The organism is Microbacterium sp. NPDC064942 (assembly GCF_049545525.1).
GTDB classification, from domain to species: domain Bacteria; phylum Actinomycetota; class Actinomycetes; order Actinomycetales; family Microbacteriaceae; genus Microbacterium; species Microbacterium gawkjiense.
Window position 1 is genome coordinate 1 of the sequence record NZ_JBMWDR010000003.1, and the last position, 57671, is coordinate 57671.

Genomic DNA, 57671 nt, shown 5'->3' on the forward strand with positions numbered 1-57671 from the left:
GCTCGACCACTACAACCTAGACAGGCACCATCTCGGCATCGGAGGCCACCCACCCATCGACCGAATCAACAACGGTCGAGGTCAGTACAGCTAGCCGCGGCCCTTCGCGGGTGCGCCGGCGAGGGCGCGTCGTCCGTCGCGGATGCCGCGTGCGAGGGCGCGCCATGGACGGATGGAGCGCAGCTGCGCGCGTCCGCCCTGCATCAGGATCAACCACGACACCCGGAGGGTCGCCCGCGACCACCGTCGGACCGTCTCCGCGTCGCCGTGCTTGGCGGCGTAGAGGAGTCGGTTCCGGATGTTGAAGTAGTAGTACGTCTCGGACTTCGCGCGCCCCCGCACGGCGTCGAGATGGGTCTGGCCCTCGTCGTGGACCGCGGTGACCGGGATGGTGCGCAGCGAACCGCCGAGGTCCAGCACACGCCGCGAGAGGTCGACGTCCTCCCAGTACAGGAAGTACTCCTCGTCGAATCCGCCGACCCGCGACCAGAGCTCCGCGGACATCGCGAAGCAGGCGCCGGTCGCCCACTCGTGGCGGGGCCTTCCGGCCCGTTCGGCGCGGCGCCGGGCGCCGGCGATCGACCCGTCGTCGAGGTAGAGGTCGCTGCCGCCGAACCACACGCCGCCCGCTCCGTCGAGGATCGTCGGCGAGACGAGCGCGAGCGGGTCGTCGGCGGCCGCCTGCACGAGTTGCGCCAGGCTGTCGCGGTCGATCGTGGCGTCGGGGTTGAGCGCGACGACGACCTCGGCGCCGCGTTCGAGCGCGAGAGCCGCTCCGGCGTTCGTCCCGCCGCCGAACCCGGCGTTGCGTTCGAGCAGCACCGGCACCCAGCCGTGGCGACGGCAGACCGCGTCGATGCGCGCGCGTTCGTCCGTCGAGCTGAAGCAGTCGACCACGACGACGAATCCGTCCCCGGGCGGCTGCACCGTCGCGGCGTTCGGCTCGAGGATCGCGCTGGCGCCGTAGTTCACGATCACCACCGCCGCGCGGGGCGTCACGGCGCCGGGACCCCTGCGGCCGGAACGGCGGGCTCGTCGGGGGTCGCGACGTCGAGCGCGCGGATCTCGCGGTGCCACTTCACGGCGGCCGCGGCGAGGAAGACCGCGTTCGCGACGAGCAGCAGCGTGTAGGCGGCCAGGAAGAGCGGCGGGGCGCCCCACAGCACGAACACGAGGCACAGCAGGCCGAAGTCGGTCGGCACGAGGACGAGCGAGCGCAGCGCCGTGCCGCCGCCGCGGGCGTGCGTCGACGGGACGCCCTTCTTGCCCTTGAGCAGGTCGTTGAGCAGCATCCCGAAGAAGGTCACGACCGCCACGACGCAGTAGGCCAGTGGCACCACGAGCCACAGGGTGTCGCGTGCGTCGGTGTGCCACCACAGCGCGACGAGGACGCACAGGTGGAGGGATGCCGTCTTGAAGGCGTCCACGAAGTGGTCGAGCCACTCCCCGGCGAGGCTGCCCCCGCCGCGCAGGCGGGCGAGCTGACCGTCGGCCGAATCCCACGCGTAGCCGAGGACCAGGAGGGCCGCGACGAGGCATCCGGTCCACCACTGCGCGGGCGCGACCACCAGCAGGACGAGCGCGGCGAAGGTGTGCAGCGCGCTGATGCCGGTCGCACCGTCGGGGGTGATCCCCCACTGGTGCGCGGCGGCGGCCAGGGCCCTGCCGATGCGCCGGTTGATGTACACCGAGTACGCCGGCGCGCCCCGTGCGTGGCCCTTCTGCGCCGCGGCCAGCCGACCGTACGAGTCCCCGAATGCGCTCATCGCTGTATGCTCCGTCCCCCGACTAGATGCATCGTCCCCGGTCTGAGCATAGGGGATGCGTCAACCTGCCAGACTGTCGGCTATGTCGACCGGTGACCGCCCGCGCGTGATGCAGTCCTTCGGCGCCCCCCGGCCCACATCCAACCCGTACGTCCACATGCTGGACGCCGCCCTGGCCGCCGATGCCGGTCTGGAGCACCTGCGCTTCGACCGGCGGACGGCCCTGTTCGGCCGTTACGACGCCCTGCACTTCCACTGGCCCGAGACGCTCTTCGGCGGCGCGACCCCGCTCAAGCGATTCGTCCGGCGGCTCTTCGGAACCGTGCTGATCGCACGCCTGCGCCTCACGCGGGTGGCGATCGTCCGCACGCTCCACAACGTGGAGTTGCCCGACGTCGACTCGCGATGGGAGCGTCTGTTGCTGCGCTGGGTCGACCGCCGCGCGGACTTCCACATCCGTCTCAATGAGTCCACGCCGGTGCGCGCGGGCGTCCCGTCCGCCGTCATCCCCCACGGGCACTACCGCGACTGGTTCGCCGACGTCGATCCCGTTCCGGCGGAGCCGCGCACGCTCGGGTTCGTAGGGCTGGTCCGCCGGTACAAGGGCGTCGAATCCCTCATCGCCGCCTTCCGCGCGACCGCGGCGGGGCTCGCCGACTGGAGGCTCCGGATCTCCGGCAACCCGTCGAACCGCGAGCTCGCCGACGAGATCCGCACGCTGGCATCCGCCGATGACCGGATCTCGCTCGACCTCCGCTACCTGTCCGAGGAGGACTTCGCGCGCGCGGTCATGTCGAGCGTCGGCATCGTCCTGCCGTACCGGTTCATGCACAACTCGGGAACGGCGCTCGCGGCGCTCTCGCTCGGCCGCCCCGTGCTCGTCCCGCGCAACGAGGTCAACACGGCGCTCGCCGACGAGGTCGGGCCGGGCTGGGTCTCGATGTTCGACGGCGACCTCACCGCCGGCGACCTCGAGGAGTTCGCGCAGACCGCGGCGACACCGCCCGCAACCGGCCCGGACCTCGACGATCGCGGCTGGTCACTCGTCGGCATCCGTCATCGCGAGGCCTACCTCCGCGCAATCCGCTCCCGGCGGAGCGGAGCGTGAGCGGGACGGCGTCGTTCGTCCTGATCGCGGTGCCGTCCTACCGGCGGCCCGAGCGCCTCGGCAGGCTGCTCGCGGCGCTCGGCGGTCACCGCGACGACGTGGCGCCCCTGCGCGTCGAGGTCCTCGTCATCGACAACGACCCCGAGGGCAGCGCGGCCGGTGTCGCGGATGCCGCGAAGGCGGCGTACGTGCCCGAGCCGCGTCCCGGACTCGCCGCCGTCCGCAACCGTGCGATCGACGAGGCCCTCTCCCGCGGCGCGGACGCCCTCGTCTTCATCGACGACGACGAGGTCCCCGAGCCGGGCTGGCTGCGGACCCTCGTCGCACCGTGGGCGGCGGGCGAGGCGGACCTGGTGTCGGGCCGCGTGGAATCGACCTTCGACTCCCCGCCGTCCGCGTGGATCACGGCGGGCGGGTTCTTCCGGCGCGTGCGGTTCGCCGATGGTGAGCGGATGCCGGTGGCTCCGACCAACAATCTCCTGATCAGCTGCGCGATCCTTCGGGCCACCGGCATCCGCTTCGATGAGGGCTTCGGTCGTACGGGCGGTGAGGACATCCACTTCACGTCCGCGCTGCACCGTCGCGGCGCGCGGATCCTCGCGGCACCGGACGCCCTCGTCATCGATCACGTCCCCGACGAGCGTGCGACGGCGTCGTGGGTCCTGCGGCGAGCCTTCCGCGTGGGCACGACGACCGCTCGCGCCGACATCGTCCTGACGGGCGGCGCCGCTCGCCGCCTGAGCCGCCGCGTCCGGTGGGCCCTCGTCGGCACCGCCCGAGCGATGGCGGGCGCCGGCCGATGGCTCGTCGGCGCCGTCTCCCGATCGGTCTCGCACCGCGCCCGCGGTGCACGGCTCATCGCCCGCGGGGCGGGGATGGTCGCGGGCGGCGCGGGATTCCGTTACCTCGAGTACCGGCCGCGGAACGAGTCGTGACGCCCCAGCCCGCCGTGGTGTAGTCTCCCCCCATCGGGCTTTGGGGGCCCGGTTCGAGTTGGGGCTCGATCTGTCTGCTTGCTGGGGAGCTTGCCATGACTGTGCGTATCGGATACGCCGCGGGGGCGTTCGACCTGTTCCACGTGGGACACCTGAACATCCTTCGGCATGCCAGGGACAACTGCGATCTGCTCATCGCCGGGGTGGTCAGCGACGAGATGCTGCACCAGGTGAAGGGTGTCGATCCGTTCATCCCGACGTCCGAACGCGCCGACATCGTGCGCGGCATCCGCTTCGTCGACCACGTCCACATCGAGACGGTGCCGAACAAACTCGACGTGTGGCGGGAGGTCGGGTTCACTCACTTCTTCAAGGGCGACGACTGGCGCGGCACCGAGAAGGGCGACCGCCTCGAGCGCGAGTTCGCGAAGGTCGGCGTCGAGGTCGTCTACTTCCCGTACACCGTCCACACCTCGAGCACGCAGCTGCGTCGTGCGCTCGAGGTCGCCTCTTCCGATCGCGAGCTCGTCCGTTCCGAGTCGGCGTGAGCGTGGCAGCGTCTGACGACGCTGCATCCTCGACGGGTCCCGACGACATCATCGAGCTCTTCGTCGGACAGGTGATCGCTCTGTTCCCGCTCCGGATGAAGAGCGGGCAGATCCCGGGTCGGCCGCAGCCGACCGTGCGGCGGATCTTCCCACGCTCCCCCGAGCCCGGCACCCCCGTGGACGGCGGTCCGCCGATGCGGGCCCGCACGTACTCGCTGTTCGTCGATGCGCCCGGTCACGGCATCCTGACCGTCGGCGACCATCGTGTCGAGGTCGTCATCCTGCCGCTCGACGTGTCGACGCCGCGCCAGGCGACGGTGTTCCGCATCTCCGCCATCGCCGGTCGGACGATCGACGTCACCGGCGTCGTGATCCAGCCGCCGACGGATGCCGGGGGCTGAGGGACGGCCGACCCGAACGGACGACGAGAGCCGCACCCCGGTGGACGGGATACGGCTCTCGGACGTTTCAGGTCAGCGACCGCCGCGGCGGCCGGCGCCGTTCTGGCGGACGACCGAGCCGACGGTGAGCGACCCGCCGCCGGTGGCGCGACGGCCGGTGCGACGCGCGCCGCCGGTCGGAGCGGCCTTCGGGGCGCCGTGCGAAGCGGCCTGGCCGTGACCGGCCGCGCGAGCGGGCTGAGCATCGCGACGCGGCGCGTCGGAGCTGCGACGCGACGCCTCCGCGCTGCGACCCTGACCGCGCCCGCGGCCCCCGCCCTGGCCCTGGCGACCGCGGTCGCCCTGGCCCTCGCGGGCGGCACGCTTGCGCTGCGCGTTGGCGCCCTGGCTCTGTCCACCACCACGGACCTGCGGCTGCTCGGGGGCCGGCGTGACGTGGGGGGCGACCTCGCCGACGAGCTCGACGACCGAGGCGGATGCCGCGGTCACGGTCTCGGGCGTGACCGAGATCGACGCCTTGCGCAGCAGCTGGTCGACGTCGCGACGCTGCTCGGGGAGGACGATCGTGACGACGGCGCCCTCGGCACCGGCGCGAGCGGTGCGACCCGAGCGGTGCAGGTACGCCTTGTGCTCCATGGGCGGGTCGACGTGGACGACGAGCTCGACGTTGTCGACGTGCACACCGCGGGCGGCGACGTCGGTCGCGACGAGCACGCGGGCGGTGCCGGCCGAGAAGGCGGCGAGGTTGCGGTCGCGCTGCGGCTGCGAGAGGTTGCCGTGCAGGTCGACCGAGGGGATCCCCTGCGACGTCAGCTGCTTGGCGAGCTTCTTCGCGGCGTGCTTGGTGCGCAGGAACAGGATGCGGCGGCCCGTGCCCGAGGCGAGGAAGCGCACGAGTTCCTTCTTCTCGTCGGAGCCGGGCACGTGGAAGACGTGGTGGGTCATCGCGGCGACGGGCGAGTGCGCCTCGTCGACGGAGTGCAGCACCTCGTTCTGCAGGAAGCGGCTCACGAGCTTGTCGACGCCGTTGTCCAGCGTGGCGCTGAACAGCATGCGCTGCGCACCCTGCGGAGTCGCGTTCAGGATGCGGGTGACACCCGGCAGGAAGCCGAGGTCGGCCATGTGGTCGGCCTCGTCGATGACGGTGATCTCGACGGCGTCCAGGCTCACGAGCTTCTGCTGCATGAGGTCCTCGAGGCGGCCCGGGCAGGCCACGACGATGTCGGCGCCGGCGCGGATGGCCTCGACCTGACGGTTCTGGTTCACACCGCCGAAGACCGTGGCGGTCTTCATGCCGTAGGTCGCGGCGAGCGGCGCGAGGGTGCGGTCGATCTGGGTCGCGAGCTCGCGCGTCGGAGCGAGGACGAGACCGAGGATGCGGCCGCGGCGACGGGTGCCACCGGCGAGACCCTGGCCGAGGCGCGCGACCATCGGGATCGAGAACGCGAGCGTCTTGCCCGAGCCGGTGCGGCCGCGGCCGAGGACGTCGCGCCCGGCGAGCGTGTCGGGCAGGGTGTCGACCTGGATGGGGAAGGGGCTGGTCTTGCCCTCCGCGGCGAGCGCGGCGATGAGGGGAGCGGGCACGCCGAGCGTGCCGAACGTGGGTTCAGTCATGAGAGAGCTAACTCGGGCGTGATCGCCCGGATCGGTGTCCCGGGTGCGAGTGCGCAGACGGGTTCGCCGTGAGAAGGAGTCGCCGGCGACGATCGATGGATCGGCAGCGGATGATGCGTTCTACGACGCGAGGGGCACCAGGGAAGGATGCCGCAACCCGCCCAGTCTAGCAGTCGGGGCCTCCGGCGGCCCTCAGAGCTCCCCCGCCGGGACCGCGAACGTGTCGCACGCGGTGCGGCCGCCCTCGTACCCGGCCATGAACCACCGCTGTCGCTGCTCGCTCGATCCGTGCGTCCAGCTCTCGGGATTCACCTGCCCGGACTGCTGCTGGATGTGGTCGTCGCCGACGGCGGCGGCCGCGTTGAGCGCATCGTCGATCTGCGCCTGCGTGGGTTCGAGGAGGAACGGCCGACCCTCGGCATCCCTCTGATCGGGAGCGGCGGCGGTCCAGGCGCCCGCGAAGCAGTCGGCCTGCAGCTCGGTGCGCACGGCGTTGCTGTCCTCGCCGGTACCGTCGCGCGGGTACTCCTCGAAGACGCCGAGGAGGTTCTGCACGTGGTGCCCGTACTCGTGGGCGAGCACGTACAGCTGGGCGAGGTCGCCGCCCTCGGCGCCGAGCTGGCCGCGCAGGATGCTCCAGAACGTCGGATCGATGTAGACGGTGCGATCGGTCGGGCAGTAGAACGGACCGGTCTGATTGGATGCCGTGCCGCACGGCGTCTGCGCCTGCTGCTCCACGAGCACGAGCTGCGGCTTCTCGTAGCCGTCGAGCTCGCTCTGCCAGTACGTGTTGATGACCTCTTCGCCGGCGTCGAGGCGGCAGTCGTCGTTCGCGTTGGCGTCCGCCCCGCTGTCGCAGTTCTCCACGACGCCCTGGTCGGGGGACGTGCCACCCCCGCCGCCTCCGCCGAGGAAGCCGCTGAAGTCCTGCCCCGTGAACATGAACAGCAGCAGCACGACGACGGCTCCCGCGCCGCCGGCACCGCCGGCGATCACGGCGCCGCGGCCACCGCGGCGGGTCGCGCGCGAGCCCCGTACGTCCGCATCCGGGTTGAAGGTCATGTCGGAACGGTACGCCCGCCGATCCCGCGCGGGGAACGGGTTGCGGCGACGGCCTCGACCGTGCTCGGATTCGCGGCACCGCCGTCATCGGACACAATGGGAGCGAGCGAGGAGATCACCGTGGACGCACACGCCGACCAGCCGACACCCGGCGACTACGCCGAGTCGCGCACCATCGCGATCCCCGACGACCCGATGACGGATGCCCCGGGGTTTGCCGCAGTCGATCCGAGCCCCGAGTGGTGGCTCGCCCTGCCCGCCGGATCCCGGCTCGTCGGTCTCGTCGTCTCGCGCCCCGACATGCCGAGCATCGTCGCGCAGCGCGAGGCGCTCGCGAAGTTCGGGGTGCCGATCGCCGGGTTCCGGCATCCCGCCCCCGAGACCGGCGAGACGTGGGAGGACCGGCTCACGCGACTGTTCGGCCGCCTCGGCGCCGGGGACGTCCTCGTCGTCACGGACGTGAAGGCGCTCGGGCGCGACGCGCACGAGGAGACCCGGACGATCGCGGAGCTGCGCCGCCGGTCGGTCATCGTGAAGGTTCTCGACCGGGGCTGATCCGCCCCCTCAGGACGAGGCGCAGAGGCGCGTCGCGTCGCTCGTCGCGCCGTTCTCGCGCCGCACGCTGACATCGATGCAGACCTGCGTGTCGCCGTCGAGCGGGACGACGACACTCGTCTTCGCGACGTTCTCGGCGGCCGCCTCGCCGCCGTCGAGCCGCACCCGCTGCCAGACGTAGGTGTCGCCCTCCTGCGGATCGGGGTTGACCCAGCGGAAGATCACCTTGCCGCCTCGGATCGTGCTGGCACTCTTCTCCGGCGCGGCGATGAAGTCCGCCACCGGGTCCTGCGGCTCGGGGGCGGTCGTCGCCGTCTCCTGCGGGCCCGCCACCTCGGCGGGCGGCGCCAGTGCCGAGGCGACGAGGACCGCACCGACCACGACGACCGCGACGACGGCCGCCGCGATGAGGCCGATCCACACCCCCTTGCGCGAGCGCGCCGGCGGCGCGGTCGTGGCAGTCGCGGGCGCGGGTCCCGTCGCCGCGGGGGTCGCCGCGGGGGTGGCCGCTGTGCGCTGGGGGGCACGCAACATCGTGCCCTCGTCGGCCTCGCTCGTCACCGGCGCGGCCGGCGGGATGGCGGTCGGCGGGCGCAGCACGGTGGCGTCCGCTCCCGTGTCGGCGGGCGCGCCACCGGGCGCCCAACCCGAGGTGTCGCGCTGGACCGTCGCGTCGGGGCCCGTCCCGAAACCGGCGGCGAGAGCCGAACGCTCCCACGTGGGCCCTGCGGCGGGTGCGGTGTGCGGATCGATGCTGACGATGCCCCGCACGCGCGTGAGCTCGCCGTCCTCCTCCTGCTCCTCGACGGGCGGCGCATCGTCGAGGATGTCGATCGGGGTGACCGAGTGCGCGAGCTCGATCTGCACCTTCTGCAGCGCGCGGGCGAAGGCGACGGCCGACTCGAACCGGTCCACCGGGCGCTTGGCCATCGCCCGCTCGAGCACCTGGAAGAGGGATGCGGGCGCGTCGGGTCGCTCCAGACGCGCGAGCGGCTCGGATTCGATGCGGCGGATCAGGTCGGCGCCGCCGTTGCGACCGCCGGGCACCTCGAAGGGCGAGCGGCCGGCGAGCAGGTTGTAGACCGTGGCGCCCAGCGCCCACACGTCGGACTGCACAGTGAACTCGGGGGTGTCGGCGAAGGATTCCGGAGGCGACCACGGGATCGACATCCCCGCGGAAGGATCGCTGCCATCGGCGGTCGTCGCGATGCCGAAGTCGGTCAGCGCGGGACGGTTGTACTCGGTGACCAGGATGTTCGCGGGCTTGATGTCGCGGTGCAGGATGCCGGCGCGGTGGGCCGTCTCGACCGCGGCGGCGACCTGGATGCCGACACGCAGCGCCTCGGCGACCGAGATGGGCGCCGAGCGGGCGCGCACCTGCAGGTTCGGCTTGGAGCAGTACTCCATGACGAGGTACGACCGGCCGTCCTCGGCCACCCCGGCCTGGTAGATCGTGACGATGGCCGGATGCGTCGAGAGCATCGCCATGACGTTCGCCTCGGCTTGGAACTGCTCGACGGCGCCGCTGGTCATCTTCTCGGCGAGGAGCACCTTCACCGCCACGCGGCGGCGCGGCAGGGCCTGCTCGTACAGGTACACGTCGGCGAAGCCGCCGGAGCCGAGGACCTGGACGTACGAGAAACCGGGGAGCTGCGGCGGCGCGGCGGGAGCGCGCTTCGCACTCACGGCAGGTCCTCGAAGGTCAGCGTGACACCGTCGCCCAGGTCGAGCACGTCGGCGTCGATGACCATGGTCGGCTCGTTGGGGTGCAGCCGCACGGGGTCGTGTCCGCCGCGCAGCAGGACGGTGCCGTTGGTGCTCGCCAGGTCGACGGCGAGCACGTGCTCACCCTCGGCGCGGATCTCGACGTGGTTGCGCGAGATGTCGTGCTGCGGTCCGTCGACCGCGACGAGCGTGGGCAGCTCGTTCTCGGCGGGGCGGGTCGAGCGCGGACGTCGACCGACGATGACCGTGCGCTCGAGCTCGATGACCCGCCCGTCGGCGAGGCGGATGCGTCCGCGCGACGGACTGCGCGGCGGGACGTCCTCGATCGAGTCGAAGGCGGATGCCGCGCGCATCGCGCGGGCTTCGGCGACCGACACCGTCGCGCCGTCGTGATCGCCGAGCTCGGCGGTGCCGGGCAGCGGCGGGGCGGGCAGGTGGGGCGGCACGAACGGCGGCAGCGCGGGCACCGGCGCGGCGGTGCGCGGGCTCGCGATGGTCGCCCCGAGCACGGAGTCCTCGTCGATCCCGGCGATGGTCTCGCCCCCGTCGGGCGCGCGGGTCGCCTCGGGGATGCCGGGGGTCGACACCGGCGACCCGCCGAGCGTGTGCACGGGAGGCACCCCGGTCACCAGCCCGGGGACTGCCGGCGGCGCGGGCGGGGAGTCCTTCGCGAGCGTGCGCGAGGAGGCGATCGTCTCGCCGATGTCCTCCGCCGCGGCGTCGTGGTCCGGCTCCGCGGGGCCCGGCTTCGCGGGCTCCGGCGCTGCGGCGTGCGGTTCGGGCGCGGCCGATTCTGTGGGCTCCGATTCGGCGGCGGTCGGGTCGGGCTCCGGCTCCTGCTCGGCCGCATCCGACTCCGGCGCTTCCGGCTCCGCGGCATCCGACTCCGCGACGTCGCTCTCGGGCACATCCGCCGCCGACGAGGCCACCTCCGCAGGCTCGGCCACCGGCGACGCGGGGGCCTCGACGGGCGCGGCCGCCGGTGCGGCCTCGCGCGCGACGAGGTCGAAGACGATCTGGGCCGCGGGCACGACCCCCGACTCGATGGGCAGCAGGTCGGCATCCGATCCCGCACCGATGTCGACGCTTACCCGGACGGCGCGCGGCAGGAACCGCTCGGTCCAGGTCGCGACACCCGCTCCCGACACCTCTTCGACGCCGTCCGCCGTCTCGACGACGAGCGAGACGGGGCCGCGCACCGCCACGCGGACGCCGTCACCCTCGGCGACCGCGAGGCCGAACGGCGGGATCGCGGCGAGCGAGGTGCCGAAGGCGCCGGTGAGCGAGTCGAGCACGGCGCCGATGCCGCCGCCCTCGAGACGGCGCCACACGCCCTCGACGGCGTGCGGCGTGACCGCGGGGGGCAGCACGGCGAGCGCCGACCCGGTCACCGCCGCACGCCACGCCTCGGCATTGCCGTCGGGCCGATACCGCACTGCGCGCATCAGGCGTCTCCTCCTGCCGCTGCACGCGGCCGTGTGTCCTCATCGGCGTCCGACGACCCGAGGCCGGGCGTCGTGTCCCCCTCATCCTGCCCCGCGACACGCACGGCATCGACCACGACGGCCGTGATGTTGTCGCGTCCGCCGTGCAGCATCGCCTCGTGGACGAGGCGGGTCGCGGCATCCTGCGGATCGACGACGTCGCGCAGGATGCCGGTGATGCGCTCCTCGGGCACCTCGCCCGAGAGCCCGTCCGAGCACACCAGGATGCGGTCCCCCGCCTCGGCCGCGAGCAGCCAGAAGTCCGCCTCGCCGCCGCTGCCGCCGCCGATCGCGCGCGTGATCTCGTTGCGGCGGGAATCACGACCGGCGGCGTCGCCGGTCAGTTCGCCCGCGTCGATGAGCTCCTGCACGACGGAGTGGTCCACGCTGATCTGCTCGAGCTCGCCGTCCGCGAAGCGGTACGTGCGCGAATCGCCCACGTTGACCGCGAGCCAGTAGCCGTGCCCGCCGACCTCGGTGACCGCGACGCCGCTGAGGGTCGTGCCCGCCGCGCGCCCCGCATACCCGATGCGCTCGACGGCGACGCGGGCACGCGACAGGGTGGCCCGCATCCCCTCGATGCCGACGGAGTCCCGCCCGACGAGGGCGCGGAACGCGGCGACGACCGCCCCGCTCGCGGCGGCGCCGGCGTCGTGGCCGCCCATGCCGTCGGCGACGAGGAACAGGGGGTACTCCGCGAGGTGCGAGTCCTCGTTGACGCGGCGACGCAGCCCCGGGTGGGTCGCCGCTCCGACGCGGACGTCGATCGCCGTCACCGGGCGCTCTCCACCGTGAGCCGCCGGTCGCCGAGTTCGAGGACGTCGCCCGACCACACGCGCGCCCGTCGCCCGGGCATGAGGCGCTGCGGCTGGCCGGCCCGCACGATGACGACCCCATTGAGGGAATGCCGGTCGACGACCCACGTGCCCTCGTCGTCGGCGCCGATCTCGAAGTGCGTCTTCGACAGCGAGAGCGTCTCGTCGCGCACCGCGGTGCTGCGCCGTCCCGGCTGCTGACCGGGGCCGCGGCCGAACAGGGTGGGCTCGTAGACGGTGTGCCGGGTGCTGTCATCCCACCCGAGGATCGCGATCACCGGGGGCGCGACCCGCTCGGCCGTCGCCGGCCGGCCGTCTCCGTGCGGCACGCCGGGAACCGTGGAGATCACGTCGACGGGGAGGGTGCGCGGGATGCGACGGTTCGCGGGGACGGGTGCCGGGGCCCACGAGGGCGACGGCAGAGGGCCCGATGCCGGCGCGGCGACGGGCCGGACGGCGCCCGAGGGGGCGGGCGGCACCGCGGCCGCGAGCATCGCCGGAGCGGGAGCGGGAGCCGGGAGCGGCGCGGGCCGCACGTCCGCGGGGGACTGCTCGACGGGGGCCGACGGGCGCGGGGCGGGTGCCACGTCGACGACGACCGCGCCCGAGGCGAGGTCGTGCCACCCGCGCCGCCAGCGCGAGGAGTCGAACAGCGGCGAGAAGAACCCGACGACGACGCTCGCCGTGAGGCCCCAGAGGAGGTTGCGACCGAGCGCGCGCCCGAATCCGAGTTCAGCGTCGTCGGAGGCGTGTGCCAACCGGACCCCCATGAAGCGCATTCCGAGGGAGCCGCGACCGCCCTGCATCCCGGTGTGCACGAGGAACCAGGCCGTGCTGACGACGGCGAGCACGGGCAGCAGCCAGAGGATCGGGACCGCGGTCACCATCGACAGGGCGAACACGATGCCGACGGCGACCCCGTTCCCGGCGGCCGCGATCGCGGAGTCGATGACGACGGCGAGGATGCGGTGACGCATCGTCGCGGGCACGCGGGCGGTCATGGCCGTCGCGCCGTTCGCCGGATCCCACCCCGTCGCAGCGAGCGCAGACTCAGGCGGGCGCGCAGCCGCTGCCAGAACGTGGCACCGCCCGCCATGCCCGCGACGATCTCGTCGACCTCGCGCCAGAACGCGTCGACGTCCCCCGGCGTGGGGTCGCCGGGCCCGTACACCTCGGCGTCGGCGCGCTGAGCGAGGGTCGCGACGCGGGGACCGTCGAAGGTCTCCCCCACGGCGCGGGCGCTCTCGGCGCGCGTGGACCCCGGCGGCACCGCGACGCGGTAGTCCACGGCGCGGTCGACGAGCTCGTCCCACCCGCCCGACACCCGGTCGGCGGTGCGCTCGGCGCGCAGGCGGCGGGTGCGGCGGGCGGCCTTCAGCCCGCCGATCACGAGGAACGGCGACAGCAGCAAGAGGAGGGTGCCGAGACCGATCCCGGTCCACAGAAGCACCGGTCCGAGCCAGTCGAGCCCCGGAGGCTCCTCCTCGTCCTGGTCGCGCTCCTCGGCGAGCGCCGGCGGCAACTCCGCCGGCTCCTGCGCGGGCGGGGGCGGCTGCAGGACCTGCGGCTTCGGGTTGGCGCGCGGCTTCGTGTTCTGCTGGCTCGGCTCGTTGTCCTCGTCGGGGGTCGGATCGAAGGTCACCCATCCGGCATCCTCGAACGCGATCTCGACCCAGGCGTGCATGTTGTCGCCGGTGGCGGTGAAGACCCCGCTCCCGTCCTGCTCGCCCTCGTCGGGGTACCAGCCCATGACCACCCGCGCGGGCATCCCGAGCTGCAGGGCCATGAGCGCCATCGTGACCGCGTACTGCTCGTCGTCGCCGACCATCTGCTCGTTCGAGACGAGCATCGTGATCCGTGCGGCACCGTGACCGGAGGGCGAGTAGACGTCGTCGGCCAGACCGTGGCTGAAGTAGCCCTCGCTCTGCAGGTAGCTCTCGAGCGCGCGCGCCCGCTCGATCGGGGTCTCGGCTTCTTCCGTGGCGTCCGAGGCGAGTTCGCTGAGGGACTGGGGGATGCCGGTCTGCCGCGGCATCTTCAGCGGGGCGAACTGCTGGTCGGCGAGTTGCTCGTCCGTCGGCTCCACAGGCACGGTCGTGTCGATCGTGTACTGGTCGCCGGAGTGGACCCCGGAGGTGACGACGGCGGTGCCGGTGCCGTCGTTGAAGTGCGCGCCGCGGCGCAGGTCGTTCGCCCGATCACCGGCGAAGGTGATCTCGTGGGCGGAACCGACCGACGGCAGCCACACGCCGTCGAGGTTCTCGATGTCGACGCGCACGGTCGATTCGTCGCCCTTCGCCTGCGGCGACATGTTGGACCGGACGGGGGTGAAGGCGCTCGACGAGCCCGCGCCGTCCTCGGCGACGTTGTAGACGATGCCGTCGTAGGCGTCCATCGTCGCAAGCCGAACCCGAGCGTCCTCAGGCAGGCCGCTCACGGTGAACAGGGGTTCGCTCTCGAAGTCGCGGACGTAGCCGCGCCAGGACTGCAGGGGGCTCGCGTAGTCGTGGATGTCGAAGGGCGGCACGACGAAGTCGCGCAGGATGTAGCGCTGCGTGGGCGGGGCGGCGGTCGCCGCGACGGCCGCCCCCGCTCCGGTCGCGAGGGCGACGACGACCCCGCCCGAGACGAGGCGGCGCAGGCGTGCGGCACGCGAGGCATCCGCCCCGGGGGTCGCGGCCTCGACCGCGGTGCGCTCCGGGCTCCACAGGGTGCGCAGCGCCAACCAGACGACGGCGACGATGACGAACAGGGCACCCTGAACGATCGGGGCGACGGTCTGCGCCGTGCCGAGCAGGATCTCGCCGGCGATGAAGGCGGATGCCGGGATCAGCGCCCACGCGGGCCGACGCAGCCGCAGCGCGAGCGATGCGGTCAGCAACGACGCCACGAGCGTCATGAGGAACGGGACGATCAGGTGGCCGTCGTCGGGCGCGACGGGGGGCACCGTGGTCAGCAGGTCCTTCCACGCCGTCACGATGCCGAAGGCGAGCTGACGCCACGTCTCGAGGGTCGGGATGACGCCGAGGAACGTCGTGGCGGGCAGGGCCAGCGCGCCCCCGAGCAGGAAGTACACGGCGACGGTCGCACCCGCAAGGGTCAGCACCCCCCAGCGCCACCTCGCGCCGACCCACGCGAGGGCGATGCCGACGACGAGGGCGCCGACGGCGGCGACGAGGTAGGTCGCACCCTCGAACGTCGCCGCGAAGCCGACGATGCCGACGGTGAGGAGGAGGACGACCGCGCCGACGTCGGCGACGAGGCGACGCCACGTCGACCCGGGGAGCAGGAGGAAGCGCAGCCGGTTCACGACAGGACCTTGCGGATCGCGTTCGGGAGCTGGTCCAGCTCACCCAGGGCCATGACGTCCGCGTCGCCCACGCGGCGCAGTGCCGGGGCGTCGAGGCGGCTGTCGGCGATGATCGCGAGCGTGCGCACGCCGAACGGCACGCGCGAGCAGGCGAGCCGGAGCTGCCCCGCGTCGACCGTGGACCCGCAGATGAGGACGGCCACGGCGGCATCCGGGGAATGCGCGGCCAGGATGCCGGCGAGCGCGACGATCCCGCCCTCGCGGGGCTTGCTGGGCTCGATGGCCGCGAGGGAGTCGAGGTAGCGGCGTCCGGTCTCGGCGCGGATCTTGCCGGCCGAGGTGCGGACGTCGAGGGTGCGGGAGTCGCGCAGCGCGCGCAGTCCGATCGAGCCGGCGACCGAGATCGCGGTCTCGAACTCCTCCGCGTCGCGGTACTCGCCGGGGTGGGTGGAGAGGGCGACGACGAAGTGGGAGCGCCGGGTCTGCTCGTACTCGCGGACCATCAGGGTGCCGGTGCGCGCCGTCGACTTCCAGTGCACGTGGCGCAGGTCGTCTCCGGGCTGGTAGTCGCGCAGCGCATGGAACGACACGTCGTCGCGCGCGAGGTGCTGGTCGGGCAGGCCCTCGAGGTCGCGCATCTGGCCGAGCGAGAGACCCTCGAGCGGCAGCGTGCGGGGGTGCACGAACAGGTCGACGGCCTGCCGGCGATCGTGCGTGCGTTCGAACAGGCCCAACGGGTCGCCGCGGAGCACGCTGACGGGGCCGACCGCGAGCACGCCGCGGGCGGTCGTGGGGATGGCGAAGAGCTCCTCGTGCTCGGCTCCCGCGGCCAGGCGCGGGACCTGGAACAGACCGCGGCCGGCGCCGACGGGCAGGACGACCTCCGACGGGAGCAGCGACCGCGAGGTGCGGTTCGCGAGGGTCAGCGCGCCGACGGCGCGCTCCCCCACGACGACGCGGGTGCGGGTGAGGTCGAGGTCGACGTCGTAGGCGGTGCGGCCGAAGAGGAAGACGGCGCAGAGCAGCGCGAGGATCGTGGCCACCACCGCGGCGACGAACGCCTCCTGCCATCCGAGGGCGAACGCGGTGATCCACAGGACGACCGCGGCCGCGATGACCACCCAGCCGGTGACCTGGATCACATCCGCGATGACCGCGATGCGTGTCCCGGCGCGGCGCGCCCACACCCCGGCATCCTCCCGGACCTTCTCCCACCGCGTCGCCTGACGCGGGGCGAGCTGGGGCGCGTCGGTGGTCTCGTCCGGGGCGTCTGCGGGCACGCCGGAGGGGCCGGGCACGTCGGGCGCCGCGGCCACCGTCTCCGGCGTCATCGTCATCAGGCCGACGCCCTCGCGAGGGGTGCCTCGACCTGGCCCAGCGCGCGCTCGATGACCGACTCCGAGGTCGTTCCGGCGAACTCGGCCTCGGGGTCGAGGACGAGACGGTGGGTCCAGACGGGTGCGGCGAGCGCCTTCACGTCGTCGGGGATGACGTAGTGACGTCCCTGGGACGCCGCGACGACGCGCGCGATCCGCATCATCGAGATCGCGCCGCGCACCGAGACGCCGAGCTTCGTGGCATCCGACTCGCGCGTCGCCTCGACGAGCTGGGCGGCGTACCGCGCGACGGCCGGGTCGACGTGGACGGATGCGGCCAGGTCGGCCATGTCGGCGACGGCCTTGGTCGTGATGACGGGGCTCAGCTTGCCGGACGGGTTGCGGTCGACCTCGCCGGCGAGGATCCGCTCGGCGACGGCGAGCGACGGGTAGCCGATCGAGGTCTTGATCATGAAGCGGTCGAGCTGCGCCTCGGGCAGCTTGTAGGTGCCCGCCTGCTCGATCGGGTTCTGCGTCGCGATGACGAGGAACGGGCGGCCGACCTCGTGCGGCACACCGTCGACGGTGACCCGCGACTCCTCCATCACCTCGAGGAGCGCCGACTGGGTCTTCGGCGAGGCGCGGTTGATCTCGTCCGCGAGCACGATCGACGCGAAGACGGGTCCCTTGTGGAACTCGAACTTGTGGTTCTGCTGGTCGTAGATCGTGACACCCGTCACGTCGGAGGGCAGCAGGTCGGGCGTGAACTGGATGCGGGTGGACGTGCCCTGCACGCTGGCGGCGAGCGCCTTCGCGAGGCTGGTCTTGCCGGTACCGGGCGCGTCCTCGAGGAGCACGTGTCCCTCGGCGAGCATCGCCGCGAGGACGAGGCCGACGACCTCGCGCTTACCCATCAGTGCCTGGTCGACGTTGTCGACGAGACGCGTGAACGTGTCGCGGAACCAGGCCGCCTGTTCGGGGGTCATGCTCATTCGTAGTCCTTGCTCTCGAAATTCTTCAACGACTCATCCACGCGGCCACCACTGCTTTTCCGTGTCAACGGCACCACCCCAGCCCTGGATGTCCACCCAGACGTCGTAGCCGTCGGCGCCGAGCCAGCACTCGATCTGCTTCGAGCCGTTGGCGGGGAGGTCGTAGGCGAAGGCATTAGGGCTGACGTTGCCGCTGCCGCCGCTGTACTTGCACGCGACGTTGTATCGGCCCGCCGGGAAGTCCCGGGTGTTGACGACAAACTTGTAGCAACCGTTGTTGCAGCTCTGTGGAGCGCGGTCTCCTCGCGTGACCCATACGCGAGGCTGAGGTGGCGGCGGGGCATCCACGCTGCGCGCACTCGCCTGGGCCGTCGTGGTCTTGCTTCCGTCCGCACTGGTACGGACCTCGATGGTGCGCGTGGTGCTGTAGTCCACGCGGTAGTCCTCGGAGCCGGAAGCGGCGACCTTGCGCCACCCGTTGCCGTCGCCGGTGCGGATCTCCGTCGTGACGGGCCGACCGTTCGCGGCAGGCGAGGACCAGCTCATCCTGATGGTCCTGCCGTCATCGATGGTCGACGCGCTCGCGGTCGGTTTGCCGATCTGGCCGTACGGCCGCACCTGGTTGGATGCCGCCGAGGCAGGCCCCTCGTACGTCGTGCCGTCGGCGGTGGCCACCGCACGGATCCGGATCGTGTAGGCACCGTTGTTGTTGACCGCCCCGTTGCCGATCGTCCCCGACGTCCCCGAGCCGCCGCCGGCGACCCAGTCAGCCCGCCAGCCGTTGCCGTTCACGCTGTACTGGTACTGGATCTCGTTCGCGTTTGCGCCGTTGGACGCGCCGGGCTCCCACTGCACGACGACCTGGTTGTCGCCCTCGCGCGCGACGACGTTCGACGGCGCGCCGGGCGGCGTGAAGGCGCGGCGCGGCGCCGACTGCGGGCTTCGATCGCCCCATCCCGCCTTGTTCTGCGCACGGACGTCGTAGGTGTAGTCGGACTGCGACGTGTCGACGACGACCGCCTGGCTGGTCTGTCCGGCGGGTACGGCGATCGTGTCGACGACGTTGCCGCCGCGGATCACGCGGAGCTCGTAACCGCCGATCGCGTCGCCGTTCTCAGCGGGCCGATTCCAGGACACGCGCATCTGCGCGCGGTTCCCCACCGGCTCGAGGCGCGCCACTGTGGGAGCGCCCGAGGCCGACGGAGGGGCGGCCGGGATCTCACCGGCGGACCACTGCGAGAAGTCCGACGGCTCGGGCGCGCGATTGTGGGCGCGGACGCGCACCTGGTACTCGGTGCCGTTCTGCAGGCCCTCCCAGCGGTGCGTGTTGCCCGTGAGGCCGGTCTTCTGCGCGACGCCCGATGGCGGCGCAGGGGAGATCTCGAGGGTGTAGCTCTCCACCGGAGAACCCTCGGTGCGCGGCGTCTTCCACGCGACGTCGAGGCTACGGTCGCCGAAGGTCAGTGTCGGCGGGGCCGGCTGGTCGGGCCGCACGTCCGGGCGAGCAGTCTCCGACGGGACCGACGGATCGGACTCACCGACACTGTTCGTCGCGGTCACGACGAAGTTGTACTCGACGTTGTTCGTCAGGCCGTCCAGCGTGCAGGTCGTGGACGGGCACTCGCGGGTGTAACCGCCCGCCGTCGACGTGACGGTGTAGCCCTCGATGCGGCGACCGTTGTCGACCGGCGGCGTCCAGCTGAGGACGACCGTACGGCTCTCCACGGCGGTCACCGTCGGCCTGCCGGGCGCATCGGGACGGCCCTGTACCGTGATGCGGATCCGGCCGTCGACCCGGCGGTCGGCATCCTGCGTCGCGTCCTGCACCGTGTAGCGGACGACGACGTTGCCGACGAATTCACTGCCCGTCGTCACTCGGACCGTGCCACCCGAGACATCGACGCTGGTCACCTCACCCGTCTCGATCTGCGTGTTCACGATCTCGAGCGGTGCGTCAGGGAAGGGATTGACATCGTTCTCGAGGACGTTGAGGGACACGGTCTCGCCCTGGTCGGCCTGCGGGACGACATCGTCGTTCACCGAGGGCAGCTCGCGCGTCGACGCGGTCACCGTCACCTGGATGTTGGCCTCCACAGGCTCGGTCTCGTTGTCGGTCACGCGGACGGTGAGCGAGAAGCGCGTGCCCTTCGCGACGTCGGGCTGGGCGGACACCTGCAACGACTGACCGTCGACCGAGGCGCTCACACCAGCCGGCGGGTCGGAGGCGAGCGCGAACGTGAGGTTGTCCATGTCGCCCGGATCGGGGTCAGTGACGAGCTCCCGCAGACCGAGCGTGGCCGGGTCCTCGCCCGGCGCAACCGAGACGGACGCACCGATCATGGTCGGGGGCTCATTGTCGGGTGGGGTCACCGTGATCGGGATGGTGAGCGTGGCCTTGCGGCCGTCCGCGTCATCGGGTCCATTGCCGTCGGTGACTTCGAAGGTCAACGCGTCCGCTCCGAAGTAGCGGTCGGCCGAGGTGTAGACGAGCGTCGACTCATCTTTGACGAGTCCCGCACCGTTGCTGTGTGCGGCAGTCACCTTCTCGGTCTCCGTGATGACCACGTCGCGCCCCCCGGACGCACGGACGAAGTCCGACAGCGGAAGCTCGATCGTCTCGCCGCTCTTGACGGTGACGCCCTCCGCCGAGATCAGCGTCGGCGGAAGATCGGCGAGTGCCGGGACGTGGATGAAGGCTGCGGCGACCTGGTCGTCCTCGTCCGTCACGAGGTAGGTGATGAGCTGACGCTCGTCACCTACAGAGAGACTCACCCGACCGCCTGAGAGGACACGCGCGTTCTCTCCGCCCTCGCCGAGCGCGACCTCCAGCGCCGAACGGGTGCCGTCGGGGTCGTCGTCGTTCTCGAGCACGTCGACGACGACGGTACCGTCCTCGGCCACGTCCTCCGCCCGGACCCGATCGTCGCGAGCGATCGGCCGGGCCAACGGCACGTCCGGGTCGACAGTGATCTGCACCGAGGTCGTCGCGCGAAGTCCGCGTTCGTCGGCGATCGTGTACAGCACGCTGGTCTGCATCGGCTCGTCGGGCGCCGTGATGAGGAGCTGTTGTCCTGACACCTCCGCGCTCAGTCCCGGGACGTCCGCGACCTTCACCGCATTCTCCGCGAATCCGAACTTGTCACCGTCAGGGTCGGAGTCGTTCTGGAGCGCGTCGACGGCGACGGTGCGGCCGGGCCGCATCGTGATGGTGTCGCGCACGGCGTACGGCGCCTGATTGGTCGACTCGGCCGGCGCGATGCCGACCTCGATGATCGCCGTCGCCTCCTTACCGAGGTTGTCACGGACGCGGTACTGGAAGCGGTCGACACCGACCGACTCCTCGAATGCGGTGTACGCGAACGAGTCGGCGTCGATGGCCGACACACGGCCCTTCTTCGGAGAGGATGCGAGACCGACGAGCTCCACCGAGTCGCCATCGGCGTCGATCCCGTCGAGATCGATCGCCACTTGCACACCCGAGCCGCTGAGGGTGCGGACCGTCACGTCGCGGGGGCGCGGCGCGGCGTTCGCGTCGTCGTCACGCGGGAGGATGCGGATGGTGACGTAACCGGCATCCCGCTGGCCCGTCGAATCCTCGACCTCGTAGGTCGCGTTGACCGTCTTGGGCTCGGGACCCGCGCGGAAGCGGAGAGTGTCCTCGGAGACGAACAGGTCGCCGTCGGCCTCATCGATGAGCGGCGGCACGAGCTCGGGCGAGATGTGGATCTCGTCGCCGTTCGGGTGGAAGTCGTTCTCCATCACGGGGATGGTCACGACATCGCCGACGCGGACGACGACCTCGTCGTCGACGGCGATCGGCGGGCGTAGTTTCTCGGGGGCGGGCACCGGGATCACGATGACCTCGCCCGTGGCGGACTGCGATCCGTTGGAGATGGTGTAGGTCAGCCGCACCTGCTTGTCCAGGGACGCCTGGTCGCTGATGCGGATCGTCTCGTGTCCCAGCACCGCCGCGGCGATTCCGCTGTCCTCGTCGACGGTGACCGACGGGACCACGAGGATGCCGCCGGCCGGGTCCGTGTCGTTGCCCAACACGTTGACGAGCACGTCGCCGCCTGCGGGGAGGAGTGCGACATCACGCACCGCAATCGGCGCGACGTCGGCATCCTCGTCCGGAAGGACGTCGATGCGCACGATGCCGGGGGCGGAGTTCGCGCCCGCAGAGGCGAGGTACGTGGCGTAGTAGGTGCCGGTGTTCGGAGCCTCGAACGTGAACGACTTGTCGGGATAATCACGGGTCACCGTGCCGCCGTCGACGTCGTCCACTCGCGTCAGCCGGAGCTGCTCGCTTCCGGTACTGGTGTCGTTGGTCAGCGGTCGCACTGTGACGGGACGGTCGGGTCGTGTCACGACGTGGTCCGCGTTGGTCACGGGGATCGTCGTTCCGAGGGGCCGGATGTCGATCCTCGCCACCCCCGTGGTGGAGTCACTGCCGTCGGACACGACCACGGGCACGTCCTTGCGCCCTTGCATGCCCCCGATCGCCCGGTAGGTGATCTGCCCGTCGGAGGTGAACTCGGCCTCATCCCCGCCGTCCGGGGTGACATCGCGCAGGAAGATGTCGTCGCCATCGGGGTCGATCCAGTCGCTGAGGACGTTGAAGGACACGACACCGCTCTGCTCGACGGTGATCGCGGTCCTGCGCTTCTGCGTGGGCGCCGAGTGCTCGCTCAGCGGCCGGACCTCGAGGTCGACACGCGCCGTGTCCTTGCCGCCGCGACCGTCCGACACCTCGTACCGGAACGAGGTCGTCCCCGCGGCATCCTCGGGCAGCGCGATCTGAAGAGCCGTGCCGTTGTAGATGGGCGTGATCTCACCCATCGACGGGTCGCCTGTGACCTTCGCGACGAGCACATCGCCGTCCGCGTCGAGGTCGTTCTCGAGCAGGGGGAGCACCGTGGTGCGGCCCGGACGCACCCCGTAGCGGTCGTTCTCCGCGACCGGCGGAGTGTTCTTCTCGGTGCGTTCGGGGAGCGTCGACTGGACTGTCTCCTCGGTCGTTTCCTCCTCTTCCTCACCCTCGCCCTCGGGCGGTGTGAGGTCCTCCCAGTTGTCGACCTGCTGGAGGGCGTCGCTGGCCATCCAGGCGGACCCGCCGAAGATGTCGTTGAGGACCACGACGTCGCGGTTCACGCGGAAGCGGAGCTGGCTCGAGCGGTCGATCCCCTCGACCGTCTTGGTGAGGTCGTCCTCGTCGCCGACGCAGTCGCGGACGAAGGTGCCGGAGCCCGACCAGGCCCCGTACGCGCACCCCGCGACGTAGACCGGCTGCGCGGGAGCGCCGCCGTCACCGGCATCCGTCGTGACCGGGTCGCCGCCCGTGAGCGGGACGCGCACCAGCTGGGACGAGGTGGCGAGCGTGACGGTGTCGGTCACGTTCGAGGGCTGCTGCAGGATCGCCTCGTCGGGAACCTGGGTCACGAGCCCGTCGCTCGTGTAGAGCGTCGAGGAGGTGCGGTCGAGGACGACGCTCACGCCGCCGACGGAGGTGATCGCCAGCTCGTCGTTCTTCTCGATGCCCTCGAGCTCGCGCTCGGCGGACTGGACGAACGCCCCCTGCGCATCCGGCGCATACGCGTAGAGCACACCCTTCTCGGCCGAGACGGCGTAGACGAGGCCGGCCGTGCTGACCGTGACCGCGGCACCCCGGCCGAGCTCGGCGATCGGATCGCCGGCTTCCTTGCCGACGGCGGCGAGAGAGGTGAAGGGCGCGGCACGCAGCGCTCCGCCCTCGTCCATCGTCGCGACGGTCGGGCCGCCCAGCACGACCTGGGCGTTCGAGGGGAGGTCGGCCTTGTCGGAGAGCACGACACGAGCCGGGTCGATCGCCGTGGCGGTGTTCTCGGTCTGGTCCGTGACCAGGACGCGGTTGCCCGCCTGCTGGATGTCGTACTCCTGCGACAGCGTGCGGAGGCCGCCGTCGAGGAGGCGCGACTCGTTGTTGAAGTGCCCGACCAGCAGGCTCGTCTGCTTCGTCAGCCAGACGCCGCCGTCGTTCAATTCAACCTCGGTCGTCGGCTCGCCGTCGTAGGTGAGCGCGAGTACACCGATGGCGACCACGGCGGCGGTCACGGCGCCGATCGATGCCATCGTGCGGGGCCGCGAACGGAGCCAGGCGAAGGACTTCATGAGCGTTCTGACTCCCCCCGGACAGACGAGTTCGCAGGACCGACGGCCTCCGATCGATCGACCGGAAGGCACGGCGTGTGGACGGTATAAAGCCTAAGCGAGGGACCAATTTCGGACGAGCGCGTGACGTGGGGAGTTCTCCCCACTTATGCTCTTCGGTTCGGTCGGCTCAGACCGCGCCGACGTAGCGGGCCAGGTGCTCGCCCGTCAGCGTGCTGCGGTCGGCGACCAGCGCCGCCGGTGTCCCCTCGAACACGATGCGACCGCCGTCGCGACCGGCGCCGGGACCCAGGTCGATGATGTGGTCGGCGTGCGTCATGACGGCCTGGTGGTGCTCGATGACGATGACGGAGTTGCCGGCATCCACCAATCGGTCGAGCAGGGCGAGCAGGTTGTCGACGTCCGCGAGGTGAAGCCCCGTCGTCGGCTCGTCGAGGACGTAGACCGCCCCCTTCTTCGCCATGGCGATCGCGAGCTTCAACCGCTGCCGCTCACCGCCCGAGAGCGTGTTGAGCGCTTGACCGAGGGTGATGTAGCCGAGACCGACGTCGATCATGCGACCGAGCGTCGTCTTGGCCGGTCCGGTCGTGAACTCGTGCGCCTCCTCGGCGGACATCGCGAGCACCTCGGCGATGTTCCTGCCGTCGAGCGTGTACTCGAGCACCGCTTCGCTGAAGCCGGACCCTTCGCAGACCTCGCATCGCGTCTCGACGCTCTGCGTGTAGCCGAGGTTCGTGATGATGACCCCGAGCCCCTTGCAGGCCGGGCACGCGCCCTCGGAGTTCGCGCTGAACAGCGAGGCCTTCACCCCGTTCGCCTTCGCGAACGCCGTGCGGATCGCATCGAGCACGCCCGTGTACGTCGCCGGGCTGGAGCGGCGCGACCCCTTGATCGGCGACTGGTCGACGACGACGACGTCGTCGAACGACGGGACGTTGCCGTGGATGAGGGAGGACTTGCCCGACCCGGCCACGCCGGTCACGACCGTCAAGACACCGAGCGGGATGTCGACGTCCACCCCCGTGAGGTTGTGCTGGGTGGCGCCGCGGATCTGCAGCGCACCGGTCGCCGGGCGGGTCGAGGTCTTCAGCGCTGCCCGGTGATCGAGGTGCCGTCCCGTGAGGGTGTCGGATGCCCGGAGCCCGGCGACGTCCCCCTCATACATGATCCGCCCGCCGCGCGATCCCGCATGCGGGCCGAGGTCGACGACGTGGTCGGCGATCGCGATGACCTCGGGCTTGTGCTCGACGACGAGGACGGTGTTGCCCTTGTCGCGCAGCAGCAGGAGCAGGTCGTTCATGCGCTGGATGTCGTGGGGATGGAGTCCTGCGGTGGGCTCGTCGAACACGTAGGTGACATCGGTCAGCGCGGAGCCGAGGTGACGGATCATCTTCGTCCGCTGCGCCTCGCCGCCGGACAGGGTCCCCGACGAGCGGTCGAGCGACAGGTACCCGAGGCCGATGTCGACGAACGACGCGATGACCTTGCGCAGCCCCGACAGGAGCGGCCCGACGGTCGTCGCATCGATCGTGTCGAGCCACGCGGCGAGGTCGGTGATCTGCATCGCGGCGGCGTCGGCGATGTTCACGCCGTCGATGCGGCAGGCACGGGCGCCTTCGTTCAGTCGGCTGCCGCCGCACTCGGGGCAGGGGTGGAACTTGACGGCGCGATCCACGAACGCACGGATGTGGGGTTGCAGCGCCTCCCGATCCTTCTGCAGGAACGACTTCGTGATCTTCGGGACCAGACCCTCGTAGGTCATGTTCATGTTCTGGAGCTTGACCTTGGTCGGCTCCTTGTACAGGAAGTCGGCGCGCTCCTGCTCGGTGTACTGCGCGATGGGCTTGGCCGCGTCGAGGAACCCCGACTCGGTGAAGATCCGCACCATCCAGCCGTCCACGTTGTAGCCGGGGACGGTGATCGCGCCCTCGGCGAGCGCCTTCGAGCTGTCGAAGAGCTCGTCGAGGTCGACGTCGCTCACCTCGCCGAGCCCCTCGCACCGGGGGCACATGCCGCCGGTGACGACGTCGGACCCGGGCACGGTCGGGATGTTAAACGAGAACGCCTGCGGCGACCCCACCCGCGGCTCGCCGAGGCGGCTGAAGAGCAGCCGGAGCATCGCGTACGCGTCGGTCGCGGTGCCGACGGTCGAGCGCGCGTTGGCCCCCATCCGCTCCTGGTCGACGATGATCGCGGGGCTGATGTTCTCGAGGCCGTCGACCTCGGGACGGGACAGCTGCGCCATGAACTGCTGGACGAACGTCGGGTACGTCTCGTTGATGAGGCGCTGCGACTCGGTCGCGATGGTGCCGAACACGAGCGAGGACTTGCCCGATCCGCTCACCCCCGTGAAGACGGTGAGGCGGCGCTTGGGGATCTCGACGTCGACGCCCTTGAGGTTGTTCTCCCGCGCCCCGATGACGCGGATGACGTCGTGAGCGTCGGCGATGGGAGGATCGGATGCCGGCCCGTCGACGTCGGTGATCTCGTGCTCCGCCATGTCCGCCTCTCCGCCCGCCGTCCCCACATGATCCTCGCGCACACCCCCGGGGGCAAGCGGTCAGCCGCCGGCCCGGTGACACCCGCTCACGTGGTCGTCGACCATGCCCGTCGACTGCATGAGGGCGTACATCGTCGTCGACCCCACGAAGCGGAACCCCCGCTTCCGCAGCGCCTTCGACATCGCGTCGGACTCCGCCGTCGTGGCGGGGACCTCGGCGAAGGTCTCCGGTCGCCGATGGGATGCCGGGGCGAACGACCACATGAACGCGTCGAGTTCGCCCGGGGCCATCTCTGTGACGAGCCGCGCGTTGCCGATCGTTGCGAGGATCTTCGCGCGATTGCGGATGATGCCCGCGTCGGCCATGAGCCGGTCGACGTCGGCCTCGTCGAACGCGGCGACGGTCACCGGGTCGAACTCCGCGAACACCTCGCGGAACCTCGGGCGCTTGCGGAGGATCGTGATCCACGAGAGCCCCGCCTGGAACCCCTCGAGGCTCATCTTCTCGAAGAGGGCCCGGTCGCCATGGAGTGGCCGCCCCCACTCCTCGTCGTGGTAGCGGCGGTACTCGGCGTCGTCGCCGACCCAGCCGCAACGAAGGAGGCCGTCGGGCCCGACACGCAGTTCCACGCGTGCCAGGCTACCGACGGCCTCCGACGCTCACTTCTTCTTGAGCGACTTCTCCGGCACGGGTGCCTCACCGCGAGCCGCGAGGTCGGCGTAGTGCGCCCGCGCCTCGTCCTGCCGCTGCCGCTCGATGCCGGAGGCGATCGGTGCGCGCACGTGCTCGGGCGCGAACCCGAACGCGTCGACGAGGTCCTGCGCGTGCGGACGCAGCCGCGCGCAGAGGCGGTCGATGTACTTCGACACCGCGGCGGCGCGCTGGGTCGACAGACGCCCGTTGATGAGGTGCCAGGCCAGGTGCTTCTCGATGAGGTGCAGACCGAAGAGGTCGCGCAGCCAGGTGAGGACCTGCCGCGTGCCGTCGTCCTCGGTGGCCTTCACCGCATCCGAGAACGCCTCCCACTGCAGCAGTTCGCCGTGCGCCCGCGCGGCCTCGATGAGCTCGGCCTGGTGCGTGTTGAACAGCGCCGCAGCCTCGGCCGCGGGGAGCTTGGATGCCGGGCGCAGCGCGCCGGCGATGTCGGCGACCATCTGCTCGACGCGTCCCGCGAGCAGTTCGTGCTGCTGCTCGGCCCGGAGCCCCAGCTCGACCGAGCGTGCGGTCGAGCCGAAGTCGGCGACCGTCTGCCCGAGGCTGCGGAGCCCTGCGCCGTGGAAGACCTTGCCCGCCGTCTGGCCGACGGCGAACTTCGCGAGGGTCGCGGCATCCGCCCCCTTGAACTGCTTCGCGAAGTCGGCGAGCAGGCGCTTGCCGACCAGCTGGAGCAGCACGTTGTTGTCACCCTCGAAGGTCACGTAGACGTCGAGGTCGGAGCGCAGCCCCACGAGACGGTTCTCGGCCATGAAGCCCGACCCGCCGCAGGCCTCGCGCGCCTCCTGGATGGTCTGCAGCGCGTTCCAGGTGCTGAGTGGCTTGAGCGCGGCCGCCAGGGTCTCGAGGTTCTCGCGCTCGGCGGGGGTGTCGGACGTGCCGCCGAAGACGCCGTCGAAGGTGCGCAGCAGTTCGTCGTGCGCGAAGTACTGGGCGACGTTCTGCGCGAGGAGCGGGAGGAGGCGGCGCTGGTGCTTGCCGTAGTCGAGGAGGACGACCTCGTCGGTGCCGGCGCCGGAGTCGAACTGCCGGCGCTGGTTGCCGTAGGTGACGGCGATGTAGAGCGCGAGCGACGAGGCGATCGTGGCGGCACCGTCGAGGGAGACGCGGCCCTGGACGAGCGCGCCGAGCATCGTGAAGAAGCGGCGGCCCGTGCTCTCGATGGGGCTCGAGTAGGTGCCGTCGGGAGCGACGTCGCCGTAGCGGTTGAGGAGGTTCGTCCGCGGCACGCGGACGTGGTCGAACGCGAGCCGGCCGTTGTCGATGCCGTTGAGCCCGCCCTTGACCCCGTCGTCCTCGCTCTGGACGCCCGGGAGCAGTTCGCCGTCGGGCGTGCGGATCGGCACGAAGAAGCAGTGCACGCCGTGGTTCACGCCCTTCGTGATGAGCTGTGCGAAGACGGTCGCCGCCTGTCCGTGCTTCGCGGCGTTGCCCAGGTAGTCCTTCCACGCCGCGCGGAACGGCGTGTGGATGACGAACTCCTCGGTCTCGGGGTCGTAGGTCGCCGTCGTTCCGATCGCGGCGACATCCGATCCGTGGCCGATCTCGGTCATGGCGAAGGCGCCGGGGAGCTCCGCGTCGCGGATCGCCGGAATCCAGGTGTCGTGGTGCTCCTTCGTGCCGAGCTGCAGCACGGCCGAACCGAACAGCCCCCACTGCACGCCGGACTTGATCTGCATGCTCGGGTCCGCGAGCACCAGTTCCTCGAACCCGGCCAGGTTGGCACCGTTGTCCTCCTCGCCGCCGTACTCCTTGGGCAGGGCGCGCGTCGAGCCGCCGTTCTTCGCCAGCAGTCGCACCTGATCCATGACCCGCTCGCGGTGCTCGGCGACGCTCTGGCCGTCGATGCGCCAGTAGGCCGGGTCCTTGATGAGCTCGCGCACCGTGAGGCGGGTCTGACCCCACGTGCCGCGGAGCATCGCGCCCACGGCGTCGATGTCGATGCGGGGCTCGTGCGCTTCGTCGGCAGTGTGGGGCGCGGTGGGAGCGCCGCCAGCGGGGGTGCGCTTGTCGGCGGCGGGGGTGGAGGAGCGGACGACGGTGTCGGTCATCACTGGCCTTTCTGAGGACGCCGGATCGGCGACGGGACAGGGAAGTTCGACGACAACGGTAGGAGTCCTCTAACAGCGAACCAAAGGCGTTGTCCGGTTGAGACAAGATGCAGGAGGGACGTCGTCGGCCTGACTTGTGCTCCGCCTACACCGGTCGATGTCGGGGCGCCGTGGCAGACTCGCCCCGGAGGCTTCGATGATCGCACTCGCCCGATGGGATGCCGCCGACCGCGGCCTGCTGACGCTCTTGAACACACCCGCCATGACGTCATATCTGGGCGGCCCCGAGACCGAGGAGCAGCTTGACGACCGGCACGACCGGTACGTGCGCACGTGGTCCGATCGACCGGGAGCGATGTACCGCATCGACGTCGACGGCGAGCCCGCCGGTGCGATCGGATTCTGGCCCGTCGACGAGGAGGGCACGCCCGCCTTCGAGACCGGGTGGAGCGTCCTCCCCGGCTTCCAGGGGCGCGGCGTTGCCACCGCGGCGCTGCGCCTGATGATCGCCGAGGTGCGTCGGGACGGCAGCAGGACCCTCCTCATGGCCTACCCGGGCATCGACAATGTGCCGTCGAACGCGCTCTGCGCCCGCGCAGGTTTCGAGGAGCGCGGCACCGGGTCGGAGCCGTGGCGCGGCGGCATCCTCACCTTCCGGCGGTGGGCACTGGACATGTCGCCGCTGGATCTGACCGGGCGCACCCCCGACGTCGACGAGCGCTTCACAGGTGACGCTCTCGACGCGGAGCGGTGGTGGCCGCATTACCTGCCGCATTGGTCGTCGCGCTCGCGGACGGCGGCCCGGTACCGGGTCGACGGCGGCCTCGAGCTGCGCATCGACGCGGACACCGAACCGTGGGCGCCGGAGTGGGACGGTGACGTCCGCGTCTCGCACCTGCAGACCGGGCAGGCCACCGCCGAGGTCGAATCGGATGCCGGTCAGCACCGCTTCCGCGACGGGCTCGTCGTCCGCGAGTCCCAGGTGGAGCGGCGCCTGTGGCTACCCCGCTTCGGGGTGATCGCGGCACGCCTCGCCGCGGTGCGGCATCCGGACGCGATGGTCGCGTTCTGGCCGATCGGGTTCGAGGACTCGCCCGAGGAATCCGGGGAGATCTGCATCGCCGAGATCTTCGGATCGGAGGTGGACGACACCGGCGGATGGGTCGGGGTCGGCGTCAAGGCCCACCATGACCCGCGGCTGCGCGACGACGTCGAGAGGATCCGCATCGACGGCGACCTCACCACGCTGCATGAGTACGCCGTCGACTGGTCTCCCGATCGGCTGCGGTTCTTCATCGACGGTCGGTGGGTGAAGACGGTCGCCCAGCGGATCGACTACCCGGTGCAGCTCATGCTCGACCTCTACGAGCTGCCGCGACGGGACGGACCGCGCGATGGCGGAGCTCTTCCGCACGTGATGCGCATCGAACGTGTGTGCACGTTCCCAGACTCCTGACACACTGGGAGCATGCGCGTCCTTTCCGCTGACGAGACCGTCGTCCACCTCCGCTCCGGCGGCACCAGCGTCGTCGTCGACCTGCAGCCCGGAGCGGTCCCCGCGATCGTCCACTGGGGCGATGATCTCGGCGATGCACCCCACGCGACACTCGTCTCACTCGCGACGGCGTCGCGGCTGCAGCGCGTCTCGGGCGGGCTCGACCACACGGTGCGGCTCGGTGTCGTCGCGACCGCGGCGTCGGGGTGGGCGGGCACGCCGACGCTCGAGGGGCATCGCGACGGCGAGGGCGTGAGCACGGTCTTCACCGTGGTCGGGACCCGCGCCTCGGACGATGCACTCGAGCTGGATCTCGCCGACGCCGAGGCGGGCCTGTCGGCGCGGTACGAGCTGCGGGTGACCGCATCCGGTCTGGTACGGGCGCGGACGACGGTGCGCAACGACGGTGCGGATGTCTACACGGTGCAGGCGCTGCACGTGACGCTCCCGCTGCCGTGGGAGGCGACGGAGCTCCTCGACACGACGGGCCGTCACTTGCGGGAGCGGTCGGCGCAGCGGCACGAGCTGACCTTCGGCACGCATCTGCGGGAGTCGCGGCGCGGCCGCCCCGGTGCCGACGCCACCCTGCTGCTCGCGGCCGGCGTCCCGGGGTTCGGGTTCGAGCGGGGGCGTGTGCACGGGGTGCACCTGGCGTGGAGCGGCAACTCGCGGATCTTCGCGGAGCGGGTCCCGACGGGCGAGTCGTTCCTCGGTGCCGGTGAGCTGTATCTGCCGGGTGAGATCCGTCTCGCGCCGGGTGAGGAGATCTCCTCGCCCGAGCTGCTCGGGTCGTGGGGCGACGGCCTCGACGAGCTCGCGGCGCGCTTCCATGACGAGTGGCGTTCGCGGCCGCAGCATCCGACCCGTCCTCGGCCGATCACGCTCAACACGTGGGAGGCGGTGTACTTCGACCACCGGCTGCCGAAGCTGATCGCCCTCGCCGACGCGGCGGCGGAGCTGGGTGTGGAGCGGTACGTGCTCGACGACGGCTGGTTCCGGCACCGCCGCGACGACACCGCCGGGCTCGGCGACTGGTACGTGGACGAGACGGTGTGGCCGAACGGTCTGCACCCGATCGCCGATCACGTCGTCGCGAAGGGGATGGAGTTCGGCCTGTGGTTCGAACCCGAGATGGTCAATCCCGACAGCGACCTCGCCCGCTCCCACCCCGGCTGGATCCTCCGCGGCCGCACCGACCTGCCCCCGTCGGCCCGTCAGCAGCAGGTCCTGAACCTCGCCCACCCCGACGCGTACGCGTACATGTTCCGGGTGATCAGCGACATCCTCACCGCGTACCCGATCGCGTACGTGAAGTGGGATCACAACCGCGACCTCGTCGACGCGGCCGCCGGGCCCGGCGGAGCCGCGAAGGTGCATGCGCAGACCCTCGCCGTGTACCGCCTCATCGACGAACTCAAAGCCGCCCACCCGGGCCTGGAGATCGAGAGCTGCGCCTCCGGCGGCGCCCGCGTCGACCTCGGCATCCTGGACCGCACCGACCGGATCTGGACCAGCGACTGCCTCGACCCGATCGAACGCCTCGAGAACCAGCGGTACACGGCCCTCGTCGTCCCGCCCGAGATGATGGGAATGCACCTGACCACCCCGCACGTGCACTCCACCGGCCGCACCGTCTCCCTCACCCTCAGCGGAGCCGTCGCCCTGTTCGGCCACTTCGGCATCGAATGGGACGTCACGACCCTCACCGAAACGGATGCCGCGGCCGTCGGCGCGTGGGTGACGCTCGCCAAACGGGTCCGCCCCCTCGTCGCGACCGGCCGCCTCGTCAACGCGGACGTCGCCGACCCCGGACTCGACGTCCGCGGTGTCGTCGCCGACGACCAGGCATCCGCCTTCTTCACCATCACCCAGACCCAGACGCTCATCTCCTCGCCGGCGGGGCGCGTGCGGTTCCCGGGACTCGACCCCGACCGCACCTACCGGATCGAGATCGTCACCCCCGACGGCATCATCGACACCCCCGCACAGTCCCCGCTCGAGTGGGCGCACCACGACACCGTGCTGACCGGGCGTCAGCTCGCCGTCGTCGGTCTGCGACCGCCGGTGCAGAACCCGCAGCAGGCCGTCGTCGTCGAGGTCACCGCGGTCTGAGGTCTGTCAGATCCGTTCGAGCTGGTCGAGGAACTCGGCCGCCCTCGTCGCCGTCATGATCGTCGTCTGCATCGGCACGTTCGACTGGCAGAGCGTGCGCCCGGCGACGCTGCGACGGGGGTGCCCAGTCGTAGTCGTCGCGCGCCGTCAGGCTGATCTTGGTGCCGATCTCCTCGGACGCGACGACGAAGGGGCCGCTGCCGATGATCTCGGTCGCGTTGCCCGGGCCGAACTCCTCGCTCGTGCGGTCGAGCGTCTCGTCGGAGAGCAGGCCGGCGTTGATCGCCGAGGTCGCCTGCGCGAAACCGGGTGCGGGGGCGCTGAAGTGGAAGCGCACCGTGTGCTCGTCGAGGACCTCGCTGCTCTCGTAGTTGGTCACCTGCTCCGAGACGGTGAACTTCCGGTCGGGGTCGCCCAGGCCGAGCAGGTCGAAGTTCTTCGCGACGTTCTCGGCATCGAGCGGCGTGCCGTCGGAGTAGGTGACGTCATCGCGGAGCGTGAACGTGTACTCGGTGGCATCCGCGTTCACCTCGGGCAGCTCGGCGGCGATCCACGGCTCCAGCTCGAGGGTCTCGGGGTCCTGGTAGAGCAGGCGGTCGGTGATGTTATTGATGACACCGCCGTTCGGGTAGAAACCGCCCGACCCCGGGTACAGGGTGTTCCAGGTCTGCGGTTCGAGGTAGGTCAGGGTGCCACCGGTCTACGGTTCGCCCGCTCCGGCGTTCGAGGTGGGTGCGGTGGCGGCGCCGGCGCAGCCGGCGAGCGCCGCGACGAGCGCGGCGCCGACTGCGGCGGCGAGGGCGGCGCGGAGGGGACGGGTCATGAGGACTCCAGGACGGATGAGGACGGGTGCAGGCCTCATCCGAGCACGCGCGCTCCGCGGCCGCACGCCGCGTGGTCACGGGAGGTAAGAGTGTTACGTCACATGGGGATCATGCCTTGTCGTGGAGGGTGATCCGGTAGCCGTCCGGGTCGGCGAAGGTGAACGTGCGGCCGAACGGGCCCTCGATCGGCGCGGCGACGATCGTCTGGCCGTCGGCGACGAGGGTGTCGTGGATCGCCTGCACGTCGGTGGCTCGCATCCAGATGGCAGCTCCGACTCCGGGATGGTCGGCCGCTGCAAGGTCGGTGCCGGGCACGGGGTCGCGGAGGGCGAAGGCGATCGGGGCGGTGTCGAACACCACTGCGTGCGGGGGTCCGGCGGGTGAGCGCACGAGTCCGAGGTACTGCTCGTAGAACCGCTGGGAGGCGTCGAGGTCGGTGACTTGCAGGGAGACGAAATCGGGTCCGATGGTGGGCATGAGGCATCCCTTCTTTGTGTCAGTTTTCTGACACCGATCACTGTATGTCAGACTTCTGACATGGTCCATACGGAAGAGATCGACCTCCCCACATCGCTCGGCTATCTGCTCAAGGAGGCCTCGAGCGCGCTGCGGATCGCGATGGAGGACGTGCTTCGGCCGCTCGGGATGACCGTCACGTCGTACTCCTGCCTGGAGCTGCTGGCGCAGCGACCCGGCCTCTCGAACTCCGAGCTCGCACGGGGAGCCTTCGTCACGCGGCAGAGCATGAACGTGCTGCTGCAGTCCCTCGAGCGCGAAGGCTGGGTGACCCGCGCGACGACCGCGTCCGAGGGGCGGGCGCTGCCGGTGACGTTGACGGATGCCGGGCGGCGGCAGCGCGCGCACGCGAGCGCCGCGGTCAAGACGGTCGAGGACCGGATGCTCGCCGAGCTGTCCGCGCCGGAGCGCCGCCAGGCGTTCGAGCTGCTGACCCGGATGACGCGCGCCCTCCGCGACGGCTGATCAGGCGTTCGCGGCTCAGGCGTTCGCGGCGATGACGGCGACGACGGCCTCGCCGTAGGCCTCGCGCTTCTTGGCGCCGATGCCGGTGATGCCGTCGAGGTCGCCGACCGAGCGCGGGCGCTGCTCGGCGAGGGCGCGGAGCGTCGCGTCGCCGAACACGATGTACGCGGGGACGCCCTGCTCGCGGGCCTGCTCGGCGCGCCAGGCCCGGAGCGCCTCGAACAGGTCGCGGTCGCCCTCGGGCAACGAGTCGGCCGTCGACGACTTCTTCGCGCGGGTCGCTCCTCCACCGGTGCGGCCGAGGACGTCGCGCCGCAACGGCACCGGCTCCTCACCGCGCAGCACGGCGGCCCCGGTCTCGCCGACCGTCAGCACCCCGTACTCACCCTGCGCGACGAGGATGCCGCGGGCCAGCAGCTGGCGGACGACGGAGCGCCAGTCCTGCTCGGACAGATCGTTCCCGATCCCGTACGTCGAGAGCTTGTCGTGGCCCTGCTGGCGGATGCGCTCGGTCGCGGCGCCGCGGAGGATGTCGATGAGGTGCCCGGCGCCGAACGCCTGGTTGCGCTCCCGCTGCAGGCGGACGATCGTCGACAGGAGCTTCTGCGCCGCGATGAGGCCGTCCCACGTATCGGGCTGGGTGAGGCAGGTGTCACAGTTTCCACAGGCATCCGAGGACTGGCCGAAGTAGTTCAGCAGGTTCTGGCGCCGGCACGAGACCGTCTCGCACAGGGCGAGCATCGCGTCGAGGTGCTGACCCATGCGCATCTTGTAGGTGCGGTCGCCGGGCGACTGGTCGATGAGGCGCCGCTGCTGCACGACGTCCCCGAGACCGTACGCCATCCACGCGACCGCGGGTTCGCCGTCGCGGCCGGCGCGACCGGTCTCCTGGTAGTAGCCCTCCACGGACTTGGGCAGGTCGATGTGGGCGACGAAACGGACGTCGGGCTTGTCGATGCCCATGCCGAACGCGATCGTGGCGACCATGACGACGCCGTCTTCGCGCAGGAACCGCGACTGGTGCCGGGCGCGGATCGAGGCATCCAATCCCGCGTGGTACGCAAGGGCGTCGACGCCCTGCGTGCGCAGGTACTCGGCCGTCTGCTCGACCGATTTGCGGCTGAGCGCGTAGACAATGCCGGCGGCGCCCTCGGGCTGCGAGCGCACGAACTGCACGAGCTGGCGACGCATGTCGACCTTGGGCTCGATGCGGTACTGGATGTTCGGGCGGTCGAAGCTCGCGACGAAATGCCGTGCGCCCTGCAGGTGCAGGCGCTCGGTGAGCTCGGTGTGCGTCGCGCGGGTCGCCGTCGCGGTGAGCGCCATGCGCGGAACGCCGGGGAACCGCTCGGCCAGGTCGCCGAGCGCGAGGTAGTCGGGGCGGAAGTCGTGGCCCCACTGCGACACGCAGTGGGCCTCGTCGATCGCGATGACGCTGAGCTGCGCGCGCTGCAGGAGCGCGGTCGTCGCGGGGACCGACAGCCGCTCGGGTGCGACGTAGATGAGGTCGAGTTCGCCGTCGAGGAGCGCCTGCTCGACACCCGCGCGCTCGGCCGGGGTCTGCGTCGAGTTCAGGAATGCGGCACGCACACCGTTGGCGATGAGCGCGTCGACCTGGTCGTGCATGAGCGCGATCAGCGGGCTGACGACGAGTCCCGTGCCGGGGCGGACGAGCGCGGGCACCTGGTACGTGATCGACTTGCCGCCGCCGGTCGGCATGAGGACGACCGCGTCGCCGCCGGCGACGACGTGCGAGACGATGTCGCCCTGGTCGCCGCGGAACGCCGTGTAGCCGAAGACTTCGGTGAGGACCTTGACCGGGTCATCGCCGACGTGGTCGCGTCGCTCGAGACGCAGGACGGATGCCGGGGGTGCGGCGGGGCGTGCGGGCTGGGTTCGCGCGGGCTGGGGGCGTGCCGGTTCGGCGCGCGTCGCGCGGGCGACGGACGCGGCGTAGTCGTCGAACCGCGGGTCAGGCGGAGGCGGCGAGTCGAAGTCGTCCGGTGGCGGAACGTCGTCGGGATCCCACACGAGATCGGCGTAGGGGTCGTTCTGCCATCCGCCGTCACTCACCCGGTCAACCCTAGCCGCGGCATCCGACACGGTCTGCGGATGTGGACGGCGCCCGCGCCCTTGCGAGGATGGGGAGACCGATTCGCGAGACTGCACCCGGGCGACGAGGATGCGGCGCGCGAACGCAGTCTCGACGCGCTCGTGCAGTCTCGGCGCGGGGGCGCGCCGCGGGAACGGGGAGGAGCGGGGATGGAACTGAGCAGGTGCATGACGGCGGATGCCGGTGAGGTCGAGGCGTTCCTGCGCGAGGTCGACCTGACGGTGACCGGGCTGGACGAGCCGTCGGTGCGGCTGTGGGTCGAGCGGGACGAGTCGGGTCGGATCATCGGGAGCACCGGGTACGAGTTGAGCGGCGACGGCACGCACGCGCTGATCCGGAGCGTCGCGGTCGTGCCGACGTCGCGCGCCCGCGGGCGCGGGAGGGAAATGGCCGGTTTCGCGCTCGACCGCGCCGCGGACGAGGGCGCGGCGACGGCGTGGTTGTTCAGCCGCCGGTCGGGCGCGTTCTGGCAGTCGCTGGGCTTCGTCGGCGCGGACCTGTCGGAGCTCGCGCGCGTCCTGGCCGACACGCATCAGGTGCGGGCATTCGTCGCGACCGGGCAGATCACGCGCGAGGTCGCGTGGACGCGGGTGCTCGGCGGGGCGTGAGTCGGTCGGGTGCTGCGCCGAGACGGATGCCGGGCGGCAGCCGAAAGTGATGTCGGAACCCCCTCCTAGTCTGGGACTATGTCCAGTTCAGCCGATTGTCGCGATGAGGTCCCGGAGGGGATCCCGACGACGCTGGACTGGGTGGTGATGTGCGCCGACATGGCGACCATCCACGCCGCGCAGCGGTACGCGTGCATCGTCGAGTTGTGGGATGACGCGATCGCCGACGCGCGCCGTCGGGAGGAACCGGTCGCGTTCGTGGAACGGTCGGTGCGGCTCGAGGTCGCATCCGCGTTGCGGATCACCGAGCACGCCGCGGGACGGTTGATGGGTGTCGGGCACGCGCTGCTGCGTCGGTACCCGAAGGTGTGGGAGGCGATGAGCCATGCGGACATCACCGACACCCACGCGACGATCATCGTCGACGGTTTGGATCAGCTCGACGACGTCACCGCGGGGCTCGTGTCTGAGGTGCTGAGCCTCGCGGAAGAACTCCCGACCGGTCCGTTCCGGCGCGCGATGAAACGCATCGTCGACCGCGAGCAGGAAGCGACCCTCGCCGAACAGCACGCCGCGGCCGTCGCGCACCGATACGTACGTGTCGATGCGGGCGTGGATGGTATGGCGTGGCTGACCGCACACCTCCCCGCAGTCGAAGCACACGCGATCGCCGGCAGGCTCACCGCCATCGCGAAGACCCTCGACTCCGCCGACGACGAGCGCACCCTGGACCAGAAACGCGCGGACGTGTTCGGGGACCTCCTCCTCGACGGTGAGACCGACGCGCTCCCCGACTCCGCGCGAGGGATCCGCCCGACTGTGGCGGTCACCGTGCCCGCCCTCACCCTCCTCACCAGAGACGGACCCGCCGCCCAAGTCGACGGCGTCGGCCCCATCCCAATCGACCGCGCGAGGGAACTGTGCGGAGCAGCATCGGGGTGGATGCGGGTGCTCACCCACCCCGAAACCGGTGTCGTCCTCTCCATCGGACGCGACACCTACCGGCCACCCGCGGATCTCCGACGGCTGGTCACCTGGCGGGCCGCCCGGTGCATGGCACCTGGATGCGGCACCCCGGCGGATCGGTGCGACCTCGACCACACCATCGACTGGCATCACGGCGGGAACACCGCCGCCGACAACCTCGCCCCGCTGTGCCGAGGGCATCACACCCTCAAACACCAATCCGACTGGCAGGTTGAGGCCAAACCCGGCGGTGCACTCGAATGGACCTCACCCGCAGGCCGGGTCTACCTCGTGAGGCCCGAACGCCGCATTCCGCAATTCACCGTCGACCCACCCGGACCGCCGCCGTTCTAGCCGATGCCTCACCGCACCATCCGCGCCTCGACGATGCCCGGTGTGCCGGGATCCGTCTGCTCCGCACCGTCGAAGGCGAAACCGCTCCGGCGATAGAACGCGATCGCGCGGGGATTCTCCTTCGCGACCCACAGGACCGCCGGCCCCGCGGGGATGACGGCGTCGAACAGGCTCCGCCACGTCGCGACGTGCAGCGCAGCGATCGCCTCGGCATCCGCCGCGACCGGCTCGCGGATCACGGTGCTCACGCACTGCACCACTTCTCGGCGAGCGTCCCGATGACGTTCGCGTTGCGGTTCGTCGCGACACCCAGCAACGACGCAGCGCCCAGCGGATCGACCGCACCGTCCTGGTACCCGGGCTGCAGCAGCGCGTGCGCCGCGCGCCCCCGCACCACCATCCGACCGCGCTCGTCCGCACGACCCTCGATCTCCGCGATCTGCGCTGCCGAGAGCTCGCCCTTCAGCAAGTACACGTAATGACGCGCGAGCCCGGGGTTCGCATCATCCAGCTCACGCGTCTGCCGTGCGACCTCGCGGAACTCCGGGGTCGAGAACACGATGGTCGGGACCTCGAATCCGCGATTCGCGGCGAAGGCCGCCTCCAATGTCCGCTCGATCCGCTGGCGCGACCGCATCCGCGACTCGAAACGGACGTTGCCCGTGTTGATGTGGGTCGCGACATCCTCGAACCCGACACTCTCGACGACGCGCCGGATGTCGTCCTTCGGGAACACCCGCTTCGCCCCCCAGGTTGATCGCACGCAGGAATGCGAGGTAGGTCGCCACGGGGTCAGTCTGCCCGCCCGCACCGACATCGTGACACCTCGGAGCAGGATGGGAGCATGAACGAGCTCACCCGGTGGCTCCGCGCCCAGCCGTCCCTCACCGGATCTCCACCGCCGCTCGACCCCTCCGACCTGCCGTCAGACCCCGTCACCCTGTTCGAGACGTGGATACGTCACGCCGCCCGGGCCGGCGTCGCCGAACCGCGCGCGACGACCCTCGCGACAGCGGATGCCGCGGGCCTCCCCGACGCGCGCACCCTCATCCTCAAAGGGGTCGATGCGGACGGCTGGCAGTTCGCCGGTCCGCGCTCGTCGGCCAAAGGCGCGCAGCTCGCCGAGAACCCCGCCGCCGCGCTGAGCTTCTGGTGGCAGCCCGTCACGCGCGCCGTGCGCGTCCGCGGCGCCGTGCGCGAGGCCGCACCCGACGAGAGCGCGGCCGACATCGCCGGCAGTCCGGCCGGTGCGCTCCTCGCACCCGGCGACTGGGTGCTCTGGCGCCTCGTCCCCGAGCGCATCGAGTTCTGGCAGGGCTCCCCCGACCGACGTCACACCCGCATCGTCTTCACACGCGACGGCGAGGACTGGACCCGCGAGCTCTAGAGCCGCACGACCTCGGTCACCCGCACGACCGCAGCGCCCTCTTCGACGGATGCCTCGAGGTCGACCTCCGCGCAGATCCGCCAATCGTGGTCGCCCGCCGGGTCGTCGATGATCTGCTCCACCCGCCACACCCCGTCGGACGCCGACGACTCGTCGATGACGCACAACGCGGGGCTGCGGGCCGCCCCGCCGGTGAGGATCTCGTCGTGATCGTCGAAGTACCGGTCGAGGACGTCGGGCCAGGCGGCATCCGGATCCAACTCGACCAGCGCATCGTCGTCCTGCAGCGCGGCCAACTGCACCCGGCGGAACATCTCGTTGCGCACCAGCACGACGAACGCTCGACGGTTCGTCAGCACCGACGGGGGCGCGGGCGGCACGACGGGAGCCTCGGGGTCGTCCGCCGGGTTCACGAGCGCGTTCCACTCGTCGACGAGGCTCGAATCGACCTGCCGCACCAGCTCGCCGAGCCACTCGATCAGGTCGAGCAGGTCGTCGGTGCGCGCCTCCGCCGGCACCGTCTGTCGGATCGCCCGATAGGCATCGGACAGGTACCGCAGCACCAGCCCCTCGCTGCGCCCCAGTTGGTAGAAAGAGACGAACTCACCGAACGACATGGCCCGCTCGAACATGTCGCGCACGACCGACTTCGGCGAGAGCTCGAAATCGCGCACCCACGGCTGACTCGACGCGAACGTCTCGTACGCCTGCGCCAGCAGCTCCGCGAGGGGCTTCGGCCACGTCACCGCCTCGAGCAGCTCCATGCGCTCGTCGTACTCGATGCCGTCGCGCTTCATCGCCGCGACCGCCTCGCCGCGCGCCTTGTACTCCTGCTGCGACAGGATCGCGCGCGGATCGTCGAGCGTCGCCTCGATGACACTCACCACGTCGAGCGCGTAATGCCCCGTCCCGGTCTCGCCGTCCTCCGGCGACAGCAAGTCGATCGCGGCGAGCGCGAACGGCGACAGCGGCTGGTTGAGCGCGAAGTTCGGCTGCAGATCGACGGTGAGACGGATGCCGTCGCCATCCGCCACGACGATGTCCGCCGCCACGAGGGTCCGGGACAGCGCGATCGCCCGGCGGGCCAGCTCGTACTTCCGCGCGCGCGGCTCGTGGTTGTCGAAAACGAGTGACCGCACGTTCGCGAACACGTCGCCGCCGCGACCGATCACGTTGATGAGCATCGCCGAGGTCAGCTTCAACTGCGGCGACAGCGGCTCGGGTTCGGCCGCCACCAGACGCTCGAACGACCCCTCGCCCCAGTTGACGACCCCCGTCGGCGCCTTCTTGCGCACGATCTTCTTGCGTTTCGCCGCATCGTCGCCCGCCTTCGCGAGCGCGACGGCGTTCTCGATCTCCCACTCGGGCGCCATCACGACGACGCTGCCGTGGGTGTCGAACCCGGCCCGACCCGCGCGGCCCGCGATCTGGTGGAACTCGCGCGCCGACAGCTGCCGCATCTTCGTGCCGTCGTACTTCGACAGCGCCGTGATCATCACCGTCCGGATCGGCACGTTGATGCCGACGCCGAGCGTGTCGGTGCCGCAGATGACGCGGAGCAGCCCGCGCTGCGCGAGCGTCTCGACGAGCCGCCGGTAGCGCGGCAGCATCCCGGCGTGATGCACCCCGATGCCCGCGCGGACGAGCCGCGACAGCGTCTTGCCGAACCCGGTCGTGAAGCGGAAGCCGCCGATCGTCTCGGCGATCGCGTCGCGCTGCTCGCGCGTCGTGATCTTCACGCTCGACAGTGCCTGCGCGCGCTCGAGGGCGGCGGCCTGCGAGAAGTGCACGATGTAGACCGGGGCCTCGCCGTTCTCGAGCAGCCCCTCGAGCACCTCGTGCACGGGGCGACGCGCGTACGAGAAGTCGAGCGGCACCGGGCGCTCCGCGCCGGCGATGTGCGCGACCGGTCGACCCGTGCGCCGCTCGAGGTCGGCCGAGATCGCCGACACGTCGCCGAGCGTCGCCGACATCAGCAGGAACTGCGCGTTCGGCAGGAGCAGCAGCGGCACCTGCCACGCCCACCCGCGGTCGGGATCGCCGTAGTAATGGAACTCGTCCATCACCACCTGGTCGATCTCGGCCTCGGGACCCAGGCGAAGCGCGACGTTCGCCAGGATCTCGGCCGTGCAGCAGATGATCGGCGCGTCGGGGTTCACCGACGAATCGCCCGTGACCATGCCCACGGCATCCGGTCCGAGGATGTCGACGAGAGCGAAGAACTTCTCGCTGACGAGGGCCTTGATCGGAGCCGTGTAATACGTACGGCCGCCGCGGGCGAGGGATGCCGCGTGTGCCGCGACCGCGACGAGCGACTTGCCCGTACCGGTCGGCGTCGCGAGGATCACGTGCGACCCGGACGCGAGTTCGAGGACCGCCTCGTCCTGAGCGGGGTAGAGATCGATGCCGCGCTCGATCGTCCATTCGAGGAAACCCTCGTACACCGCGTCGGGGGTCGACCCGACGGGGATGCGGTCCCGGAGCGTCGAGGTCATCCCTCGAGTCTGCCTCACGGGCGCCGGGACGGTGTGCCCGGTGCAGGTCGGATCGACTCCGCCGGCCGCCGATCGGGCGCGACCGGGCGTTTCACCCTGCATCCGGCACGCGACGGGTCAGGGCATGTCGGCCTTCGCGGCGAGCACCCGCGCGGCCGCGGCATCCACCTGCGCCGCGAATTGCGGGTCGCTCTGCGCCTTCACCAGCACGGCGTCGTACATGGCGGGGAAGACCGACGGTTTCGCCGACACGAGCACCACGTCGACGCCCGCCGAGATCGCTTCGACGGCGCGCTCGGCCGGTGACCACGCCGACACCGCCACGGCGGCCGACAGGTCGTCCGAGAACAGCACGCCGTCGAACCCCACCTCGTCGCGCAGGACGCTCACCACCGTGGGCGAGAAGACCGCCGGCCTTGATCCGTCGATGCGGTCGTAGATCGCCGACGAGACCATGACGGCGCTCGGCCCCGCCTCGATCAGCGGCCGGTACACGGCGACGTCGGGACCGTCCGGGGTCACCGTCGTGTCGACGACATCCGCCGCGGTGTCGGTGTTCGCCGTGACGTGGCCGAGGCCCGGGAAGTGCTTGAAGGTGGGCAGGATGCCGGCATCCCGCATCCCCTCGGCGAACGCACCCGCCTTCGCCGCCACCGTTTCGGCGTCGTAGCCGTACTGCCGGCCGTACCCGCCGATGGGCGGGTTGTCGAAGCGGGTCGCCTTGCTCGTGACGATGTCGGCGACGGGGGCGAGATCGAGGTTGACGCCCGCGGCGGCGAGCTCGCGGCCCCATTCCTCGGCGGATGCGCGCAGCTGCGCGTCGCTGAGGTCGGCCTGACGGATGCCGTAGGGCATCGCGTCGAACCCGGGACCCTGCAGCACCTGCACCTCGCCGCCCTCCTGATCCGTCGCGACCCACAGCGGCGCGCCGTCGGGGCGGCCGAGCGCGGTGAACCTCGCGACGACGTCCGCGGTGGCGGCGACTCCGGCGCGCGACCGGCCGCTGAGGAAGATCCCGCCCGCATGGCGGTCGGCGACGGCGGCGAGGGTCGCCGGCGACGCCGTCGTCGCCTTCGTGCCGATCATGAAGAGCTGACCGACGCGCTGTTCGAGCGTGAGGGCGTCGACCGGGTCGGGGGACGGGGTTGCGGGCGGGGTCGGCGTGGGGGTCGCGGACGGGGACGGCGTGGCGGCCGCTGACGGGGACGACGACGGAGACGGTGACGCGGCGCACCCGCTGAGCAGAGACACGACCACGGCCGCACCGAGGAGGGACCACCTCAGAGACCGACGCATGCGCACATTCTGCTCTCCCCCAACCGGGACGTGGCCGGTCGGAGCGATCGCATGGTTGTTCCGTGAGCAGCCCGCAGGGGCGGCGTCAGCCCGCACGACCCCGGTTCCGGCGGATCTGCGGGGCCGGGGCGGACGCGGAGACGGAAACCGCGGCGAGCCGTTCTCCGGAGAAAATGGGGCATCCAGCGCGTCGGCAGCCCTGACCCCGCAGAATCTCCGGAGAACGGCCCGCGGCCCGCTCAGCCGCGGCCGGGGGTGTGCAGCCGGGCGAGGTAGGCGCCCGCCCGCACGGGCGCGCCGGCGCGGTCGGTGAGCGACACGACGATCGTGACGGCCGTCGCGAGCGGGATGGTCCAGGCCGCCGGTTGTGCGAGCAGCGGCGCCGCGAGCCCGATCCCGCCGACGGCGGCGTGCACGGCGAACGCGACGGCGCACGCGACGCCGCCGGTCACCATGCCCGCCACGGCGCCGCGCGCCGTCAACCGCGACCACCAGATCGACAGCAGCAGCACGGGAGACAGAGCGGATGCCGCGAACACGAACACGACTCCGACCGAGGCGACCAGCCCCGCCGGCGCCGTGAGCAGGGCGATCGCGAGCGGCACGACGGCGACGACGACGGCCGACAGGCGGAACGAGCGGACCGAGCCCGAGAACACGTCCTGGCTGATGACCCCCGCGAGCGAGACGGTGAGCCCGGCCGAGGTCGCGAGGAACGCGGCGAACGCGCCGGCGACCACGAGCGCCGTCAGCAGCTCCCCCACGACGCCCGGGAACACCCGCGCGGGCAGCACGAGCGCGACCGTGTCGGCCACACCCGGCTGCGCGAGCTCGGGCGCGACCACCCGCGCGAGCAGCCCGATGACGCTCGAGACGGCGTAGAAGACGCTGACCATGACGATGACGAGCACGGTCGTCCGCCGCGCCGACCCACCCGTCGGGCTCGTGTAGAACCGCACCAGCACGTGCGGCAGGCCCATCGTGCCGAGCAGGAGCGCGAGCAGCAGCGACCCGGCGGCATACGCGTCGATCCCCGCGGGTCCCGCCTCGGCGGGAAAGACCACGAGGGGGTCGATCTCGCGCGCCCCGCCGTTCACGGCGAAGACGATGAGCACGGCCGGCACGAGCAGCGCGGTCAGCTTCAGCCAGTACTGGAACGCCTGCACGTAGGTGATCGCCCGCATCCCCCCGGCCGCCGCCGCGGCGGCGACGAGCACCGCGACGAGCACGGCGCCGACCCACGGCGGGATGTCGGCGACGACCTGCAGCGTGATCCCCGCCCCGTGCAGCTGCGGCACGATGTACAGCCACCCGATGAGCAGGCAGGCGGCGCTCGTCACCCGCCGTGCGAGGCGCGAGTCCAGCCGCGCCTCGATGAAGTCGGGGATCGTGTACGCGCCGCTCCGCCGCAGCGGGGCCGCCACGAACAGCAGCACGAGCAGGTACCCCGCCGCGTACCCGATCGGGAACCAGAACCCCTCCGCCCCGCTCAGCAGCACGAGCCCCGAGAGCCCGAGGAACGTCCCCGCCGAGAGGTACTCGCCGCTGATCGCCGACGCGTTCCACACGGGCCGGACGGTGCGGGATGCCACGAAGAAGTCGCTCGTCGTGCGCGAGACCCGCAGCCCGTAGGCCCCGATCAGGACGGTCGCGCTCACGACGGCCGCGACGGCGAGCAGGTCGAGCGCCGCGTTCATGCGCCCTCGTCGCGGAGCGCGCGCCAGCGGCGCTCGTTGCGGTTCGCCCCGCGCAGGTAGAGGACTGCGAAACCCGCGATCACGGGGTAGAACCCGAAGGCGTGCAGCAGCCACGACAGCGGCACCCCCAGCACGACGATCTCGTCCAGTTCGGGGATGAGGGTGATGGCCAGCAGCAGCGCGACGGTCACCGTCACGAACCCGAGCAGCGTCCCGAGCGCGAGCCGCAGCTGCGAGCGCCGCAGGGCGCGTGCGTACGCCGCCTCGGCGTCGTCAACGGGCGCGCCCGGCAGCGCGATGCCGCGCGTGGGCGCTCCGGGCCGCCCCGACCCCGCGGTGACGCGCACCCGCTCGCGGGTCACGACCCCGTCCGCCCGACGAGCGCCTCGCGGACGGCGGGCAGCAGCCGCCGGCTCACCGGCAGCGCGGTCCCGTCGACCCAGACCGTCGGTTCGGCACCCGCGAGCCGGACCTCGGTGACGGATGCCGCCCGCACGAGGAACGAGCGATGGATGCGGACGAAACCGGCATCCGCCCACCTCGTCTCGAGCTCGGAGATCGGGATGCGGACGAGGTGCCCAGAGGCGGCGTCGGTGTGGAGGCGCGTGTAGTCGCCCTCGGCCCGCACCCAGCGGACGTCGCGGCGGTGCACGAACCGCACCGCCGAGCCGACGGTCACGGGCAGCACCTCGTCGCTCTCGGCGGAGCGGTCGCTCTCGGTGATGCGGTCGACGGCGCGACGCAGCCGCTCGACCCGGACGGGCTTGAGCAGATAGTCGAGCGCCTGCAGTTCGAACGCGTCGACGGCGTGCGCGTCGTCGGCGGTGACGAACACGACCGCCGGCGGGGACGCGAGCCCGCGGAGGGCGGTCGCGAGCTCGAGTCCAGAGAGCCCGGGCATGTGGATGTCGAGGAACGCGGCGGCGACCGGCCGCTCGGTGAGCAGTCGCAGCGCCTCGGCGCCCGACGACGCCGTCAGCACCTCGCCGATCCGGTCGTCGGCGCGCAGCAGGAAGGCCAGTTCGTCGAGCGCCGGCTTCTCGTCGTCGGCGACGAGGACGTCGATCACGGCGCTCATGCCTCTTCCCGGGTGAGGTGGTGCGGCTGCGACTTCGGGATCCGCATGCGCACGAGGGTACCGGCGCCCGGCGCCGTCTCGACGACGAGTCCGCCCTCGGCGCCGTACAGCTGGCGCAGCCGCGTGTCGACGTTGCGCAGTCCCACGTTGCGGCCGTCGCCGGCGCTCGTGAGCAGCGCGTGCAGCTCGTCGGGATCCATGCCCGCACCGTCGTCCTCGACGGTGATCTCGGTGTGGGTCGCGGCATCCTCCGACGCGATCAGGATCGTGCCTCCGCCCTCGCCCGGCTCGAGCCCGTGTCGGACGGCGTTCTCGACGAGGGGCTGCACCGACAGGAACGGGATGACGGTGGCGAGCGTCTCGGGCGAGATCCGCAGCGTCACCGACAGCCGTCCGCCGAAGCGCGCGTGCTCGAGTTCGAGGTAGGAGTGAATGCTGCGCAGCTCCTCGGCGAGCGTCGTGAACTCCCCCTGGCGCCGGAACGAGTACCGCGTGAAGTCGGCGAACTCGAGCACCAGTTCGCGGGCGCGCGGCGGGTCGGTGGAGATGAACGAGGCGATCGCGGTCAGCGCGTTGTAGATGAAGTGCGGCGAGATCTGGGCGCGGAGCGAGCGCAGCTCGGCCTCGGCGAGCGCCGCCCGCGAGGCGTCGAGTTCACCGAGCGTGGCCTGCGCCGCGCACCAGTCCGCCACCTCCCCCGCCGCGCGCACGAGCGCCGCCCGGACGGGCGCGGCGAAGGCGACGAGCACGCCCGAGACCCGCCCGTCCACGCGGATCGGCGCTCCGACCGCCTCGAGCCCGTCGCCGCCGTCGGCGCGGGGGAAGATGCGGCGCTTGCCCGTCTCGGTCACCTGCGCCGCGATGCGGCGGGCCGCGGCATCCAATCCCTCGGTCTGACCGTCGCGCGCGACGATCACGTCGCCGACGACGAGCACGACGGCGCGGCTGCCGAGTACGGCCCGCAGGTGCTTCGCGGCGCGGGCGACGTCGGGGGTGTCGAGCCCGCCGCGCAGGTGGGGCGCGGCGAGGCTCGCCTGGTGCAGTGCGCGGTAGGTGGCCTCCTCCGCCTCGCTGCCGAGCCCGCCCGCGCCGCGCGCGTAGCGTCGCGCGAGCAGCAGTACGGCCGACAGCACGATGCCGCCGACCACGCCGAGCAGGGCGGCGAGGACGACGGCATCGGTCATGCGACGAGCCTAGATCGCGGGCGTCAGCAGCAGCGGGCGCCCGGGTTGCGGTCCTGGTCGTCCATCTTCTGACGCCAGAACTGCCGCTCGGTCATCGGTTCCTCCCCGGGGTGCACGCGCCGGTGGTGCGCGACGTAGGTCGCGTAGGCCGTGTCGCCCATGAGGGTGGTCGTGTACCAGCGGATGCCGCGGCCCGCCCGCACGATCAGGTCGAGCATCGCTCGCATCGGCGAGACCGCGGCATCCGTCCGAGTACTCATTTCCGGGGCCCTCTCAGTGCCGGTTCGCCGCGCGCTCGTCGGCGAGGATCGGCTCCCACTGCTTATCGAGCTCGCGCTCGGACGGAGTGGCGATGAAGCCGGCCGGGGCGAAGCGGCGCGAGGGCACCGGCTCGTCCTCGTGGTTCTCGCCGCCGCCGCGGCGGATCGCGGTGATCGTGACCGCCACCGCGGCGATGATCACGATGATCGCGAGCGTCACGAACACGATCGACAGGGTGCCCTGCACGAAGGTGTTGCGGATGACGGCGCCCATGACCTCGGGGGTGCCGAGGGTCGTGTCGCCGGCGGCGAGCGCGTCGCGGTAGCGGAAGTGGTTCGACCAGTATCCGATCGCCGGGTTGGGCGAGAAGATCTTGTAGGCCGACGCGGTGATCGTCACGACCGCGGCGAACGCGAGCGGCAGGGCGACGATCCACAGCCACTTCACGAACGACGGGCCGCGCTTGGCGATGATCGCGAGGACCACGGCGAGCGCGATCGCGGCAAGCAGCTGGTTGGCGATGCCGAACAGCGGGAAGAACGTGTTGATGCCGCCCAGCGGGTCGGTGACGCCGAGGATGAGGATCGCTCCCCAACCGGCGACCATGATCGCCGTCGTGATCCACACGCCCGGACGCCACGAGACGTCGCGGAACTTGGGGACCCAGTGGCCGATCGAGTCCTGCAGCATGAAGCGCGCGACGCGGGTACCGGCATCCACCGCCGTGAGGATGAACAGCGCCTCGAACATGATCGCGAAGTGGTACCAGAACGCCATCATCGCGGGGCCGCCGAGGGCCTGCTGCATGATGTGCGCGAGGCCGAGCGCGAGGGTCGGCGCACCACCGGTGCGGGAGACGATCGACTCCTCGCCCACCGCGGCCGCCGTGCTCGTGAGCATCTCGGGCGTGAGGTTCACCCCGGTGATGCCGAGCGAGTTCACGAACGCGACCGCACCCTCCACGGTGCCCTGCGTGGCCGCAGCCGACGCGTTCATCGCATAGTAGATGCCCTGGTCGATCGAGATCGCGGCGACGAGGGCCATGATCGCGACGAAGGACTCCATGATCATGCCGCCGTAGCCGATGAAGCGCGTCTGGCGCTCCTTCTCGACGAGCTTCGGCGTCGTCCCCGACGAGATGAGCGCGTGGAAGCCCGAGAGGGCACCGCACGCGATCGTCACGAAGAGGAAGGGGAAGAGGGGTCCGGCGAACACCGGCCCGGTGCCCTCGAGCGCGAAGTCGGTGACCGCCGGCACGGTGATCTCGGGGCGCACGAGCACGATGGCGCCGGCGAGCATCACGATGACGCCGATCTTCATGAAGGTCGACAGGTAGTCGCGCGGGGCGAGCAGCAGCCAGACCGGGAGGACCGCGGCGATGAAGCCGTAGATGATGATGCCCCACGCGATGACGGTGCGGTCGAGCTGCAGGAACTCCTGTCCCCACGCCGTCTCGGCGACCCAGCCACCGGCGACGATCGCGGCGATCAGCAGGACGAAGCCGATGATCGAGACCTCGGTGACCTTGCCGGGGCGGAGGTACCGCAGGTACAGCCCCATGAACAGGGCGATCGGGATGGTCATCGAGACGGAGAAGACACCCCACGGGCTCTCGCCGAGCGCGTTGACGACGACGAGGGCGAGGATCGCGACGATGATCAGCATGATCAGCAGCGACGCGATGATCGCGGCGGTGCCGCCGATGCGGCCGAGCTCCTGACGGGCCATCTGGCCGATGGTGCGACCGCCGCGGCGCATCGAGAAGAAGAGCACGGTGTAGTCCTGCACGGCGCCGGCGAGGACGACACCCACGATGATCCAGATCGTGCCGGGGAGGAAGCCCATCTGCGCCGCGAGGACGGGACCGACGAGCGGGCCCGCGCCGGCGATGGCGGCGAAGTGGTGGCCGTAGAGCACCCGACGGTCGGTCGGGACGTAGTCCTTGCCGTCCTGCTTGACCTCGGCGGGCGTGGCGCGACGGTCGTCGGGCCGCAGCAGGTGCTTCTCGATGACCTTCGAGTAGAAGCGATAGCCGATGAGATAGGTGGCGACGGCCGCGAACACGAACCAGATCGCGTTGACGGTCTCACCGCGGACGATGGCGAGCATCGTCCAGCCGAGACCGCCGGCGAGGGCGATGGCGGCCCAGACGACGATCTTCAGCGGCGTCCAGCGGCCGTCCTTGGTCTTCTGCTCCTCGGTGAGGGCGACGGGGGGAAGGGAGGGATCGGGTTCGAGCGTGGCGGCCTTGCCACGGCGCGACGGTGCAGACATGGGCGACTCCTTCAGGGCGCGTCTTTGCGTACACGACAGGGTAAGAAGAGGGATGCCGCGCCTCCCCGCTCGGACGGGTGCCGCTGCGACGAGCGGCGCGACCGGCGCGACGAACGGCACGGGCGGAGGCGCGGGGTCCTGGCGGGAAGACGCACGGGCCGCATACGGTTGACCCACACGACAGAGGGGGTCCCCGTGGCACACGACGCCGCACCGACGGTCACGCGCAACGACGAGAAGAACCGCTACGAGATCCACGTCGACGGCGCGGTCGCCGGGTACACGCTCATCACGACCGACGACGCCGGTCGCACGGTCATGCCCCACACCAAGGTCGACCCCGCCTACAAGGGCCAGGGTCTCGGCAAGATCCTCGTCTCCGAGGCGCTCGCCGACCTCGCGCGACGCGACGCCGAGGTCGTCCCGACGTGCCCGTTCGTCGCCGGGTACCTCGAGAGCAACGACGTTCCCGGCCTCACCGTCGTCTCACCCGACGCGGAGTGACCGGATGACCCGCCTCGACGCCGATCCCACCGAGACCGTCGACGCCCCGGCATCCTGCGACGGCCCGCGTTCCGTCCTGCTGACCTCGCGCGAGGTGCCCCTCGGCGGGGTGCGGGGCATGCAGGTGCACCGCGCGCTGCCGCAGCGCGAGCTGCCGATGGTGGGCGCTTGGTGCTTCCTCGACCGGTTCGGGCCGCAGGTCACGACGATGCGGGTCGAACCGCACCCGCACATCGGGCTGCAGACGGTGACGTGGCCCTTCGCGGGCGAGACGCGGCACCGCGACACGATCGGCTCCGACGTCGTCATCAAGCGCGGACAGCTGAACATCATGACGAGCGGTGCCGGCATCGCGCACTCCGAGTACTCGATGGGCGACGAGCCGTCCGTCACCGACGCGCTCCAGCTCTGGGTGGCCCTGCCCGAGTCGCGCCGGCACGGCGGGCCGGACTTCGAGCGGCACACCGATCTGCCGATCGTCGAACTCGGCGAGGGCGCGGCGGCCGTCGTCGTGGTCGGCGAGCTCGCCGGCATCCGCTCCCCCGCCACCATGTACACGCCCATCGTCGGCGCGGAGGTCTTCATCCCAGCCGGTGCTCGCATCCGGATCCCGCTGAACCCCGCGTGGGAGCACGCGATCGTCGGGGTCGACGGTGCGCCGCTCGTGCACTCCGCCGACGAGCCCGTCGCCCTCGGCGACAACGACCTGCTCTACCTCGGCGTCGGGCGCGAGCGGATCGAGATCGGCGCGCCCACCGACGTCACGGTGTTCCTGCTCGGCGGCGAACCGTTCGAGAGCGACATCGTCATGTGGTGGAACTTCGTCGGGCGCAGCCACGAGGAGATCGTCGCCGCGCGTGAGGAGTGGGAGGCGGACACCCCCCGCTTCGGGCACGTCGTCACCCACGGCGCCGAGCGCATCCCGGCCCCGCCGCTGCCCACCGTCCGACTGACGAAGCGGCGTCGTCGCGCCTGATTTTGCACGGCCGGGGCCCTCTCGGGCGCGGATAGCCTTGAATCCGTGACCCGCACACTCCTCTCGACGCGCGTGCTGCTCGTCTGCGCCGCGCTCGGAGTGGCGACGGGCCTGCTCGGCGGCGTCGCCGGAGCCATCACCCCGGTCGTCATCGCCGCAGCCCCCTGGGCCTACGGCCTCGTGCTCGGGTCGCACGTGCTGCCGGGGATCATCGCGCAGCAGGTGGCCCGTCTGCCGCTGGTCGCCCTGACGACGCACGTGCTCGCCGCGCTCGTCGCGAGCGCCGTCAACCCGGCGTGGATCGGTCGGTTCCTCGGCACGGCGCTGCTGTTCGGCGCGATCCAGGAGGGCGTCGCCGCCCTCACGCGGTACCGCTCGTGGGGGGCGTGGCGCTTCTTCGCCGCCGCTCTCGTCATCGGGGTCCTCGTCGCCGTCGTCGTGTTCTTCGCGGCGAACCTCGGAAAGCTCCCGGCGTGGGCGCAGATCGCCTACCTCGTCATCGCGCTCGCCGGTCCGGTCGTGTGGACGGCGGCCGGCCTCGGCGTGGGCGAGAGCCTGCGCCGCGCGGGCGTGGCGCGAGGAGTTAGGTCAGGCTAAGCTAAGGCCGACCCGCCCTCCTCGTTTGGACCGTCCGTGAGCCCTGCCGCCTCCGATCCCACCACGGCGCAGGCGCCCCGCGACGACCGGCCGCCCACGCCGCTGCTGCGCGTGCGTGGAGTCGCGATCACCCACGAGGGAGCGGATGCCGCGATCCCGGCATCCGTCACGTTCGACATCGCCCCCGGCGAGGTCGTCCTGCTGCTGGGACCCAGCGGTTCGGGCAAGTCCACCCTCGCCCTCGCGACCAACGGCCTGATCCCGCAGGCGGTGCCGGCGACCCTCACCGGCGAGGTCGCGGTGCGCGGATTCGCCGCGGTCACGACGCCCGTCGCACAGCTCGCGGCGCACGTCGGCATGGTGTTTCAAGACCCCGACGCGCAGCTGATCACCGGCACGGTCTTCGACGACGTCGCCTTCGGCCCCGAGAACCTGCGGATGCCGGTGGCCGACGTCCTCGCGCGCACCGAAGCCGCACTGCGCCAGGTCGGACTGTGGGAGCGCCGCGGCGAGAACCCGGACCGGCTGTCGGGCGGCGGCAAGCAGCGCTTGGCGATCGCGTGCGCGCTGGCGATGGGGTCGGAGCTGCTGGTCCTCGACGAGCCCACCGCGAACCTCGACCCGGCCGGGATCGAGGACGTCTACGACGCGCTGCGCGCGGTCGCCGCCGAGGGTCGCTCGATCCTGCTGGTCGAGCACAACCTCGACGCCGCCGTCGGCCTCACCGACCGCGTCGTCGTGCTCGACGCGGAGGGCCGCACGGTCGCCGACGGCCCCGTCGACGCGGTGCTGCGGGGCCGCGCCGAGGAGCTCGAGGCGATCGGCGTCTGGCTGCCGGTCTCGACGATGGCCGCCCTCGCCCTGCGGCGGGACGGGTGGAACCTTCCCCGCACGCCGATCGCCCCTGCGGAGCTGACGGAGGCGCTCGAGGCGGCGGAGGCGCCGGTTCCGAGTGCAGGTGATTCGGCACCCGGGAGGGTCGAACGACGCCCTCGACCGCGTCCTGACCTGCATTCGGCACACCCGGCGGTCGAGGTGCGCGGGCTCACCCTCCGGCGCGGGCGGCGCACCGTGCTGCACGGCGTCGATCTGTCGGTGCGGGCGGGCGAGTTCGTCGCCGTCGTGGGAGCGAACGGCGCGGGCAAGACCACGCTCGTGCAGGCGATGGCGGGGGTCATCCCGCCGCCGCGCGGCACGGTGCGCGTCGACGGGGTCGACGCGTCGCGCACCGGCCTGCGCGAGTTGTCGCGCCGGATCGGCTTCGTCTTCCAGAACCCCGAGCACCAGTTCATCGCGCACACGGTCTTCGACGAGCTCGCTCACGGCCTGCGCGGACGCGGGCTCGGCGAGGCCGAGATCCGCGCGCGCACCACCGCGATGCTCGAGCGCTTCGGCCTCGAGGGCAAGGCCGACGTGCACCCGTTCCTGCTGTCGGGCGGCCAGAAGCGGCGCCTCTCGGTCGGGACGGCGCTCATCGCGGGAGCCCCGATCCTCGCCCTCGACGAGCCGACGTTCGGGCAGGACCGCGCCCGCGCCGACGAGCTGCTGCGGCTGCTGCGCGACCTCAACGAGACGGGTACGACGATCGTCGTCGTCACGCACGACATGCAGCTGGTCGCCGAGTACGCGCATCGCACGGTCGTCGTCCGCGACGGCCGGATCCGAGCGGATGCCGCCACCGCCGACGTGTTCGCCGACGAGACGCTGCTGCGCGAGAGCGGTCTGCGCCGCCCGGCGCTGCAGGAGGCGCTGCGGGGCGTGACGCGGCATCCCGGACTCGCCGGCGTGACGTCGCTGCGCGCCCTGAGCGGAGGCGCGTCGTGACCGCCGTCGCCGATCCGTACACCGGCGCCCCCGCCCGGGGTCTGCTCGGCCGCATCGGCCCGCTCGCCAAGCTCGCGGCTCCCCTGCCGGCGATGGTGGCCCTCGTCTTCTCGCGCGATCTGGTCACCCCGCTCGTCTTCCTCGCCCTCGCGTACCTCGTGATCCTCACCGGCACTCGCGTGTCGGTGCGGGTCGCGGCGCTGCTGCTTCTCGGCATCCCGATCGGAGCGTCCGTGATCGGTCTGTCGCTGGGACTGTGGGTCGACCGGGATCTCGTCGACGGCACCGCGCCGATCCTCTCGGTCGGATCCTGGACCCTCTACTCCGGCGCCGTCGAGGTCGGGCTCGCGACGGGGGCGCGCCTCGCGGCGATCCTCGCGCTCGGGCTCATCGCGGGGCTCACGACCACGGGCCCCGACCTCGTCCGCGCGACCGTGCAGCAGCTGCGTGTGCCGTACCGCATCGGCTACGCCGCGCTCGCGGCGATCCGGTTCGTGCCGCGGTTCGGGTACGAGCTCGAGGTGATCCGGCAGGCGCACCGGGTGCGCGGCGCACACGGCGGGCGCGGACCGTTCGCCGCGATCGCCCGCTGGGCAGGCTACGTCGTGCCGCTGCTGGCCGGCGCGATCCGGCACGCCGAGCGGGTGGCGCTCGCGATGGACGCCCGCGCGTTCGGCGCCCACCGCGACCGCACCGAGCGGTACCTGCTGCCGTGGCGGGCGCGCGACACGGTGTTCGCGCTCGTCTTCTGGGTCGCGTCCGCCGCGATCCTGACCGCGCTGTTCCCCTGGGGCATGTGACCCCGCGATGGAAGGATGCCGATGGCCCGCGCCAGTGCTCTCGTGAAGCCCGCACACCAGGAATTGCTGCACCTGCGCGTGCTGCGCACCGAGCGGCTCGCGCCGCACTGGATGCGCGTCACCCTCGGCGGCGGCGACGTCGACCGGTTCACCGCGCGCGGCTTCGACCAGTGGTTCCGCCTCTTCCTGCCCATCGGCGGCGAGGCGGGCCTCGAGCGCATCCCCGCGAAGGCGAACACCCTCCTCGGCTACCTGCGCTATCTCCGGATCCCTCAGGGGGAGCGGCCCGTCATGCGCAACTACACCGTGCGCGCCTACCGGGCCGCGACGGCGGATGCCGGTGCCGAGATCGACGTCGACTTCGTGCTGCACGGGCACGGCGACGACGCGGGCCCCGCCTCGGGCTGGGCGGAGCGGGCGCAGCCCGGCGAGAGCGTCGTCATCCTCGACGAAGGGCTCGGGTTCGACCCCGAGCGCGGTGTCGAACAGGTGGTGCTCGTGGCCGACGAGACCGGCGTGCCCGCCGTCGCGGGGGTCCTCGCGTCGCTGCCCTCGACCGCGACGGGCGTCGCGATCCTCGAGGCCCCGACCGCCGACGACGTCCTCCCCCTGGACGCACCGGCGGGCGTCGAGGTGTCCTGGCTCGTGCGCGACGCCGACGCGGCACCCGGCACGGCCGCCCTCGCAGAGCTCGTGCGGCGGCCGGCGGCATCCGGCGCACATCACTTCATCGTGGGCGAGCAGAACCTGCCGACGTCCGCGCGGCGCCACCTCGTCGCCCTGGGGGTCGACAAGTCCGCGATCAGTTTCATCGGCTACTGGCGCAGGACGCCGGCGACGGAGAAGGTGGGGCGCTGACATGGGCAAGGTGTCGACCGCGTACCTGATGACATGTGCCGCGATCGGGGTTGCCGGCGGTGTGATGCTGGCGTTCGCCTGGTGGCTCTCGACGGCGCTGTTCGCGACCGTGCCGTTCGCCTCGGTCGCGATCGCCGGGCTGTGGATGATGCCGGCGGTCATCGCGCTCCGCCTCATCCGCCGGCCGTTCGCGGGTCTGCTCGTGGGGCTGGTGTCGGGGCTCGTGCTCACGCCGTTCTACACCGCCGGCGCGATCGCGACGACGCTGTTCTGGGCCTTCTTCCCGGAGCTGCCCTTCCTCGTGACGATCTACCGCCGCTGGTCGCGGTGGCTGCACGACGCCGGCGCCGTCGTCGCGGGTGTCGCCTACCCGATCCTCGCGGCGCAGTCGTTCGACCTGTGGGCCATGGCGTTCCCGGTGCTGGTCGCCTTCTTCGTCCTGTGCACGGTGAGCTGCCTCGTCGCCACGTGGGGCGGGATCGTCATCGCCGACCGGCTGGCGGCCGCCGGTGTCGCCCGTCTGGCCCGGCGCGCGGCGCCGCACGCGGCCTGACACCGGGTCTCGTGCGGCGTGGAACGCCGGTGCTATGGTGAGGCCACTTCCCGCTCAGGACGGCGACGGTGCCGCCCGGGTACCCGGCCGCGGGAAGGCGGATCGCTTTCCCTGAGGAGGTCGGCGTGACCACGACGCCTGTGCATCTGACCCGTCCGGACGGCAAGGGCCTCGCGCGCGGCACCCTGGGCCTGTGGGGCTCGACCGTCATCGGCCTCGCCTCGACCGCGCCGGTGTATTCGCTCGTCGCGACGCTCGGCTACGTCGTCCTCGCCGTCGGAGGGCAGGCGCCGATCGCGTTCGTGATCGCCTTCATCCCGATGCTGCTCATCGCCTTCGCCTACCGCGAGCTCAACAACGACGTGCCCGACTGCGGCACGACGTTCACCTGGGGCACGAAGGCGTTCGGCCCATGGGTGGGCTGGATGGGCGGCTGGGGCGTCGCGATCGCGGGCATGATCGTGCTGGCGAACCTCGCGCAGGTCGCGTCGATCTACTTCTGGGCCCTCCTCGGCCAGGAGTTCGAGGAACCGAACGACTGGCGGATCGTCCTCGTCGCGGTCGCCTTCATCGCCGCGATGACGTACGTGTCGTGGCGCGGCGTCGAGATCGGCGAGCGCATCCAGAACGTGCTGCTCGGCATCCAGTACCTCGCCCTCATCGTCTTCGTGATCGCCGCGCTCACGCAGTTCTTCTCGGGCTCGGCCCCGAACCCCACCCCGTTCGACTGGCAGTGGCTGAACCCGTTCGCCTTCGGGGAGTGGGGCGGGTTCATCGAGGCGATCCTGCTCGCGATCTTCATCTACTGGGGGTGGGACACCTGCCTCGCCCTCAACGAGGAGACGAAGGACCCCAAGCGGATCCCGGGCCTCGCCGCCCTCCTGACCTGCGTCCTGCTCCTGGTCACCTACGTCTCGGTCACGATCGCGGCGATGATGTACGCCGGCATCGGCGAGGACGGCACGGGCCTCGGCAACGTCGACAACGCCGACGACTTCTTCCTCGCGATCAAGGACGGGCTGCTCGGCCCGTGGGGCTGGCTGCTCGTGGTCGCCGTCCTCATCTCGGCGGTCTCGTCGACGCAGACGACGATCCTCCCGACGGCGCGCGGCACGCTCGCGATGGGCGTGTACCGCGCCCTCCCGGCGAAGTTCAAGGACGTCCACCCCCGTTACAAGACGCCCTCGTTCTCGACCCTGGTCATGGGCACCGTGGCGAGCGTCTACTACGTCGTCATGACCTCGCTCAGCGACGCGATCCTGCAGGACACGATCCTCTCGCTCGGCCTCGCGATCGCGTTCTACTACGCCATCACCGGGTACGCCTGCGTCTGGTACTTCCGCAACGACCTGTTCCGTTCCGCGCGCGACACCTGGTTCAAGGGCGTGTT

Annotated in this window: 46 protein-coding genes and 1 pseudogene (1 of these 47 running past the window's edge); 19 read left to right on the forward strand and 28 right to left on the reverse strand. The window is 71.5% G+C overall.

The window, feature by feature from the left end; all coding sequences use genetic code 11:
* Positions 1-90 precede the first annotated feature (90 nt).
* Entirely contained in the window at positions 91-999 is a 909-nt protein-coding gene (locus tag ACPEH2_RS06375; protein WP_217529893.1) for a glycosyltransferase family 2 protein, read from the reverse strand.
* Positions 996-1766: a CDP-alcohol phosphatidyltransferase family protein gene (locus ACPEH2_RS06380; RefSeq protein ID WP_217529896.1), complete on the reverse strand. Its 771-nt coding sequence runs from the start codon at positions 1764-1766 to the stop codon at positions 996-998. Before ACPEH2_RS06380 ends, ACPEH2_RS06375 begins: the two co-directional genes overlap by 4 nt.
* Before the next feature lie 82 nt (positions 1767-1848).
* Between ACPEH2_RS06380 and ACPEH2_RS06385 the strand changes: the two genes are divergently transcribed.
* The 4 genes from ACPEH2_RS06385 to ACPEH2_RS06400 all read left to right on the forward strand — a co-directional run bounded on the left by ACPEH2_RS06385 (position 1849) and on the right by ACPEH2_RS06400 (position 4758).
* A complete protein-coding gene (locus ACPEH2_RS06385) occupies positions 1849-2874 on the forward strand; it encodes a glycosyltransferase (protein WP_359918891.1) in 1026 nt (341 codons plus the stop codon).
* Positions 2871-3809, forward strand: coding sequence for a glycosyltransferase family 2 protein (locus ACPEH2_RS06390; protein WP_359918893.1), 939 nt, complete (start codon positions 2871-2873; stop codon positions 3807-3809). The genes ACPEH2_RS06385 and ACPEH2_RS06390 overlap by 4 nt, the downstream gene beginning before the upstream one ends.
* A 95-nt stretch (positions 3810-3904) precedes the next feature.
* Positions 3905-4357: an adenylyltransferase/cytidyltransferase family protein gene (locus ACPEH2_RS06395; RefSeq protein ID WP_311860634.1), complete on the forward strand. Its 453-nt coding sequence runs from the start codon at positions 3905-3907 to the stop codon at positions 4355-4357.
* Positions 4358-4359: 2 nt separating this feature from the next.
* Complete coding sequence (locus tag ACPEH2_RS06400) at positions 4360-4758, forward strand: hypothetical protein (protein WP_217529904.1); 399 nt, start codon at positions 4360-4362, stop codon at positions 4756-4758.
* A gap of 72 nt (positions 4759-4830) precedes the next feature.
* Here ACPEH2_RS06400 and ACPEH2_RS06405 read toward each other — a convergent pair whose 3' ends face one another.
* Positions 4831-6372, reverse strand: coding sequence for a DEAD/DEAH box helicase (locus ACPEH2_RS06405; RefSeq protein WP_359918894.1), 1542 nt, complete (start codon positions 6370-6372; stop codon positions 4831-4833).
* Between the two features lie 192 nt (positions 6373-6564).
* Positions 6565-7434, reverse strand: coding sequence for a KPN_02809 family neutral zinc metallopeptidase (gene ypfJ, locus ACPEH2_RS06410; RefSeq protein ID WP_359918896.1), 870 nt, complete (start codon positions 7432-7434; stop codon positions 6565-6567).
* A gap of 120 nt (positions 7435-7554) precedes the next feature.
* Between ypfJ and ACPEH2_RS06415 the strand changes: the two genes are divergently transcribed.
* Entirely contained in the window at positions 7555-7989 is a 435-nt protein-coding gene (locus ACPEH2_RS06415; RefSeq protein WP_217529910.1) for a recombinase family protein, read from the forward strand.
* A gap of 9 nt (positions 7990-7998) precedes the next feature.
* On the opposite strand, the gene ACPEH2_RS06420 is transcribed toward ACPEH2_RS06415, so the two are convergent.
* The 11 genes from ACPEH2_RS06420 to ACPEH2_RS06470 all read right to left on the reverse strand — a co-directional run bounded on the left by ACPEH2_RS06420 (position 7999) and on the right by ACPEH2_RS06470 (position 29044).
* Entirely contained in the window at positions 7999-9675 is a 1677-nt protein-coding gene (locus ACPEH2_RS06420; protein ID WP_359918897.1) for a serine/threonine-protein kinase, read from the reverse strand.
* On the reverse strand, positions 9672-11159 hold the full coding sequence (locus tag ACPEH2_RS06425; protein ID WP_359918898.1) for an FHA domain-containing protein: 1488 nt from the start codon (positions 11157-11159) through the stop codon (positions 9672-9674). The genes ACPEH2_RS06420 and ACPEH2_RS06425 overlap by 4 nt, the downstream gene beginning before the upstream one ends.
* On the reverse strand, positions 11159-11974 hold the full coding sequence (locus ACPEH2_RS06430; RefSeq protein WP_359918899.1) for a PP2C family protein-serine/threonine phosphatase: 816 nt from the start codon (positions 11972-11974) through the stop codon (positions 11159-11161). Before ACPEH2_RS06430 ends, ACPEH2_RS06425 begins: the two co-directional genes overlap by 1 nt.
* Entirely contained in the window at positions 11971-13014 is a 1044-nt protein-coding gene (locus ACPEH2_RS06435) for an RDD family protein (RefSeq protein WP_359918900.1), read from the reverse strand. The genes ACPEH2_RS06430 and ACPEH2_RS06435 overlap by 4 nt, the downstream gene beginning before the upstream one ends.
* Complete coding sequence (locus tag ACPEH2_RS06440; RefSeq protein WP_359918901.1) at positions 13011-15323, reverse strand: transglutaminase TgpA family protein; 2313 nt, start codon at positions 15321-15323, stop codon at positions 13011-13013. Before ACPEH2_RS06440 ends, ACPEH2_RS06435 begins: the two co-directional genes overlap by 4 nt.
* On the reverse strand, positions 15320-16660 hold the full coding sequence (locus tag ACPEH2_RS06445; protein ID WP_363492126.1) for a DUF58 domain-containing protein: 1341 nt from the start codon (positions 16658-16660) through the stop codon (positions 15320-15322). The genes ACPEH2_RS06440 and ACPEH2_RS06445 overlap by 4 nt, the downstream gene beginning before the upstream one ends.
* Positions 16660-17631 (reverse strand): AAA family ATPase, encoded by a 972-nt coding sequence (locus tag ACPEH2_RS06450; RefSeq protein WP_064003569.1) that lies wholly within the window; start codon positions 17629-17631, stop codon positions 16660-16662. The genes ACPEH2_RS06445 and ACPEH2_RS06450 overlap by 1 nt, the downstream gene beginning before the upstream one ends.
* A 33-nt stretch (positions 17632-17664) precedes the next feature.
* Positions 17665-23778 (reverse strand): Ig-like domain-containing protein, encoded by a 6114-nt coding sequence (locus tag ACPEH2_RS06455; protein ID WP_359918903.1) that lies wholly within the window; start codon positions 23776-23778, stop codon positions 17665-17667.
* Positions 23779-23947: 169 nt separating this feature from the next.
* Positions 23948-26278: an ATP-binding cassette domain-containing protein gene (locus ACPEH2_RS06460; protein ID WP_423718469.1), complete on the reverse strand. Its 2331-nt coding sequence runs from the start codon at positions 26276-26278 to the stop codon at positions 23948-23950.
* 60 nt (positions 26279-26338) lie between these two features.
* The gene (locus ACPEH2_RS06465; protein WP_217529921.1) at positions 26339-26908 is read right to left on the reverse strand and encodes a DNA-3-methyladenine glycosylase I; all 570 of its coding nucleotides are present in this window, start codon (positions 26906-26908) and stop codon (positions 26339-26341) included.
* A 30-nt stretch (positions 26909-26938) separates the two neighbouring features.
* Positions 26939-29044 (reverse strand): acyl-CoA dehydrogenase, encoded by a 2106-nt coding sequence (locus tag ACPEH2_RS06470; RefSeq protein ID WP_359918908.1) that lies wholly within the window; start codon positions 29042-29044, stop codon positions 26939-26941.
* 196 nt (positions 29045-29240) lie between these two features.
* Here ACPEH2_RS06470 and ACPEH2_RS06475 point away from each other — a divergent pair, with 196 nt between their 5' ends.
* Both ACPEH2_RS06475 and ACPEH2_RS06480 read left to right on the forward strand, forming a co-directional pair.
* Positions 29241-30500 carry a GNAT family N-acetyltransferase gene (locus ACPEH2_RS06475; protein ID WP_423718470.1) on the forward strand — a complete coding sequence of 420 codons (1260 nt, stop codon included), beginning with the start codon at positions 29241-29243 and terminating at the stop codon, positions 30498-30500.
* A 12-nt stretch (positions 30501-30512) separates the two neighbouring features.
* Complete coding sequence (locus ACPEH2_RS06480; protein WP_359918911.1) at positions 30513-32651, forward strand: alpha-galactosidase; 2139 nt, start codon at positions 30513-30515, stop codon at positions 32649-32651.
* A 91-nt stretch (positions 32652-32742) separates the two neighbouring features.
* Here the strand turns inward: ACPEH2_RS06480 and ACPEH2_RS06485 are convergent.
* Both ACPEH2_RS06485 and ACPEH2_RS06490 read right to left on the reverse strand, forming a co-directional pair.
* Positions 32743-33474, reverse strand: a pseudogene (locus ACPEH2_RS06485) (ABC transporter substrate-binding protein); the annotation flags it as partial.
* 109 nt (positions 33475-33583) lie between these two features.
* Entirely contained in the window at positions 33584-33952 is a 369-nt protein-coding gene (locus tag ACPEH2_RS06490; RefSeq protein WP_359918913.1) for a VOC family protein, read from the reverse strand.
* A 60-nt stretch (positions 33953-34012) separates the two neighbouring features.
* On the opposite strand from ACPEH2_RS06490, the gene ACPEH2_RS06495 reads away from it, so the two are divergent.
* Positions 34013-34456, forward strand: coding sequence for a MarR family winged helix-turn-helix transcriptional regulator (locus ACPEH2_RS06495; RefSeq protein WP_359918915.1), 444 nt, complete (start codon positions 34013-34015; stop codon positions 34454-34456).
* 15 nt (positions 34457-34471) lie between these two features.
* Here ACPEH2_RS06495 and recQ read toward each other — a convergent pair whose 3' ends face one another.
* Positions 34472-36529, reverse strand: coding sequence for a DNA helicase RecQ (gene recQ / locus ACPEH2_RS06500; protein WP_359918917.1), 2058 nt, complete (start codon positions 36527-36529; stop codon positions 34472-34474).
* Between the two features lie 189 nt (positions 36530-36718).
* On the opposite strand from recQ, the gene ACPEH2_RS06505 reads away from it, so the two are divergent.
* Entirely contained in the window at positions 36719-37177 is a 459-nt protein-coding gene (locus tag ACPEH2_RS06505; protein ID WP_359918918.1) for a GNAT family N-acetyltransferase, read from the forward strand.
* 78 nt (positions 37178-37255) lie between these two features.
* On the forward strand, positions 37256-38497 hold the full coding sequence (locus ACPEH2_RS06510) for an HNH endonuclease signature motif containing protein (RefSeq protein WP_359918920.1): 1242 nt from the start codon (positions 37256-37258) through the stop codon (positions 38495-38497).
* 8 nt (positions 38498-38505) lie between these two features.
* Here the strand turns inward: ACPEH2_RS06510 and ACPEH2_RS06515 are convergent, their stop codons facing one another.
* Both ACPEH2_RS06515 and ACPEH2_RS06520 read right to left on the reverse strand, forming a co-directional pair.
* Positions 38506-38745 (reverse strand): hypothetical protein, encoded by a 240-nt coding sequence (locus tag ACPEH2_RS06515; RefSeq protein WP_359918922.1) that lies wholly within the window; start codon positions 38743-38745, stop codon positions 38506-38508.
* Positions 38742-39260 (reverse strand): DUF1697 domain-containing protein, encoded by a 519-nt coding sequence (locus ACPEH2_RS06520; protein WP_359918924.1) that lies wholly within the window; start codon positions 39258-39260, stop codon positions 38742-38744. The genes ACPEH2_RS06515 and ACPEH2_RS06520 overlap by 4 nt, the downstream gene beginning before the upstream one ends.
* An 81-nt stretch (positions 39261-39341) precedes the next feature.
* Here ACPEH2_RS06520 and ACPEH2_RS06525 point away from each other — a divergent pair, with 81 nt between their 5' ends.
* On the forward strand, positions 39342-39884 hold the full coding sequence (locus tag ACPEH2_RS06525; protein ID WP_359918926.1) for a pyridoxamine 5'-phosphate oxidase family protein: 543 nt from the start codon (positions 39342-39344) through the stop codon (positions 39882-39884).
* Here ACPEH2_RS06525 and ACPEH2_RS06530 read toward each other — a convergent pair.
* From ACPEH2_RS06530 to ACPEH2_RS06565, 8 genes are all read right to left on the reverse strand, one after another.
* Positions 39881-42379: a DEAD/DEAH box helicase gene (locus ACPEH2_RS06530; protein ID WP_423718473.1), complete on the reverse strand. Its 2499-nt coding sequence runs from the start codon at positions 42377-42379 to the stop codon at positions 39881-39883. The genes ACPEH2_RS06525 and ACPEH2_RS06530 overlap by 4 nt on opposite strands.
* Positions 42380-42496: 117 nt before the next feature.
* Positions 42497-43675, reverse strand: coding sequence for a glycoside hydrolase family 3 N-terminal domain-containing protein (locus ACPEH2_RS06535; protein WP_359918929.1), 1179 nt, complete (start codon positions 43673-43675; stop codon positions 42497-42499).
* Positions 43676-43914: 239 nt separating this feature from the next.
* On the reverse strand, positions 43915-45372 hold the full coding sequence (locus tag ACPEH2_RS06540; protein ID WP_217529946.1) for a cation acetate symporter: 1458 nt from the start codon (positions 45370-45372) through the stop codon (positions 43915-43917).
* Positions 45369-45734, reverse strand: a complete 366-nt coding sequence (locus tag ACPEH2_RS06545; protein ID WP_064003543.1) for a hypothetical protein — start codon at positions 45732-45734, stop codon at positions 45369-45371. Before ACPEH2_RS06545 ends, ACPEH2_RS06540 begins: the two co-directional genes overlap by 4 nt.
* The gene (locus ACPEH2_RS06550) at positions 45731-46450 is read right to left on the reverse strand and encodes a LytR/AlgR family response regulator transcription factor (protein WP_359918933.1); all 720 of its coding nucleotides are present in this window, start codon (positions 46448-46450) and stop codon (positions 45731-45733) included. The genes ACPEH2_RS06545 and ACPEH2_RS06550 overlap by 4 nt, the downstream gene beginning before the upstream one ends.
* Positions 46447-47634, reverse strand: a complete 1188-nt coding sequence (locus ACPEH2_RS06555) for a sensor histidine kinase (protein WP_359918935.1) — start codon at positions 47632-47634, stop codon at positions 46447-46449. Before ACPEH2_RS06555 ends, ACPEH2_RS06550 begins: the two co-directional genes overlap by 4 nt.
* 23 nt (positions 47635-47657) lie before the next feature.
* Positions 47658-47894: a YbdD/YjiX family protein gene (locus ACPEH2_RS06560; protein ID WP_254631873.1), complete on the reverse strand. Its 237-nt coding sequence runs from the start codon at positions 47892-47894 to the stop codon at positions 47658-47660.
* A 13-nt stretch (positions 47895-47907) separates the two neighbouring features.
* Positions 47908-50169, reverse strand: coding sequence for a carbon starvation CstA family protein (locus ACPEH2_RS06565; protein WP_217529951.1), 2262 nt, complete (start codon positions 50167-50169; stop codon positions 47908-47910).
* A 195-nt stretch (positions 50170-50364) separates the two neighbouring features.
* Here ACPEH2_RS06565 and ACPEH2_RS06570 point away from each other — a divergent pair, with 195 nt between their 5' ends.
* The 8 genes from ACPEH2_RS06570 to ACPEH2_RS06605 all read left to right on the forward strand — a co-directional run.
* Entirely contained in the window at positions 50365-50673 is a 309-nt protein-coding gene (locus ACPEH2_RS06570; protein WP_217529952.1) for a GNAT family N-acetyltransferase, read from the forward strand.
* Between the two features lie 4 nt (positions 50674-50677).
* Positions 50678-51649: a pirin family protein gene (locus ACPEH2_RS06575; RefSeq protein ID WP_359918938.1), complete on the forward strand. Its 972-nt coding sequence runs from the start codon at positions 50678-50680 to the stop codon at positions 51647-51649.
* Between the two features lie 45 nt (positions 51650-51694).
* The gene (locus tag ACPEH2_RS06580; protein WP_359918939.1) at positions 51695-52246 is read left to right on the forward strand and encodes an ECF transporter S component; all 552 of its coding nucleotides are present in this window, start codon (positions 51695-51697) and stop codon (positions 52244-52246) included.
* Positions 52247-52282: 36 nt separating this feature from the next.
* The gene (locus ACPEH2_RS06585) at positions 52283-54070 is read left to right on the forward strand and encodes an ABC transporter ATP-binding protein (protein ID WP_423718474.1); all 1788 of its coding nucleotides are present in this window, start codon (positions 52283-52285) and stop codon (positions 54068-54070) included.
* Positions 54067-54870 carry an energy-coupling factor transporter transmembrane component T family protein gene (locus ACPEH2_RS06590; RefSeq protein ID WP_359918941.1) on the forward strand — a complete coding sequence of 268 codons (804 nt, stop codon included), beginning with the start codon at positions 54067-54069 and terminating at the stop codon, positions 54868-54870. The genes ACPEH2_RS06585 and ACPEH2_RS06590 overlap by 4 nt, the downstream gene beginning before the upstream one ends.
* Positions 54871-54891: 21 nt before the next feature.
* Positions 54892-55728, forward strand: a complete 837-nt coding sequence (locus tag ACPEH2_RS06595) for a siderophore-interacting protein (protein ID WP_359918942.1) — start codon at positions 54892-54894, stop codon at positions 55726-55728.
* A gap of 1 nt (position 55729) precedes the next feature.
* Positions 55730-56281, forward strand: a complete 552-nt coding sequence (locus ACPEH2_RS06600) for an ECF transporter S component (protein WP_359918944.1) — start codon at positions 55730-55732, stop codon at positions 56279-56281.
* Positions 56282-56406: 125 nt separating this feature from the next.
* Positions 56407-57671, forward strand: partial view of an APC family permease gene (locus tag ACPEH2_RS06605; RefSeq protein ID WP_423718476.1) — the 5' portion only. Its footprint extends 280 nt past the window's final position; only the first 1265 of its 1545 coding nucleotides appear in the window; it begins with the start codon at positions 56407-56409; its stop codon lies off the right edge, out of view.

Excerpts from the sequence above, each read along its gene's own strand:
- ACPEH2_RS06470 (WP_359918908.1), bottom strand. The coding sequence starts at position 29,044 with ATGACCGACACCGTCGTCCGCTCCTCCACCCCCGCCGCCGACAAGCGC.
- ACPEH2_RS06575 (WP_359918938.1), top strand. The coding sequence starts at position 50,678 with ATGACCCGCCTCGACGCCGATCCCACCGAGACCGTCGACGCCCCGGCA.
- ACPEH2_RS06490 (WP_359918913.1), bottom strand. The coding sequence starts at position 33,952 with ATGCCCACCATCGGACCCGATTTCGTCTCCCTGCAAGTCACCGACCTC.
- ACPEH2_RS06595 (WP_359918942.1), top strand. The coding sequence starts at position 54,892 with ATGGCCCGCGCCAGTGCTCTCGTGAAGCCCGCACACCAGGAATTGCTG.
- ACPEH2_RS06385 (WP_359918891.1), top strand. The coding sequence starts at position 1,849 with ATGTCGACCGGTGACCGCCCGCGCGTGATGCAGTCCTTCGGCGCCCCC.
- ACPEH2_RS06445 (WP_363492126.1), bottom strand. The coding sequence starts at position 16,660 with ATGACGATGACGCCGGAGACGGTGGCCGCGGCGCCCGACGTGCCCGGC.
- ACPEH2_RS06555 (WP_359918935.1), bottom strand. The coding sequence starts at position 47,634 with ATGACCGATGCCGTCGTCCTCGCCGCCCTGCTCGGCGTGGTCGGCGGC.
- ACPEH2_RS06535 (WP_359918929.1), bottom strand. The coding sequence starts at position 43,675 with ATGCGTCGGTCTCTGAGGTGGTCCCTCCTCGGTGCGGCCGTGGTCGTG.
- ACPEH2_RS06395 (WP_311860634.1), top strand. The coding sequence starts at position 3,905 with ATGACTGTGCGTATCGGATACGCCGCGGGGGCGTTCGACCTGTTCCAC.
- ACPEH2_RS06550 (WP_359918933.1), bottom strand. The coding sequence starts at position 46,450 with ATGAGCGCCGTGATCGACGTCCTCGTCGCCGACGACGAGAAGCCGGCG.
- ACPEH2_RS06540 (WP_217529946.1), bottom strand. The coding sequence starts at position 45,372 with ATGAACGCGGCGCTCGACCTGCTCGCCGTCGCGGCCGTCGTGAGCGCG.
- ACPEH2_RS06435 (WP_359918900.1), bottom strand. The coding sequence starts at position 13,014 with ATGACCGCCCGCGTGCCCGCGACGATGCGTCACCGCATCCTCGCCGTC.
- ACPEH2_RS06510 (WP_359918920.1), top strand. The coding sequence starts at position 37,256 with ATGTCCAGTTCAGCCGATTGTCGCGATGAGGTCCCGGAGGGGATCCCG.
- ACPEH2_RS06405 (WP_359918894.1), bottom strand. The coding sequence starts at position 6,372 with ATGACTGAACCCACGTTCGGCACGCTCGGCGTGCCCGCTCCCCTCATC.
- ACPEH2_RS06600 (WP_359918944.1), top strand. The coding sequence starts at position 55,730 with ATGGGCAAGGTGTCGACCGCGTACCTGATGACATGTGCCGCGATCGGG.
- ypfJ (WP_359918896.1), bottom strand. The coding sequence starts at position 7,434 with ATGACCTTCAACCCGGATGCGGACGTACGGGGCTCGCGCGCGACCCGC.
- ACPEH2_RS06455 (WP_359918903.1), bottom strand. The coding sequence starts at position 23,778 with ATGAAGTCCTTCGCCTGGCTCCGTTCGCGGCCCCGCACGATGGCATCG.
- ACPEH2_RS06495 (WP_359918915.1), top strand. The coding sequence starts at position 34,013 with ATGGTCCATACGGAAGAGATCGACCTCCCCACATCGCTCGGCTATCTG.
- ACPEH2_RS06505 (WP_359918918.1), top strand. The coding sequence starts at position 36,719 with ATGGAACTGAGCAGGTGCATGACGGCGGATGCCGGTGAGGTCGAGGCG.
- ACPEH2_RS06475 (WP_423718470.1), top strand. The coding sequence starts at position 29,241 with ATGATCGCACTCGCCCGATGGGATGCCGCCGACCGCGGCCTGCTGACG.
- ACPEH2_RS06525 (WP_359918926.1), top strand. The coding sequence starts at position 39,342 with ATGAACGAGCTCACCCGGTGGCTCCGCGCCCAGCCGTCCCTCACCGGA.
- ACPEH2_RS06380 (WP_217529896.1), bottom strand. The coding sequence starts at position 1,766 with ATGAGCGCATTCGGGGACTCGTACGGTCGGCTGGCCGCGGCGCAGAAG.
- ACPEH2_RS06560 (WP_254631873.1), bottom strand. The coding sequence starts at position 47,894 with ATGAGTACTCGGACGGATGCCGCGGTCTCGCCGATGCGAGCGATGCTC.
- ACPEH2_RS06530 (WP_423718473.1), bottom strand. The coding sequence starts at position 42,379 with ATGACCTCGACGCTCCGGGACCGCATCCCCGTCGGGTCGACCCCCGAC.
- ACPEH2_RS06450 (WP_064003569.1), bottom strand. The coding sequence starts at position 17,631 with ATGAGCATGACCCCCGAACAGGCGGCCTGGTTCCGCGACACGTTCACG.
- ACPEH2_RS06480 (WP_359918911.1), top strand. The coding sequence starts at position 30,513 with ATGCGCGTCCTTTCCGCTGACGAGACCGTCGTCCACCTCCGCTCCGGC.
- ACPEH2_RS06565 (WP_217529951.1), bottom strand. The coding sequence starts at position 50,169 with ATGTCTGCACCGTCGCGCCGTGGCAAGGCCGCCACGCTCGAACCCGAT.
- ACPEH2_RS06425 (WP_359918898.1), bottom strand. The coding sequence starts at position 11,159 with ATGCGCGCAGTGCGGTATCGGCCCGACGGCAATGCCGAGGCGTGGCGT.
- ACPEH2_RS06460 (WP_423718469.1), bottom strand. The coding sequence starts at position 26,278 with ATGGCGGAGCACGAGATCACCGACGTCGACGGGCCGGCATCCGATCCT.